The organism is Flavobacterium sp. CFBP9031 (assembly GCF_034044945.1).
Lineage (GTDB): Bacteria > Bacteroidota > Bacteroidia > Flavobacteriales > Flavobacteriaceae > Flavobacterium.
This window is the reverse complement of the sequence record NZ_JAXCWF010000015.1, coordinates 57,672-115,342: the sequence shown is the minus strand read 5'-3', so window position 1 is coordinate 115,342 and position 57,671 is coordinate 57,672. Positions and strand designations below refer to the sequence as shown.

The following is a 57,671-nucleotide window of genomic DNA, read 5'->3' as shown; positions in this document are numbered from 1 at the left end:
CATGGTAAGTTACTGTCTGAGATTTCAAAAGTGTAATCTCCTTCAGCAGTTACAAATTCTGTAAAATCACCCGTAGCTGTTTTTGGAGCTGGGAATACTGCAACACCGTCTAGGTACATTTGGTATGTATAATCTTTTACACCACCTTTTACTTCAACAACAATTTTTGCTGCTTCATTACCTACTTCACAATAAAGATCTTTCTCTAATGTTGCTGCAGCTGTTAAACGCTCTTGAATAATATAAATTTTCTCATCTGAACAACCATGCTCATCTGTTAAAACGATTTTATATGAACCTGCTTTTGTAAATGTCGCTATAGCACCTGTTGGCAATCCATCAATCGTAAATGTTTTAACATTATTGTATGTTGTAGCAAGAGCATCAAGATCTACAGTCAAGTCAACATCTACAAAACACTGTTGTACAGGCATATTAAGAACTGGAGCTGCGTCAAGATCAATATCTACTGGGATTGGCGCTGAAACGCAACCATTCGCATCTTTAATATAAACATCCCATAATAGGTTTGTCAAATCTGTATCAACCACCAATGGAACAGTAGACGCTGCAAACGCTACTGGAGCTGGTTGATTTCTTATAACTGCTGCATAAGAATAATTTGGCGTTCCACCTACAATGTTTGTAATTGTAATTGTAGAATTATCTTCAGAACAATATACATTGCTACCCGTTGCAGTAAATACAATTGGAGCTGGCATTGTAATGGTAACATCTGCAGATTTCGAACAATTTGTTGTATTATCTGTTACTGTTACTGTGTAAGTTCCTTCAACAAGACCATCTATTGTAACTACATCACCTGCTGTTGTAGGAGCGTTGTGAGCTAATCCAGTTGGTGTACTTGTAACAACAACTGTGTAACCAGCAGTACTAAAGTCTGAAACTGTGAAAGTTGCCTCACCGTTGTTATTGGTTCCGTTTATTGTGTTACAGCTTACATTGATTTGTGATGTTTTAACAATATCAATTTTATCTAATTTTTCAATTACATAAGGTCTTTCGATAGAACATCCTCTCTCATCTGTTACTTTAAACATATAAGTTCCAGCAAGTAAGTTGTCAAATACATTTGAAGTTCCGTTGTCTTTAGTGAATGGTGAAACAATTTCATATTTATCAATTGCATAACCTCCTATTACTGTTAAAGTAACTTGTGTTTCTTCATCTGGACATGTTGCTACTATCGTTTGAGCAAAATCAATATCGTCTAATTTCGTAAACGGATTAACAATTGTAGAACCATTTGTTTTACAACCATTCTTATCGATTACATAGTAATTTACCGTATGAGGGTTTCCGTCATTTGGAATCGTTACTTTATTTTCTTTCGTATAATTTGCACTTCCATCAAAATTATATAGATACGATGCTGTACCTCCCGTTCCAGTAATTGTAACTTCTGCAAGTTCTGGATCGCTTCCTGAAAGACATCCAAAATCTTTCAGAGCAACAATGGCTCCTAAAGCAACAGTTGGTCCTCCAATAGTGTAATCTTTATATAAAGAACACAATCTCTTAGAAGTCACCGTAATTCTATAATCTCCTATCGGAAGATTACTAAATACGTTATCTGTCTGTACAATACCTAATGGTAGAGGCGCTCCTGATACTAATGCAATTTCGTAAGTATACGGAGGTTCATTATTACCTGCAAGTAAATTTACTGTAATAGTTCCGTTTGAATCTCCAAGACAAAGTACATCTGTAGCTACAGCATCAAAAGTAACTGGAGTTCCAGCTGGCAATTCAAATTCTGTTGTAGTAGTACATCCAACATTTGTAAGGTCGGTCATTGTTACTACATACTTACCAGCTTGTAATCCTGTAATTGTATTGCCTACTATAGATACACTTGGGAAACTTGGTAAAATACTATAACCATAATTTCCTGATCCTCCACTTGGAACTAATGTTACTCCACCATTATCATCATTACAATTTGGCAGAACAAGATTTGAAGCTTCAAGTTTTAATGGAGCGTCAATTGTTATCTTCTTAACATCTGTACAGTTGTTTTTGTCTTTTATTGTAATTTCATGTTCTCCAGAGTGTAAATTTGGTATTGTATACGGGAATGTTCCAGTATATGGTACAAAAACTCCATCGTCAACTTTAATAGAATATCCTGGCATTCCTACGTTAGACAATGTTACTACGATTCCGAAAGTATCTTCGCTAACACATTTGTTATCTACATCTAAACTAATTTCTGGACTTGGGTCTTTAGAAATTATCTGACCTAGTTCTTTCTCACATTCATTAGCATCTTTTATAACAATGTTATAGTTTGTAGTAGTTGGAGAATATGGCAACTCTAAAACATTTTCACTTCCAAATGAAGCTGGTGCTGTAGCTGGTGCAGTATAGAAACCATAAGTATAAGGTCCTGTTCCTCCACCTGCGCTAATTGTTACAAAAGCATTTTTATCGCAAGTTGCATTCACCACTTTAGTAATACTAGCATCAAGTGCTGAAGCTGGCTGTTTAATTTGGAATTTCGTTGTTGTAGAACATTTAGTTCCGTCTATTTCTTTTACATAAAGAATATAATTACCTGGCAATAAACCTGTAATCGTTCCTGTGTAAGGAGCTGCAGTGATATCACCAAATTTAGGGCTTAGAATTGGCAGATTAGTTAAGTTATCTCTTACTTCATAATAAATATGAGTAGTTCCTGCGCCTAAATCTTTTACTTCAAAACTTAATTCACCATTTCCTGCATTAAAACATGTTACATCTTTTGGCGTAACGTCTGCCGTAATATCTGAAATCTTAGGTGTAGTATATTCTAAATACGATGGACATCCGTTCGCATCTACAACCATAAAATTATAAGTCGTATTCTGCTCTAATTTTTTGAAATCCCACTCTTTGTCAGGTACAATGCCAGAAGACTGACCAAGTCCATAAATAGAATATTCAAAATCTGCTGTACCACCTGTTACTTTAACTCTAACAGTGATACCTTCCTCGCAATCCATTCCAATAGTCTCAGCTTCAAAAGCCAAATATGGAAGTGGTTCAATTCTTATCGCAGTACTCTCATACTTACATCCTTTTGCGTCTACTATATGAATAAAGTAGTCACCAAAATCTAAATTAGGGAAATTATGCTTTACCAATGCATCTGCTGCATTTGCAATATAAGTTCCTTTTACTGCCATTGTATTATCATACAAATAGTATGTAAATGGTGCTGTACCTCCAGAAGCAGCTGTAAGATTTACATCTATACTTCCTGGTTTTGTACTTAGACATGTAATTCCATTTGCTTTAATTACTGGTATAATAGCCGCAGGAGCAGTAACAATAGCTATTCCAGAAGCCTCACAACCTTTACTATCTCTTACTGTATAAGGATAGTTTCCTGCAATTAATCCTCCATAAATAAATTTATCTAAGAAAAGTCCTCCGTTAAAACTAAATTTAAATGGTCCTTCTCCTGCTGTTGCCTCAAGTGTTACAGATCCGTCTGCATCTCCATTACAAGTTGGACTTGTTGGAGTATCTTTTACCACAACCGTTTGAGGATCTTTTAATTCAACTGCTATTGTTTCTTTTATACAGCCATTAGCATCAGTAATTTCAAACTGATACGTTCCTGCCGCTGTTACTGGATAATCGAAAGATGTTCCTGTAAAAGGTGTTCCTGTAGTTGGGTAAGAGCCTGCATCTATTTTTACTTTATAAGTAAAGTTTGGTTTTCCTCCAGTTACCACTTTAACCTTAATGTTTCCATCTACTGGTGTTACAGCAGCACATGTAAGTTCTTTAGTGATGTCTGCACTAACCGTCATTGCATCATAAACAGTAATTGGTGCTGTTCCTGTACAACCGTTAGCATCTTTAACCGTAATCGTGTATGTTCCTGCGCCAACAGTAAATATATTATCTGGACTTGGTGCAACACCTGTATTAATTGTATAAGTATATGGTGCAACACCACCATTACCTGTTGCTTCTATAATAAATGCGTTACCAGAAACTGTACATTGATTGTTTACTTTAACATCAACAGTTGGTGCTAAATCAGTATCAATAGTTACGTCTATCTTAGCTGTACAATTATTAGCATCTTTAACCCAAACATCCCATTCTGTGTTCATTACTGGGCTAAGATCTGCACTTGCAGCATCTTTGTAATCAGAATCTGTTGGAGCTACATTGTTTTGTTTAAATGCATATTTATAATCTAACGTTCCTCCAGTAGCATGTACTGTTACTTTAGACGTTGCTTTGTTACAGTTTGCATTTACATTAGAATCTAAATGTAAAACTAAAGCATCTGTAGGCTGTGTAATTACAACTTTTGTTGAGAAAATACATAATGTAGTTTCATCTGTAAATACTACATCGTATGTTCCTTCTCCAAGATTAGTTAAATCGAAAGAAGTCGCAGTCTGATTTGTAGCTGTCACAACTCCATTAACTGTATAGCTGTAAGTACTTACAAATTTACCTACTGTATATCTAATAGCTCCTGTAGTTTCTTTTGGAATCGCATAACAATAAACATCATTAAGTTTATTTGCTGCTGCAGTAATAGAAACTACTGGTGGAATATTAATACTAAACTCATCATAACAACCATTTGAAGCTGTTGCTCTGAAAGTATAGTTACCAGAATCAAGATCAGTAAATACTCCTGAAGTAGCTCCAGTAGTATTCGTTTGTCCTGAAACGATTGTGTAAGAAGTTACAGCTCCGCTACCAGCAACTAATGTAATTGTTGCGGTACTTTTTCTGCTAGCAACTGGATCACAATAAATTTTTGTTACGTCAACTTTTGCAATCTTAGGCGGATTAAGCGGTAAGATTGTAAGTGTTTTAACAGCAGTTGTACAACCATTACCATCCATGATAGAATATCTAACAGTCTGTGTTTTTGTATTATCTACAACTTCTAAAGTGTTTGATGGACCATAAGATCCTCCATTAAAGCTGTATGAATAAGGAAGCACTCCTCCTGTTCCTGTAACGGTAACATTTTTAGGTTCTTTAGTATTTGTAGTGTTACAAGTAAATGGGTCAATACTTGCATCGGCTGTTAACTCAGCTGGTTCTGCTATAGTAACATCTGCTGTAGCCGATTTACAACCTAAAGCATCTTCTACCACAATATCATAAATACCTGCCCCTAATCCTGAAGGATTATTTACATTATAAACCTCTGCTGGTGAAGAACCTCTTTTGGTAATCGTATATGTAAATGGCGCTTTTCCAGAAGTAGATGTTACCAAAATACTTCCTGTTTTTGCTCCATAACATTTTACATCAACTTTAGATGTACTTATTGTTAAAACTGTAGATTTTAGAGTAACCGTAATATCTGCTGTATAAGCATAACAAACTGGGTTTGCAGTATCGTTAACTCTAAATTTATAAGTTCCTGCTGCACTTGCTGTGTAAGGGCTTGTTACTGTTGAGTAACCCCCTCCATTGAATGAAACTGCATAAGTACGAGTTCCTGTTCCTCCTGCAGAAGATAAGCTTATTGTTGTATTTGGCGTACAATCTGTATCTGCAACTACTGATGGAGTAATTGTTAATTGTTCAGCCACTACGTAATTAATAAAATCGATACAACCGAATTTATCTTTTACCGTTAATTTATAATTTCCAGGTGTTAAATTAAATGTATCAGCAGTTCCAAAATTAGTACCATCCTTACTAAATGTTGCTGGCAATGCATATGTACCTGTAATTTTTACAGAAATTGGAGTTCCTAGGTAACACTGTGCTGCAATAGGATCCATTTTTGGAAGATCCTCTGTTCCAACAGAGACTGTTTTCTTAATAGCACAATTATTTGCATCTTTAACGTATACATCTATACTTGTTGTAAGAACTGATGTATCTACTGTTAAAGTTGATCCGTAAGGTGTTGATGGACTTGTTGAACCACTTGCTGCAAATGCATAAGAATAGTTTCCTGTTCCACCCTGTAAATTTGAAATTGTTATTGTTGTAAATTTATTATTACAGCTAATTTTTGAAGCATTAACATCAAAAGTAATTGGAGTAGCTGCACCAACGATAGCTTCTTTGCTGTCAGAGCTACAACCCGTTGCTCTATCTGTAGCAACAAAAGTATAAGTTCCAGGCGCTAAATTTGTATAAGTAACTTTATTACCATTAACATTTGGTGTACCTGTATTAGGAGTAAAAGTATATGTAAAGTTACCTGTACTGCTTACATCAGAAACAGTAAATGTAGCAGTACCGTTTTTAGAACCCGCACATAATTCATCTGTTTTTTGAACATCAGCTTTAATTTTAACCCCATCAGCAATAGTTTTTGATCCTGTAGCTGTACAACCTCTTGCATCTGTCACTTTAAATTCATAGTAACCTGCTGTTAGACCAGTGAATGTAGCTGTGTTTCCAGTTTGCGCTGCTGGCGTAACTGGTCCAGCAGTAACTTCGTATGTATACGGAGCAATACCACCGTTGGCTGTTAATGTAAGACTTGTTGTTGTACTTCCTGTATTACATGTAATTGCAGCAGGATTAGAAATCGTGATTCCTGTTGGCGGGTTAAATGCCGGAACTTTAACTTCACCTTCAGCTGTACATCCATTTCCATCTTTTACATAGAATTTAATAGTTTGCTCAGCATTAGTTAAAGTAACTGTTTTAGTCGTTACATTATTATAATTTGTACCACCATCAAAGTTGTACGTATAGTTACCTGCACCACCTGCACCAACAATTGTAATTACTGCTGTAGAGCTACATGTAGTATTAGCAGGGAAGCTACCAGTAACTTTAACCTCTGTTGGGTTTGTTAATACAACATCGTAAATAGGTGAAAGACATCCTTTACCATCTTTTACTTGATATTTATACGTTTTTGTATTTGTTGCACCAACAAATGCATCTAAGTTAGAATGCGTTGCAGAAGTGGTAAAATTACCTCCGTCAAAACTAAATTCGTATGGTCCACCATTTCCGCCAGCTGGTATAACTGTAAAGCTTCCGTTATTACCATTATAACATTTAGGGTTTATTGGCGTAGTAGATCCTGTTGGTTCCAGTTTAGCATCTACAGTTACTGCAGTTGTTAAAGCAGGACATCCTTTAGAATCTGTAACTCTAAATACATAAGATCCAGTTCCCGAAGCTGGGTAAACATTAGATCCTATTGCTACAAAAGGAGCTCCATTAATAGATACTTCATAAGTATAGCCTGGTGTTCCGTTTTGAGCTGTAATTGTAATCTGCGCGTTTGGCGAATTTGTACAATCTAATGGTTTTGTTACCTCTGCATATGCTGTAACTTGTGTTCCTATTGCAATATTTGTAAGTGGCGTAGCATTACAGCCATTTGCATCTCTAACGTAGATTGTATAATTACCTGAACCTAAATTCTCGAATTTTTCTGAATCCTGATAATTCACACCATCCAAACTGTAATGGTAAGGTGCTTTTCCGCCGCTAACACTTACAACCAAAGTTGCTTTGTTTCCAGCATCATAACAAAGATCTGAACTAGGATCTAAAGTCGCTGTAGGAGGTACTGCTCCAACAACAGTTACCTTATCAGAAGCTGCTGAAGAACAATCTCCAGAATCTTTTACTACCACTACAAAGTCACCTGTCGCAGTTAAGGGCAAGTTGAAAGTATCTTCAGTCTGGAATGCTATTACAATTGTTCCATCTGGACGTTCTAACTGATATTTATAATTTGGTTTTCCGCCTTTTGCAGAAGCCTTAATTACAGCACCGTCTATACATGTTGGCTGAGTCGTTACAGTAGCCAATGCAGTAACAGCTTCTGGAGCAGTTACACTTCTTGAATAACTTGTAGAACAATTTCCAGCAGTATCATACTGAACAACTACTGTATAATTTCCTGCAGCTAACTTATCTAAAACTAGAGGTGAAGCACTTGAATTTTGTAAACCTCCACCATTTACTGTATAATAATATCCTGTTGCAGGATTAAAGTTACTAACCGGAATTGTAATTATTCCGTCAGCTTTATCAATACAAGTTAAGTTATCAACAATTGGCGTATCGGCTTTAAAGCCTTTGTTATCTTCTATAATAGCTGTAAATTCTTTCTCTGCATCACAACTTGCAGGAATCTGGCGTACCCAGATATCATCAATCAATACATCGTTACCATTAAATTCGTTACTATAAGATCTAATAACAAAACTTAAATTAGTGTATGCTCCTGGATTTAATGATAATTCTTTATATTCCCATTGCTCGCTTTTTGGAACTACCCAAGGGTTTGAAGTATCTGTTGTTGCAACAATCGTTTCTGTACCTCCAACTCCATTCAAGTTATTAATTAATTGAATAGTTAATTTTGGATCAGCATGAGAAGTTGATGTTTTAACAATAAGATTTTCTGCCCATAACGAAATAATAACGGGTTGATTTACAATAACATCTCGAATTGGCTTACTATATAAGATTCCTCCAATACCTGCTGTACCTCCAACGTTCACACATAAAAATCTTCCTAACGGACTAGTAGGCACTGTATGATCTTTGGCTACTATCCAAGAATCATTAAATCTAGTTCTAATTGAACTTGCTACTGCATATTCACCATCATTTATCCATTCATCTCTATTACATTTATAATCTGGAGCTAAATGTGTTGATGTCTCATCTTCAAAGCAATAACCTGGGTTAATTCCTGGTGTTGTTGTATACGAACCAAGACCAAAATCCTCTCTTAATAAGTTACTATAAGTAGGAACTTTGGTTACTGTATATTTAACTTTTATTTTATGATTTCCTGCTGGAACATTTGTAAATACGTTATTTGTTATTGGTGTATTAGGTGTTCCATCAATATAGTATTCATAAGTATAATTTGTGTTTTGAGGATTTCTTACCGTTATGGTTGTAGAAGCCTTACCATCACAACTATAAACTGTAATAGGATCATCAATTGTCGGATCTGTTGGTTTAGGATCTAAAATAATCTTATCTGTTATCGTAAAAATACATCCTGCATTATCTTTAACTCTTAAAGTATAACCAGTAGTATTTGGCATAACATCTGCCTCATTTACATTTACCCAACCTTTGCCATCACCAAAATCGTATTGGTATGGAGGAGTTCCTCCCTCGACATTGTTAATTCTTAATTTTCCTCCTTGATTATCACCATTTGTATCTGGCAACGTACAGCCTGCTAATGCTGCTACACCTCCAGATGCAGTAAGTGCTGATGTTGGACCTGTAATTGTTACATCGATTGGATCAGTAAAACAGTCTTTTCTTTGTTGTACATTGTTTACTGTATAAGTAACACTATATCTAACAATAACTTTATAAACACCTGGATTCAAATTAAGGAAAGTAGTATTTCCAGAATAACTAAGTCCATTGTCAATACTATAGGCCAAAATGTTACCATTAGGCACAATATTTTCAATTCTAATAGAAGACGAACCATCATAACAAGCACTACTTGTATGATTCACATCAAAAGTAGGTTTTGAAACTTCTGGTATAGTAATAGAAGTTGTTGCAGAACAACCTGCATCGTCAACGACTCTAATCTCGTATGTTTTTGCTTCTGTAATAATAACCGGATTGGTATCAACACGTGTTGGAGATCCGTTTATAAAATAAGCGTATGGTGCTTTTCCTCCCGAAGCTGATAATAATAGTTTACCATCACTACAAGCTGTAAAAGGTTCTTGTAATGTTGCAAATGCTTTTAATTGGCTTGAAGGCGCTTTTATTTCAAAATAATAAGATACATCACATTTTGGCGCTGGAGTCTGGTCTATAGGACTGCTTGTAACTCTGATATAATAGTTTTTACCGTAAGTTCCGTAACTTAAAGATGAAAAACTATAATCTAAAGCTGTAACAGGACCATCTTGTTTTTCAATTTGTCCAGTTGCCTGATTATAAAGATAAATATAATATGGCCCTTCAAAATCTTTGATTCCAACACTTGCACTTCCTAAATCAGTTGGACAGATCGGATCTGTTTTCTTACCATCTAATGTTAGGTTTAATCTTCTGATTAAAATATTAGGTATTTTAAAAATACATGGGTTTGTAGTTACCCCTTTTTGTCTAATATAAATCGTATATGCATCCGGATTGTAAATAGGGAAAGTATTGCTGTCTTGCCATTCCCAATCTTGGATAGTCGCAGTTGGACTTGTTTTAATTGCATACTGGTATCCTGCAGGAACGTCACGTACTGTAATACTTCCATTGCTACCACAAAGCATATCAACATGTTCTTCTGTTGGTGCTAATGGATTAGTGAAAACATTAAAGTAAAAACGGTTGAAACAGCTACCAGAATAATTAATTGTCAAACGGTATTGTCCAGCATCTTTTGCAGTAAAATCTGGACCCGTACTTACTTGTATCCATTTACAATCTGTACTTTCGTTAGCACAATTTTCGTTCGTTACGGCTTTACAGCTGCTTGTGTCAAGCCTTTCCCAAACGATATTAGAACTATCATTAATTCCTGTCTGAATTAGTCTTGATGCATTTGCTCCACACAAAAATATCTTTGGCAATTCTTTACCATCGTTAGGACAAATTACAATTTGATCTGCAACATCCAATACTGGATTCTTTGCAGTTTCACCAAATCTTTCAACAGTAAATTTCTCAAAAATAGATCTACAAGGTGCTGGCGCTTCATTGTAAACATAATAAGTCCCCGGATCTTTAACCGTTAGAGTCTGTCCTGTTCCTATTTTTTTAGTTTTTTCCTTATCGCTGTACCAAGTATATGTTGAGTAACCATTTGCTGCAGTAATATCCAACGTCTCTGTACACAAAGTACGTTTTCTATCATATTGACAACCCTCAACACCTACTAAAAAGTTGGTTGCTTTTGGTACCAAAATACATCCTGTATTAGTATCCACACTCGGGTCATCCGATATTGTGAAAGAGGTATTTTGAGAACCTTTATATGTAGCGTATGCAGAGTTATCGATACTGTTTGAACAAGCTTCATCAAGCATTGTACAATCAGGAATTACCTGCACTTTAAATTTTATTGTTTTTTCTGTTAAACCTACTTTAACGATATCACTACGAACATCAAAAACAATACTTCTTGTAGTAGGGTTCCAACTTTTTACCGTTACACCATCTGGTAATGGCAATAAATCTGTTGGATAATTAAAAATAATATTGATAGGCAGCTGATCACGAATTGTAAAAGAAGTCGCATCATCATTACCTGTATTTTTAAAACCAATTTCGTAATTTAATTGCTGACCTAATGTTACCGTTTGCCCTCCAATATTATCTCCATTCGAGTTTTTAACGATTTTTGTAAGTACAATTTTAGGTTCAATAATTTCAACCGATATGGCAGTAAAGAACATAAAGTACGAATCCTGCGAAGTATTAATTCTTAGCGTCGCACTCGTCTCATTATTTTGAATGATATTATTGCCATCATTTAAAACTTTAACCACTCCGGCATCATAACCTAAAGTATTTTTACTCGCTGGTGTACGACCACCCAAAATTGCATCTCCGTCAGTAATCGTACTATTAAAAAAGTTAGGTTTAGCAGGACTTCCTGCATCCCATCTAGAAGGAGGGACTTCTGGCGTAATTGGTCTAGCTAATGAAGATATAGGCCCCCATAGAGCAGATTTTCCACCTTTAAATTGTAATCCGTCACCTTCTAAAGGATTATCCCCCTCTAAAGCACTAAATCCTAATTTTACATTTACATTTCCTTCAGGATTCGTTGTAAAGCCACTAATCGGAATATCCAAAGGAGGATCAGTACTTCTAATCATACTGAAACCATCAAAACTAGTAATGTATTTACTTGGCAGTTTTGGATCTTTATAAATTACGTAAATACTCCATCCTGCAGAGTTTCCACCTCCAGGGTTAAGTGACCCTTGAGAACAAACTAAATCTGCTATAGTATATAGACCCGGACCGGCAGCCTTAACTTCTGCCGTAATTTCTTTAAAACAAGCATAAGGCTTTGAAAGATAGGCATTGTTTACTCCTGATGCTCCTTCATCCCAAATTATACTTCCTGTTATATCCTTATAAGCGCTAGTGCCCGTTTTTAATTTAACCTTATTAATATTGTTTCTATCAGAGCCTTGATAAGTTCCCGACCAATATAAAGCGGCATAAGCAATTTCGTAACAATCTTTACTTGCATCTGGAATAACCAATGTTGCCGAACTAGAATTGAAAGTTGCTGCATCATTATCTATGTCGATATACTTCATATCCAAATTATCGTTCGCTGTAGTACCGGTACCTTGCGAATCGAAAGCATTATTTGGACGGTTGTTTCTTCCTCCTCCATCTCTATTCAAGATATTGTTTCCAATAACTAAAATATCTCCTTTTAAACTTGTATTATACCTTGGATCAAAATTCTTTCTTAACTGACCGTAAGAAGAAATCCCGAGCAAGAGAAATACAGCTGCAATAAATACTTTAAAAATAGTAGGTTTTTTCATAGTCTTCATTTTGTTGTGGCCTTTTTTTAATTTTTTAAGGGGCATTAAAAAATAAATCATAGCATTCTTAACATTTTATTTTATGTCCTTCTGAAACCTCAGAAGGACTATCTTATCTATATATATTTCTATTAATTCTCAATTTTTACGACAGCCATTCTACCGTTGTATGGCTTGCTCCCTTTCGCTTCCAAAGCTTTTGTAGCTTCTTGTAGACCGTCGTATTTTTCATAATAGATGTAATATTTACTTGTTGTCACATTATAAAAGAAATTCACATCTGTAAGTCCAGCAGCTACTGCTTTCGTTAAAAACTCATCTCGTTTCTCGACACTGTTGTGTACTGCAAGAATCAAGTAATATCCACTATCAGAGTTTTTAATATTTTTAATAATCTGCATGTTTGACTGCTCTTCACCAAAATCAAAATCATTTGCTTTCAGTGGTGTGCTGCTTACTTTTGTTGTCTCTTTTATTCGTTTAAGAGCGGCAACGTCCTGGGCATATCTTCCTTCATCATTCTCATAAGCTGCACGTTTAATTCTACGTTTACGCTCAACTTCAGTCTCTGTTTTAATACGCTCTAAATCGGCAATTAAAGCTGCACCTTCTCGTTTCATTTTTAATTGAGCCGCTTTCAATTCGTTTATCTTTTCAAGATAAGCTTTATTCAAAGGATCATCTTTAGGGAACTTTTTACTTCTTTCGTTATAAAGATTTGTCAGCTTCCCAATTTCATTTTCCATGCTGTTGTTTGCATCGGCAATCTGAACTTTTAATGATTCAATCTGACTGTTTTCTGCCGCTACACTCTTGAATGGTTTTGGCTCTTTATAAATACCTTTTTCACTTAAATCGTTCTCCTCTTTTAAATCGTTCAAGTCTTTTTGCTTATTCGCAACAGTTGCCTTAAACTGATCTAATAAATCTGTTTGTACTTTACTTGTACTTTCTACAGACTGAGTCAAGTTTTCAATAGCTTTTCCAGTATCATCTTTAGCTTTCGCCGTTAATGCCGCTGCTGCTGCATCTGCTTTAGCTTTATCTGCTGCTAATTTTGCCTGACGCTCCTCTTCTTCTCTTAACAGTCTTGTTTCCTCTTCTGCTTTTAATTTTTCTGTCGCTTCCGCATCTGCTTTTGCTTTTGCGTCTGCTAGAAGTTTAGCTTGAAGAGCTTCCATATCTGCTTTTGCTTTTGCATCTGCAGCTAGTTTTGCTTGAAGAGCCTCAGCATCTGCTTTTGCTTTCGCATCTGCAGCCAGTTTTGCTTGAAGAGCCTCAGCATCTGCTTTTGCTTTTGCATCTGCAGCCAGTTTTGCTTGAAGAGCTTCAGCGTCTGCTTTTGCTTTCGCATCTGCAGCTAATTTCGCTTGGCGAGCTTGTTCTTCAACTCTAGCTTTTTCTTCTGCAGCTTGTTGCGCTTTTAATGCCTCAGCATCGGCTTTTGCTTTTGCATCCGCAGCCAATTTCGCTTGACGTGCCTCTTCCTCTTCTTGTAATTTTTTAGCTTCTGCTTCTGCTTTCGCTTTTGCCGTTGCTTCTGCGTCTGCTTTTACTTTTGCATCAGCTAATAATTTTGCTTGAAGAGCTTCCATATCTGCTTTTGCTTTCGCATCTGCTGCCAATTTTGCTTGAAGCGCTTCTGCGTCTGCTTTTGCTTTTGCATCTGCTGCCAATTTCGCTTGACGAGCTTCTTCTTCTACTCTAGCTTTTTCTTCGGCTACTTGTTTAGCTTGTAATGCTTCTGCATCCGCTTTTGCTTTTGCGTCTGCTGCCAATTTCGCTTGAAGCGCTTCTGCGTCTGCTTTTGCTTTTGCGTCAGCTGCTAATTTCGCTTGACGAGCTTCTTCCTCTACTCTAGCCTTTTCTTCAGCAACTTGTTTAGCTTGTAATGCTTCTGCATCGGCTTTCGCTTTTGCTTCAGCTGCTAATCTTGCTTTCTCTGCTTCTGCATCGGCTTTTGCTTTTGCCTCTGCTGCCAATCTCGCTTTCTCTGCTTCTGCATCAGCTTTCGCTTTTGCGTCTGCTGCTAATTTCGCTTGGCGAGCATTTTCTTCATCTTGTAATTTTTTCGCTTCAGCTTCAGCTTTTGCTTTTGCCGTTGCTTCTGCATCGGCTTTCACTCTAGCATCTGCAATTAATTTAGCTTGTAAAGCTTCCATATCGGCTTTTGCTTTTGCATCAGCTGCTAATCTTGCTTTCTCTGCTTCGGCGTCAGCTTGTGCTTTTGCTTCTGCAGCCAATCTTACTTTTTCTGCTTCTGCATCTGCTTTTGCTTTTGCGTCAGCTTCTAATTTCGCTTTTGCAGCAGCTTCGGCATCAGCTTTCGCTTTTGCGTCTGCTACAAGTTTCGCCTGAAGTGCTTCAGCATCTGCCTTCGCTTTTGCTTCAGCCGCCAATTGTGCTTGGCGTGCATCTTCAGCTTGTTTTATTTTCAGCGCTTCTGCATCAGCTTTTGCTTTTGCTTCTGCGGCAATAAGTGCTTGTCTTGCTTCTTCATCTGCTTTTGCTTTTGCATCTGCAGCTAATTTTTCTTTAAGTGCAGCTTCTTCAGCAGCTTTTGCTTTTTGATCAGCAGCCAGTTTCGCTTTGTTCGCTGCATCAATAGAAACTTTTGTCTTCGCTTCTGCAGCTGCTTTTGCTTTTGCTTCTGCAGCCAATCTTGCTTGTAATGCATCTGAGTCTGCTTTTGCTTTAGCATCTGCTGCTAAAATTGATTGCATATCTGCAGCTTCAGCTTTTGCTTTGGCATCTGCTTTACGTTTTGCTTCTGCAGCATCTGCTTTTGCTTTATTATCTGCAATTAATTTCAATCTTGCTGTTTCAGCATCTGCTTTTGCTTTCTCTGCCGCTGCCAATCTAGCTTGTCTTGCAGCCTCAGCATCAGCTTTTACTTTTTCAGCTGCGGCTAATCTTGCTTTTGCTGCCGCTTCTGCATCTGCTCTTGCTTTATCAGCAGCCAATTGTGCCGCTGTTTTTTGTGGCGCTGGAGCTGTTTTTGCAGCTTCTGCTTTTGCCTTAGCCGCCGCCTCTGCATCGGCTTTCGCTTTTGCATCAGCCGCCAATTTCAATTTCATTGCTTCAGCATCTGCTTGAGCTTTGTCAGCAGCTAATTGTGCCACTGTTTTTTGTTCTGCTTGAGCTGATTTTGCAGTTTCGGCTTTTGCTTTAGCAGCTGCCTCTGCATCGGCTTTCGCTTTTGCATCTGCCGCCAATTTCAATTTCATAGCCTCTGCATCAGCTTTTGCTTTATCAGCAGCCAATTGAGCTTGTGTTTTTTGAGCAGCTGTTGCAGTCGGTTTATTTGCTACTGCTTGCGCTCTCGCTGCTGCTGCTGCATCTACTCTAGCTTTGTTGTCTGCCGCTAATTTTATTCTACGCTCTTCTGCATCTGCTCTTGCTTTATCAGCAGCTAATTGAGCTTGTGTTTTTTGTGTTGTAGCAACGGCTCTATTTGCTGTTGCAGTTTGTGCTCTCGCTGCGGCTGCGGCATCTGCTTTTGCTTTTGCCTCTGCAGCTAATCTTATTTTAACAGCTTCAGCATCTGCTTTAGCTTTATTGTCTGCTTCTAATTTTGCTTTTGCTGCAGCTTCAGCGTCCGCTCTAACCTTTTCTGCTGCTGCTAGTCTTGCTTGTTTTGCTTCAGCATCGGCTTTTGCTTTTGCTTCTGCAGCTAATCTGTTCTTTTCAGCAATTTCAGTTCTGTTAACCTGAGTTGCTTCTGACTTTGGTTTAGCTGGTACCGATTTTGGTTTTGAAGGATCAATCAACGAACCTTCATCATCATCTCCGTAATAGTAATTTCTATTTTTGAATTTGTAGGCAATAGCGAATTCATGAGAACCACCTAAATTAGAGAAATTGCCCATTCCTCTTTCGTAATTGTATTCTATAGCAATACTTGGAGAAATATTAACCCCAAGTCCTGCAGAAACTCCATATAATGTATTATAGCCTACTTGTGCCCAAACTCCTTGTTGAAGTGCAAGCATTCCTAGACCTGAAATAACTGTTTTATCTTTTTTAATTTCTGTTCTAACCAATCCGGAGAATTTACTTCTATCAAAAAAGCCATAACTGTCAATATATCCAGTATACATGGCGTGCAATTGAATTGCTCTTTCTGGATCTTCTTTTACCATTCCAGATCCGAAATTATAAAGTACTAAATTGTTAATAGCCAATCCGAAATCTAAAAAAGCAGTACCATAGTTAATCCCAGGATTTACAGTTAAAAGCGTGCTTTTTGGAAAATCTCCAGTTAAAATCGTTGAATCATCTGATATAATTTTTCCTGTATTTATTCCGCTTTGATAAATACCTGCATTTAAACCAAAAGTCAAGTTACTATCTTCTTCTAAAACGATGTTATGAGCGAAATTGGCAACTCCGCCAAAAACAGTCATAAGTCCGTAATTTTGTTGAAATAACCCAACTGCAAATGCTTCGTTTTCTCTAAAACGACCAGAATAATTGGCCAAATACGTCTGCGGAGCATTCTCAAATTGTACCCATTGTCTTTTGTTATAGAAACTTACGTATGGATTTGATTCTCTAACAAAACTGAATGTTGGGTTAATTAAATATCTATTGAACTTCAAAGAATTTCTAATAGGTAATGAAAACGAAACAACTCCATCCTCACTTGCGTTTTGAGAATAGAGTACATTAGATAAACCGTAAAATAACGTGATGAATAGTAAAAGTTTCTTCATATTATTTTATAACAGTTATTGATCCTTTTTTTTCACCTGTGTCGGATTGAATGACATAGTAATAAACGGGATTTACATTCTTAAAATCTACATTGTTTTGAGGCCAATCGCCTTGGTAATTCACTACATCCAAAACCATATCTCCGTTTGAACTAATGATCATTACCTTTGTATTTGCATTTTTATACTCGTCTGGAATATTCCAGTACGGATTCATACCACTTAACTTGATAATGTTTGGAATAACACTAGATGGGCCAGAATCTCCATTTATTTTAAATGTAAATTCTTTGCTAGAAACACATCCAGATGCCAAAGAAACCTTAGCTTTATAATTACCTTTAACAGCTACAACATAAGATCTTGTTGTTTCGTTAGGAATTAAGTTATCGTTTAAATACCACTCATAAGTTGCGTCTGCCGCATCTGTAGTAATCGTAACCGTTACTGTTTCTCCTTCGCTTAATTTATATCCATCCTCAGCATCAATGCTTGCGTCAAAACTATTGCTTTTCAAATCGATAGTTCCAGTTGCTTTACATCCGCCAAAATCAACTTCAACAGAATACAATCCAGATTCGTTTGTAGAATAAGTACGGTTAGTAGCACCAGCTATTAAGACTCCATCCTTTTTCCAAGCATAGCTGTTTCCAGAAGTTGCAGTTAAAATAGTTCCTGTTCCGCTAGCGCAAAACGGGTTTCCTAAACTTGAATTAATAGTTACGTTAGATCCATTAGAAGAGGAAACGACATTAACACGATTAGAACTAAAGTTAACATCAGAACATTGACCATAATCAATCTCTGCATAATATTTTCCTGTACTATTAATAACTATGTCTTTAGAGGATTGTCCTACGATAAGAACATCATCTTTGTACCATTTGTATTTAATATTGGAAATATTGATTGGAGATGGAGTATCTGCACTAACAGAAAGGGTTAAACTACCGCCAGCACATAACATCGCTGTATCAGTCTTACCATTGATAAAGAAAGATGATTCGTATGGTTTGAAGTATGCAGGAAATGCAGTATTTCCTAAAGAATTTCTAAATCTTGTACTCGTAACGCCTGTTGAACTTTTTACTCTAAGACTATAAGTATCAGAACCAACTAAATTTGTAGGCACTGCATATTTAATTGTTTTTTGAGTTGCAGAAACATCAACAGTTTGAAGCAAAGTTGTGGCAACAGGAGTAGTAAAATTTCCCGCAGCGTCTGAAAGCTCCACTACGAAGGTAGTACCTGCGGGAAAATCTATATAACTAAAAGAAGCATAAAACTCGTTGAACGAATTACCAGCACAAAGCTTTTCTAACCCATCAAAGGTTTGAGGCGCTATAGTTTGGGCATAGGCATTCGATCTAGCAAATAGTAAAATGCTAAATAATATTAAAACTTTAAAAAAAGATAAAGTAATTTTTTGAATCATATAGTGCGTGTTCTTGCTAGATCTATACGCTCAAAAAACAAGATATCTATGAATGTTTCTGAGAAATCGTACTTGTAGTTTTCAATCACTTCTTTTGCAAGAACTGAAGTAGCCGCAAGTGTAGAATTCTCTTCACAATCGTTAGATAATGCATTTGACTCAGCCGCTATAGTAAGGCTGTCCTTGGGGTTGGACATCCCTACTATAAACTGATTAAAATTGCTGTTTTCAATAACAGCACTATTATTACTGTTCTTTTGGTTATTGCAAGCCAAAGTTAAAATGTGCTCAGAACCAGCAGCCTTTGTAGGTTGTTCTGCTGTATTCTGTGCATATAGAGTTAACGAAATAGGCGAAACCAAAAATATTATATATAAAAAATATTTTTTCGTAGATACCATTATGTTTTGATCTTTATTTAGGCCCTTTAGACGATACATAAATTGTGTCTGGGGACTTAATTAATAAAATTTACGCGTGGGAAATAAAAATCGAAACTATTTATCTATTACCGCTAGAAGCTGTGATTTTTCCTAATTGTAATCTAAAATCTGGTTTTTTTGGATTGAACATATCAATGAATGTTTCTTTGTTGTCACTTTGTGACATTACGTTAAAGAAAACACTGTTTCCATACCAACTTTCTAGATCTTCATTGTTAGAATTGTACTCTGTAAAGATGTTTCCATTACATAAGTTGAAGTACATTTCCTCAAATTTGATTTTTTTAAGGTTGGCATCATTGATTTCAGTTTTGCTATCTAATAATACAGCAGGGTTAAATCCAGAGATTACACTTCTTTTCATTTCTAGAGAAGCATTCTCTGCTACATAAACAGCCTCTTTTACTAAACCTGCTTGAATGTCAGCTTTAATGTTTTCGCTGTCGTTAACCATTGTAATATTACTAGCAACAACTAAAGTTTGTTTTTTAGTGAAGTCTGTTTCACTTTTCTTCTCATAAGATTTAACCTCCATACAACGAGATCCGTCTTTAGTACTTGAGAAGTAAGAAGATCTAACTGCTAGAGAGTTGAAGAAACGACATTGAACTCCTTGAGAAAATTTAAAGTCGTCGTTAACTGATTTATAAGATACGAATTTTGTAGCATTTAAGTCACCGCCTAAGACTCCGAAAGAATCTCCTCCAGCGTAACTTACCATAATGTTTTCAAGAACAGTTTTGTTTCCAACAGCTGCAAGAGTCAAACCATTGAAAGTATCTGAACCTTTTACTTTTTTACCAGCAAACTCGATTCTAACAAATCTTAAAACTCCAGAGTTTGAAGCTACATTATCACCACCGTAAGTAGTCATTGTAGGATCTAGGTCTAGGTTATAAGAACCAACATTTCCGAATTTGTTAATTGGTGCATCTCCAAGGATTACAATTCCACCCCAATCTCCAGCTTTTTTCATGCTGCGGTTTGAAGTAAATACAATTGGATCTGTTTCTAAACCATCAGCCACTAATTGTGCACCTTTTGTAACTACCAATGTTCCTTTTGTTTCGAAATCACCAATAATTACAGTTCCAGGTTCGATAGTTAAAACAGCATTGTTTGTAACATAAACGTTTCCTTGTAGAACGTAGATATTTCTTTTTAGCAATTTAGTATTAACAGAAATGTTTCCTGCTAAAATTTGGTTTGCTTCTCCATAGTCAACTTTATTAGGCTTAAACTCGGTCCAGTTGTTTAACCAATTAGTGTAGCCCATAATTCCTTTCTCTTGTTGAGCACTCATACTCGTAACTGTCAAAAGAACGCAGATCAATTGAGTAATTTTTTTCATGATAAGGGGGTATTACGGTTAATAATAAATTTGGGTATGCGCAAATGCAAAAACTCCTCTCGAATTTTCTGGAATTTTACAGAACCCTCGAGAATGAGTTTTTTTTATTTTGTTTTCGAAGAATGTCAAAGCAATATTTTACTGAGACTTTCCAGAAAAAAATTTCAAAAAAAATGCTTTATTACATTTCGTTCAAATCGTTGAACTCGTGTAATGATTTCAATGTACTTTCGTAGAACAAGATTGCCGCGATTAGATTTCCTTTATCAGAGTAAGGCATCATTTTTCTTTGGAATTCTACAGTTGTATCCAAAAATGTTGTTGTACCAACTGCTTGAGCATCCAAAACTTTTTTGTGTTCACTATCGTCTGGAATACCAAGGTCGGCCATAGTAACTCCAGGTTTAGTAACCAAAGCAATGTAAGGGAGAGTTTTAACTAATACTTTGATACGCTCGATGTATAATTCCAAAAGTTCACCCTTTTGCATACCACTTAATTCTTTTTGATCATGGTATTTTCGGATAAGAGCAGTTGTACTAATAATACTTCTCGGTGCGTTTTTAGCTTGTGCTGAAACAGCCGCAGTAGTTAAGATAAAAAAAGCACTAAATAGAATAATTTTCCCTTTCATAGATTCTTATTTTATAATTGGTTGTTGATAAAAACAAAAATATAGAAATTAACTTAAATTACAACTCTAATGAATTTTTTTTTCAAAAAATTTCCTTAAAAAAACCTTAAAAACCAGTCTTATGTCGAGAAAATGTGCGTTTTAACGGGCTTTTTGTTAAAAATGTTAATTAAAAAATCGTAAGAGATTATCTATAAAAAATAAAAAATTAACTCTATAAATAGCCAAAAAAAACCTCCGTTTGTCGAATTTCGAAAAAAAATATTAACAAAAACATCTTGATATTTACTCACTTGAAGATATTTATTAACAAAATTCTGTCGAAAATGATCCGAATTTTTTAAAAATCATCTCCTCACTTCGACTCCGAATTTGAAAATTGTGAACTACTAAATAATCTTATCCTGAAAATTTTTGCCTCCACATTTTCTTCTATCTTTGCGCAATGCAATTTTCTCAAATTTTAGGTCAAGATTACATCAAAAGCCACTTGATAAAAAGTGCTGCTTCTGGTAGAATTCCTCATGCACAATTATTTGTTGGTCCAGAAGGAAGTGGCACATTAATAACTGCCATTGCTTATGCTCAATATATTTTGTGTAGCAATACCGGCGATGAAAATTTAAACGGAAACGATTCTTGTAATCTAAAGTTTGATAACATCTCTCATCCCGATCTCCATTTTATTTATCCAACCGTTACAACCGAAGATGTAAAAACAAAACCTAAGAGTTTAGATTTTATTCAAGATTGGCGCAGCTTTATTCAAGAAATGCCTTACGGAGGTTTGTTCGATTGGTATAAAATTCTGGGTGTACAAAACAAACAAGGAGAAATTCGTGTTGAAGATGCACAGGAAGTTTTAAAATCGCTTTCGCTAAAATCGTACGAAGGCGGATACAAAATCATGATTATCTGGATGGCCGATAAAATGAATATCGCCGCTTCCAACAAACTTCTAAAACTTCTGGAAGAACCTTCAGAAAAAACCATGTTTATTCTGATTTCTGAAAACGAAGAAGATATTATCCAAACCATACGTTCGCGCTGCCAGGTAATTCATTTTAACGGATTGCCAGAAAAAGTTATTGCCGATGCTTTAATTGCCCAAGAAAATATAGATGCCGGCTTAGCCAAAAAAATTGCACATCAGGCGCAAGGTAATTTTAGTAAAGCATTGCATTTGTTAAAAGAAGATGATGATGATCTTCCGTTCGAACAATGGTTTGTTAATTGGGTACGCGCCGCTTTTAGAGCAAAAGGAAATGCTGCGGCCATTCAAGATTTAATTTCTTGGAGCGAACAAATTGCAGCACTGGGACGCGAAAGTCAGAAAAAATTCATTCAGTATTGTATCGAAATGTTTAGACAAGCTCTAATGCTAAATTATCAGACGCCAAGTTTGGTTTATATAGAGCCCAAGGTCGATAAATTCAAATTAGAAAATTTTGCTCCTTTCGTAAACGGAAATAACATTCACGAAATATTCAAAGAGCTTTCAGATGCTTTGTATCATATTGAAAGAAATGGAAATGCAAAAATAATCCTTACCGATTTATCCATCAAATTGACTCGTTTAATTCATAAAAAATAATTCATAATGAACAATGTTGCCTCAATTTTACTTTTAGCTTTTCTAGCTTTAACTTTTTTACAATCGGGTTACGAAAAAATTTTTTATTGGAAAGATAATGTGGCTTGGCTAAAAGAACACTTTGCCAAAACACCACTAAAAAATCAGGTTCCGCTGGCTCTTTTACATTTACTAATTTTGGAATTAATTTCTGGAATTTTATGTGTTGTTGGAGGAATTCAATTATTTACAAATAATGGCAGAGAATTTGGTTTTTACGGAGCTATCTTTTCATGTATCTGTTTGTTAATGATGCTTTTCGGACAAAGACTTGCAAAAGATTACGATGGTGCGAGAACCATTGTTATATATTTTATACCAGCCGTTATGGCTGTTTATTGGTTAAATTAACCAATACAATTTTTAAATTTTTAGATCAAAAAAATGAATCCAAAACATCCTTCAGAATCCCTAACTATTTTAACTGATTTAGTTTTACCGAGCGAAACAAATCCTTTAAACAATCTTTTTGGTGGTGAATTATTAGCCAGAATGGATCGCGCCGCAAGTATTGCAGCCCGCAGACATTCGCGCCGAATTGTAGTAACGGCTTCTGTAAATCACGTTGCCTTCAACAGAGCCATTTCGCTTGGAAGCGTTGTAACCGTAGAGGCAAAAGTTTCAAGATCATTCAAAAGTTCGATGGAAGTTTTTATTGACGTATGGGTAGAAGACCGCGAATCTGGAAACAGAACCAAAGCCAACGAAGCAATTTACACCTTTGTTGCTGTTGACGATACCGGAAGACCAGTTGAAGTTCCAGCAATTATTCCAGAAACCGAGCTAGAAATTCAGCGATTTGATGCAGCGCTTCGTCGCAAACAATTGAGTTTATTGCTTGCTGGCAAAATAAAACCTTCTGATGCTACAGAATTAAAGGCTTTATTTTTATAGAACGATTTTGTGACAATTTGGAACAATCAAACTTCAAAAAAAGAAGTAATTTTACAAATTATAAAACAGATCAATAAGATTACGGAAGAATTTTCTTATTTTTATCCAGAAAGACAAAACAATAATTTAGATATTAGAAAAAAATGAGTTCAGAGAAAGAAGCCAAATTAAAAGCACTACAATTAACGCTTGACAAACTTGACAAAACCTACGGAAAAGGAACCGTAATGAAAATGGGCGACAGAGCCATTGTAGAAGTAGAAACGATTTCTTCTGGCTCACTAGGTGTTGACTTAGCTCTTGGAGTAAACGGATATCCTAAAGGAAGAATTATCGAAATATATGGTCCAGAATCTTCTGGAAAAACAACTTTGACGCTTCACGCTATTGCAGAAGCTCAAAAAGCAGGTGGTATTGCTGCCTTTATCGATGCCGAGCACGCATTTGATAGAAACTATGCTGAGAAATTAAATGTTGATATCGAGAACTTAATTATTTCTCAACCAGACAACGGAGAGCAAGCTTTAGAAATTGCCGAAAACCTAATTCGTTCTGGAGCTATAGACATTGTTGTAATTGACTCTGTGGCGGCTTTAACTCCAAAAAGTGAAATTGAAGGTGAAATGGGAGATTCTAAAATGGGTCTTCACGCACGTTTGATGTCTCAAGCATTGAGAAAACTTACTGGAACTATCAGTAAAACAAACTGTACTGTTTTCTTTATCAACCAGCTTCGTGAAAAAATTGGTGTTATGTTCGGAAATCCAGAAACTACAACTGGAGGTAACGCACTTAAATTTTACGCTTCTGTTCGTTTAGATATTCGTCGTTCTGCTCAAATTAAAGATGGTGAAAATGTAATCGGAAACAGAACTAAAGTAAAAATCGTTAAAAACAAAGTTGCACCACCATTTAAAACTGCCGAATTTGACATTATGTACGGAGAAGGTGTTTCTAAAACGGGTGAAATCTTAGACTTAGCAGTTGAATTTGATATCGTTAAAAAAGCAGGATCTTGGTTTAGCTACGGCGATACAAAATTAGGTCAAGGTCGTGACGCTGTTAAAACTTTAATTAAAGATAATCCAGAACTTGCTGAAGAACTGGAAATTAAAATTAAAGAACACATAAAAGAATTGGCAAATGCCTAAAAAATAAGTCGAAAAAAGACGCTTTTAAATAGCCGAGTGATGTAAAAATTACTCGGCTATTTTTATTTTGAAATAAATATGAAATTTTCACGCAACCTTTTTACAAAACTTCCATCTCTATAAAAAAGCAGTTTATAATTGGTACTGCCATATATCAATTTCGAGTTTTTTTTAGAATTTACGTTGGTTGGTTATTTGATTAAAAACCCGTTGGCATCTTCATCTGACGGGTTTTATCAAATTTTTTAAATTTTGACGCAACCTTTTTAATTTTTCTACATCTATAATAATGTGACATTAACTTGAGTTATTAACTAAACTCTTTATTATCAACCATTAATATTTTTAACCATGAAAGAAAAAATGGAATTGTTGTACAGTAAAAACCGAAGAAAAACCAAATTAAGATTTAAAAAAGTATTGCGTTTTATTTCAGAAAAGATAATTCACAGATAATAACTTTTGAATAAAAATAGGGGGTTTTTAATTCAAAGAAAAGCCGGTAGATAATTAAATCTATCGGCTTTTGTATTTTACATAATGTTTTTATGGTTATTCCTTTTGATAATCCATTAAACCATTATAAATCATGTTTCTAACTTGATCTCTTAATTCTTTTCTGTTGTCGCTTGTCAATCCTTTTGTTTCTACAAAAGGTAAAATTCGCGCGCGCATTTTTCCTGGACTTCCACTCAAAAAAGTATATGAAAAACGTTTCTTACTATCTGGATAAACAATTGGCACAATCGGAATCTGATGATCGATAGCCAATCTAAATGCGCCGTCTTTAAACTCATCCAGCAAAATGCTTTCGTCATCTGGAACTCCTCCCTCTGGGAAAATGCAAATACTTAAACCTTGATTTAATCTATTTTGAGCTCTTTTAAAAACTTCATTTTTACTTTTAGACGAACTTCTGTCAACTAGAATACAAGTTCTTTTATAGAAAAATCCAAAAAGCGGAATCTTTACCAGCTCTTTCTTCCCAACAAAAACAAACGGATTTTTAATTAAAGCCAACGTAAGCATAATATCGGTCATTGAGGTGTGATTGGCCACGATCATGTAACTTTTGCCTTTAATGAGCTTCTGTTCACGTTTTACGGTATAAAAGAAACCCATTCCGAAAAGGATGAATTTAGCCCAAATGCGGGCCATTTTAAAGAAATATGGATATCCTTTCTCAGAAAGGATAGAAACTACCAGAAAAGGTAACATAATGAGTATTGGAATGGCCATCAAAACGTAAAACCAAACTCTCCAAAGAATCCAAAAAGTAATTTTAAATATTTTCATAGCTTCAAATGTAAGAAAACCGAAATGAATTTTAAACAAGATTTTTTTCTAAGCACAAGTCCTATTCTAACGCAAAGCGCGCAAAGGATTTTCGTAAAGTTTTTAAAGTGATCATTGTGAAAGTTTGCTTTGCGATAAGTTCGCAAAGCTTTATCTATAAATTATTTGCAACTCGTCTAATGCCATTTTTCAAAAGAGTATCGCTGAAATTTATGAGTAAACCTAGCTTAAAATTTCCTAGTCTTAAATAGGTTAATGTTTGCGCTAAATGATTTACGCTAAGTGATTCCACACTTTTTATCTCTATTAGTAATTTATTTTCCACCAGTATATCAATGCGGTAGCCACAATCTAGCTGGACTTCTTCAAAATTTAATGCCAAAGATTTTTCTTTTTCAACAAGAAGTCCATGTTGTTTAATTTTATAAAACAAACATTCTTTGTATACATTTTCTAATAATCCTGGTCCAAGTTTTTTATGAATTTCAATTGCTAGTCCAATTACAATATTTGATATTTCGTTTTCTGTCATAATAAAAAAATATCAAAATTATAAATATTTTCTTATATTTTATAAATAAAGCTTTGTGAACTTATCGCAAAGCAATCTCTAAAAGAAACATAACTTCTTTTCTTTGCGAAAATCCTTTGCGCACTTTGCGTTAAAAATAACTCACAAAAAATTTCAAAACTTAATGATAAACCATTGCGCACTTTGCGATTAAAAAAAACATCACGACATTTGCATTTCAGAAAAAACTAGAATGGCAAAAATACTTACTGGTGTTCAAAGTACAGGAACACCGCATTTAGGAAATTTATTAGGCGCAATTATTCCGGCAATCGAATTATCAAACGATCCAGCAAATGAATCTTATTTGTTTATTGCCGATTTGCATTCCATCACACAGATTAAAGACGGAAAAACTTTAAGAGAAAACACCTTTAGCACAGCTGCGGCTTGGCTTGCGTGTGGTTTAAATCCTGACAAAGTTACTTTTTACAGACAATCTGATGTGGTTCAAACTACAGAATTGACTTGGTATTTGAGTTGTTTTTTTCCATTTCAAAGATTGACATTAGCACACTCTTTCAAAGATAAAGCAGATCGTTTAGATGATGTTAACGCTGGACTTTTCACATATCCGATGCTAATGGCTGCCGATATTTTATTGTATGATGCTGAATTTGTTCCTGTTGGAAAAGATCAGTTGCAGCATTTAGAAATTACTCGTGATGTTGCGGCTCGTTTCAATCACCAGATGGGTGAAACTTTTGTTCTTCCTGAAGCTAAAATTGAGGAAAACATTATGCTGATTCCTGGAACTAACGGAGGAAAAATGAGTAAATCTGCAAACAATATCATCAATATTTTCTTGGACGACAAAACATTACGCAAACAAGTAATGAGTATTGAAACAGATTCGACTCCACTTGAAGCTCCAAAAAATCCAGATACTTGTAATGCATTTGCGATCTATTCTTTGCTAGCAAACGAAGAACAAACTGCACAAATGAGAGCAAACTATTTAGGAGGAAATTACGGTTACGGACATGCTAAACAAGCTTTGTTCGAATTGATTACAGAAAAATTTAAAACAGAAAGAGAAAAATATAACTACTATATCAACAACCTTGAAGAAGTTGACGCTTTGTTGAAAAAAGGCGCTGCAAAAGCTTCGGTTATTGCCGATGGTGTTTTGGCAAAGGTTAGAGAGGTTTTAGGATTTGGGAAGTAATTCCATTTAAAAAATGTTTTCAAAGAAACGCTGATCATTTTAAAATTGGTCAGCGTTTTTCTTTTAATATTCATTTCAATTATTTTTTGTAACTTCAAGTATATTAACTACTTAAAAATAAAAAAGATGGATAAGTATATTGAAGATTACAATGTTCCGCCGTATGTATTTCAAATCCTAAATATCGTTTTTGGCTTATTGCTGATTTACATTTTATACCGATTGTACAAACATTTTACAAGAAAATAATGTATAGGATTTTCTGCGTTAAATTGACTCAAAAAGTTTTCCAGGAAGCGGTCTTATAACGCCTTTTAATTCCATCCCAATCAGAATTCCAGATAATTTGAAGATTGGAATATCACATTCAATTGCAATGATGTCTAATAATTCCTTTCCGTTTTTCTGGAGAAAATCATAAATCGTTTGTTCTACAGGTTCTAACTCTACAAAAAGCTGTTTCTGAATCGTTTTTGGATTTTCTTTAATATCCCAATTCAACATATAAATCAAATCTGCGGCACTAGTTAACACATTTGCTTTCTGAGTTTTAATCAAATTATTACAGCCTTGGCTATACTTGTCGGTCACTCGTCCTGGCACTGCAAAAACATCCCGATTGTAATCATTAGCCATATTTGCCGTTATTAAAGATCCGCCTTTATCAGCAGATTCTATCACAATTGTAGCTTCTGCCATTCCTGCCACGATACGATTTCGGCGAACAAATTTTTCTTTATCCGGATTCGAATCACTCCAAAACTCGGTTATAAATCCGCCCTTCTCTTCCACTCTGGCCATGTACTTTTTATGAGTTCTCGGATAAATTTGATTTAAGCCATGAGCCAGTACGCCAACAGTTTGCAAATTAAAATCCATTGCTGCCTGATGCGCCACGATGTCAACTCCATAAGCAAATCCACTCACAATTACAGGATCTAAGGGCGCAATATCTTCTATCAATTTTTTACAGAAATCAGTTCCATAAGAAGTAATCTGACGCGTACCAACAATGCTAATTATTTTTTTGTTTTTGAAATCCAGATTTCCAGCGGTAAAAATCAGAATTGGTGCATCAATGCAATGCTTAAGCCGTTCAGGGTAGTTTTCATCCTGAAAAAAAGAAATCTGAATATTGTTATTTTTAATAAACGAAAGTTCTTTATCCGCTTTCTCAAAAACACTTTTATCTTTCAGATTTTTCAATAAAACACTTCCAATTCCGTCAACAGCTGCCAATTGCGAATTTTTAGCTTTAAAAACAGCCGAGGCATCACCAAAAGAATTAAGCAATTTTTTGCCCATTATATCTCCCACTCCATCAACCTTTAATAAGGCAAGTAAATTAAATAATTCCTGATCGTTCATTGTTTTTAACATTATGTAAAATAGAAAAAATAAATCTACTTTTTATGAGGCGCAAATATCTATAAAACAAAGTAATTTCTTAATAAATTTAGAAAATAATTCTTACGGTGCTTTTTAAATAAGAAAAACCAACCACTTAATTAATTGAAAACGAATTGTCTAAAAATAATTCTGAATTGTTAATAAAAATTGTGAATAAAATTTTGATAACTATACGCGTTGTCTAACTTTGTTACTATGAAAATCGAAGTATATATCTCACAGTTATTGTATCGTTATCAGTGTGTAACGGTTCCAGGGTTTGGTGCATTTTTAACAGAAACTCATTCGGCGCAGCTAAATGAAAGCACTAATTCGTTTTTTCCACCAAAAAAAACCATTTCTTTCAACAGCCGTATCAAAAATAATGACGGATTGTTGGCAAATCATATTGCACAAGCAGAAAAAACATCTTATGGTTTTGCTGTTAGCGCGATTGCTTTTGAAATTTTGAATTGGAAAAAAGCATTAGAAGAAGATGGCGTAATTCTTTTAAAAAATATTGGAGAGCTACGTTTAAATTCTGAAAGTAACATTGTTTTCAAGCCAAACGATCAGACCAACTATTTAGCTGCTTCTTTTGGACTGAGTCCTTTTGTTTCTCCAATGGTGAAAAAAGAGGCATTCGAGAAAAAAATCGAAAAGATTGCAGCAAAAGAAAAAGATGCTGTTTTAATATACGAAAGTGAAGAAGAAACCAAATCTTCGAATCCGTTCTTGCGATATGCTGCAATTCTTGTTTTAGGACTAGGAATTACAGGAAGCATTGGTTATCCATTATACCAAAATCAAATTGATAACCAAACACTTGTTGTAGAACAAGCGGTTCAGAAAAAAGTGCAAAACAAAATTCAAGAAGCCACTTTCTTTATCAAAAGTCCACTTCCAGCTGTAACTCTTTCTGTAGATTCTGCTGCTGTCGAAACTGTCGAAACCACAATGCCCTACCACATTATGGCAGGTGCTTTTAGAAGTGAGCAAAATGCTAGAAAAGCTTATAACCAATTAATTAAAGATGGTTTCAAAGCTAGAATGCTGAAAGAAAACAAACACGGTTTATTTCCTGTTTTGTACGGAAGTTATGCTACAATGAAAGAAGCAGAACAAGCTCAAAAAGAAATACAAAAAGGCGAAAATCCACAAGCCTGGATTCTGGTCGAAAATCTATAAAATACTTTTAATCCTGTTCGAAAGAGCAGGATTTTTTTTGCCTTATTATGTTGTTTTAAAATCTTTGAATGGACACTTCTTAAACTCTATTCAAATAAATTCGTCTTCATAAAATTTAATACAATCATGAAGACAATTTTTAAAACCTTTGCTTTTTTATTACTACTAGGCTCTCAGTCCATTTTTGCACAACAAACCAATTCTGATCAAGAAAATCAAATAAAGAAGAACGAAGCTCAAACACAGCAAGTTCTTAAAGAAAATTATAAAAAGCTTGATGATAAAATTGCTGTACTCAAAAAAGAACAGAAAGAATTGGAAACCAAAAAGAACACTCTTGTTAAGGCTGAAAACCAGTTAAAATCGACTAGAGATAAAATTGAAAAGTTGGAAAAGGCCAATCAGAAAATCGAAAACAAAATCTCGACTACATCAGTTTCTGACGAAGAGATTCAAAAGCAAAAAATTAAAACCAAAGAGAATGAAGTTACAATTCAGAAATTGAAGCTTACGCAAATTTCTCAAGAAAAAGAATTAGAAAAAGTACTATCAAATATCTAAACAAAAAAGCCTGATTCGTTCTGAATCAGGCTTTTTTAATGTTTATCGTGAAACAATTTTTGCGTCTTGAGATAGGATTTCTTTTCCAGACTGATAAACGGTCAATATTGCTGGCGGCGAATCTTTTTGTCCCAAAACAATAAAATAGCATCGGTATTTGAAATTGCCTTTTTTAAAATCGAAGTAATGGTTTCCTCCCGTTCCATCTGCAACAAAAACTCCTTTTTCGATTACGAGATCTGGAGTTTCAGTCATTTCCTGTTTGATCGACCAAGAAGCATAGCGATAATTATCATTTCCTAAATCATCGATTCTAATTCTGAACTTCGAAGTTTCAAGAACTGCAACAGGTTCTTTAAAATTTGAAAGTGAAGAATTTACTCTTTTTTTCTGCTTTGCGATTAATGAATTTTTTAATTTCAATTCTTCCTCCGATTGATTATTGATGCTAATAATTCTTCCATCAATATCGATCCACATGTCTCCACGATTTAGCATAATTCCGCGCCATCCCACTTCTGACCAATCTTTTGGATCCGATTTTGTTATTTTTTCAATTAAAACCTTATCAAAAATTTGGTTATATCTTTTCACAAAATCTGCTTTATCCTTCACCGAAGGAATTGGATAATCTCGCTTGAATGGAAATTTTATACGATTTGCAATTGCATCTTTATCGCCATTTTTTACTTCGAGAATAAATTTCGAAATGAACTTTTGATATTCTGGTTTCAAATCCTGGGCAATCAAAAACGAAGAATTAAACACCAGAATTGTTAGTAATATTTTAAATGTTTTCATGTCAAAAATAATTTAATGCGTTAGAAATTAGATTTTTGAAAAACAGAAAACCGTGTTTCACGTGGGACGTTCAAAAAATTAATTGATGCTCGCTTTGAACATTTTTAGTTCGTCCCAAGTAAATTCATCTCCATATTTTTCTTTCAAAGGACTCAAAGATTCTTCTTGATAAAACTGAAAAGCTTCTCTCAAAGCCAAAATTTTATCATACGGAAGAACATCGGTAATTTCGATTTTCTTCGACTGAATAAGTCTTATCAAATGGCCTTCGATCGTTTGAACATTTAATTTACGCATTCTCGCAATATCTTCAACCGAATTTTTATCCATCCACAAATCGTACGTTTCTTCGACTGTCGTTTTTTTAGCCGTTTTAAGCTCGCCTTTCTCCGTCTTAGTTGATTTGTATCGAACAACGGGCTCTTCTGTCCTAAAAATGTCCGTATTTGTCGTTTTCAGCTCTTCTCGAATCCTTTCTGCTTTGTTCGTTTTGTAATTTTTAATATTTGGCGATGTTAACTTTTCTTTACTGATTTCTTCGCCGGCCACAACCACTTCGATCAATAACTTGGCTTTCATCAATCTCAAAACCGCCTTGGTCTGAAGATCTTCCAAAAAGTTAAGCTCTTCGTAGAATTCTTTTACTTTTTTAAATTTTTGAATTTCGGCCATTTTATAAATCAGATCATCAACCAATTTGTCCATTGGCTTGAAAAAATAATCGTAGGCCGCATCTACCCTTTCTTTCACAAAAAACAAATCGACCGTTTCTTTGATGAAGATTTTATTGAGTTGCGAAATGAATTTCTGCGAAGGATCTAAAAGCTGTTCTATAATTTCCATTCGTTTATGCGCCCAAACCGCATGTTTCGTTTTTTCGGAACCTGCTGCGTTTTCGTTATAACTGAAACGATGATTTCGCCATTCTTGCGCCAATTCTCCCCAATTAAAACTGTTTATCAAATAGTTGTGAATAAAATTTTTGGTTTCGAAGTGAAGCGCTTTCTCCAAAGTTTCTTCCGTTGCTCGGTTCAAAGCGTAATCCATCACATCTTGGTCGTTCGAAATGCCATTCATCTGCATCGGAGAAAGCAAAATAAGCCCGTCTAACGAACGCAAACGCGAAAGTGCTACATAGGCCTGCCCAGGAAGAAAAACTTGCGATACATCGAGCGCTGCTTTGTCAAAAGTTAAACCTTGACTTTTGTGCACCGTAATTGCCCATGCTAGCTTGATTGGATAATGCGCAAAAGTTCCTAAAACCTCTTCTTCAATATCTTTGGTTTGTTCGTTGACTTTGTAGCGGATATTTTTCCATTCGTACTTCTCCACTTCGAGTGTCATGTTCTCTTCTGGAAAGTGAACAAAGATTTCTTCATCAGAAAGCGATTTGATTACACCCATCTTTCCGTTGAAATATCTCTTTTCAAAAGACAAGTCATTTTTGACGAACATGATTTGTGCGCCCACTTTCAATTTCAATTCTTCTTCAACAGGAAATATCTTTTCTGGAAAATCTCCTACCACAAATGGCGTATATATATATTCTTTACCATCTAAATCATTGATTGACTGCGAGTTGATAGAATCAGCCTTAGCATTATGCGTTGTTAGCGTGATATAGCCTTTGTTCTCTTTGAAGTCAAAATCTGGCTTAACATATTGATTTAGAATAGTTATGTCCTCGGGAGTGATCTGGTTATTTCTTAAATTGTTCAAAACCGAGATAAAAGCATCATCGGTCTGGCGGTAAATTTTTGACAATTCGATATAAATCGGCGGATACGTCTGGAGAACATGAGAATGGAAAAAGAATTTCCCACGGTAGTAGTTTTTCAGTGTTCGCCATTCTTCATCGCGAATCACTGGCGGCAATTGCAGCAAATCTCCAATAAACAAAACTTGAACTCCACCAAACGGATGAGTGTTTCTTCGAACAGTCTGCATCATGAAATCGACTGCATCCAACAAATCGGCACGCATCATACTCACTTCATCAATCACAAGAAGCTCCATGTTTTTAATTACATTTCGCTTGACGTTATTCATTTTGAAATGGCGGCGAAGTGATTCTTTGTTTTCAAATTTTACTGTTTCTGTAAATTGGGCGCTCACATCATACGATGGAATAAACGCAGAAAACGGAAGTTGAAACATGGAGTGAATAGTTACGCCACCCGCATTCAAAGCAGCGATTCCCGTTGGTGCAACGACCACAGTATTTTTATGCGTTGTGGCTATAATTTCGCGTAAAAGCGTAGTTTTTCCCGTACCTGCTTTTCCCGTAAGGAAAATAGATTTCTGGGTCTGATTGATGAATTGCAAAGTATAAGCTGCCGCTTCTGAAACGTCCTGCATTGGGCTTGTATTAAAAAAATAAAATTACCGCATTTTTATAAAAAGAAAAAACCTAAATCGCAGTGGATTTAGGTTTTCAGTAATTTAGTTAGTTTGGTAGTTTTATTTTTTAGCTTCGCCTTCTTTTGTTTCAGCTGCTGGTTTTGCATCTGTTTTTGGCTCTGCTTTGTATTTATCATTTAAAGCTTTGATAATTTCTTTTGTAATATCGTATTTCTCTTCAGCATACAAAATTGTAGCAGCATCTCCTGTTCCGTAGATGTAAGAGTAACCGTTTTTCTTTCCGTAGTCTTTAATGAATTTTTTAACTCCACTAACAAGAGAATCCATTTCAACACCACTTTCTTGTTGTAATTGTTGTGCTAATGCTTGTTGTGCATAACCTAATTGCTGCTCTCTTTTTTGCAATTCAGCTCCTCTTTGCTGTGCCCAAGCTTGACCGTTTGCTTGTGCCTGGCTTTGAAAATTAGCAGCGTCTTGTTTAAAACGTGAAATCTCAGCTTGTAATTGTCTACCTTTTTCTTCCGCTTGAGCTTTGTACTTTGCCTCTAAATCTTTTGCCTCAGTGTATTCTTTCATCAAAACCGAAGTATCCACGTAAGCTGTTTTTACTTCCTTTACCTCTGCTGTTTTGTTACAAGAAACTGCGAAAACTGAAAGTGCGATAATAACTAATGCTTTTTTCATTTTTTTTTAATTCTATTTTTTTAAGTATTGAAGACAAAAATATAAAAAAATCAATAGCATCAACATAAAGTTTAAAAAATGCGTAAAATTTATGATATTGTTTTTATTTATCGAAAAAAATATCACCATAAACCAACGCTATCGCTGTATTTTAGATGCTTTTTTGCTTTTTTTATATCAACCATAAAAAGCCACTCTGTCCTTTTAGGGTAAAATGGCTTTCTGTATTTTTGTGTTATTTATTTTTTAAAATATAAATATGCGATGAATATTCTTTTGAGTTCTTCGCTTTCCAATTTGATTTCAAACCAATCAAAAAAGCTTTAATATAATTCATCTTTCCCGTTTTGTATTTTTCAGACAAAAGGCTTACGTAAAACGAATCGAACTTCATTGGAAGAACTTTTTCCAATTTCATATCTACTCTTTCAAAAAGCAATTGAATTGATTTTTTTGAAAAATGCCAAAAATGAATTGGCACATCATAAGCAGCCCAAAAAGTTTGATAATGGTTTGCATCAAATGATTTGTAGTTCGGAACCGCAATAATTAATGTTCCAGTTGGTTTTAATAAACGCTTCAATTCTTGGATCTGAAGTTCTAAATCTGGAACGTGTTCTAAAACGTGCCACATAGTAATCACATCCAGAGAATGATTTTCTAAAGTGTTTATTTCTTCTACAAAAGAAATTCCTTTTTCTTTTGCAATGTTTTTAGCACGATCGCTCGGCTCTACTCCAATTGTTTCCCAACCGTCATTTTTTGCTGTCAAGAGAAAATCTCCAGTTCCAGCTCCAATATCTAAAAGTTTTCCTTTTTGTGGTTGTTGGCTATTAATTAAATTCAATTTATTCTTAAGAGCAATATTTTTCACAAAGTGATATGCTTTTTCAAATAAAGAACGTTTGTTGTCGGTATGCGAAATATAATCTTCGCTTTCGTAATATTTACCTAAATTTTGAAGTTCAGGTTGTGGAGAAGTAATTAGCATATCTAAATCTTCATCATAATACAAATCAAAAATTTCTTTTGAAACAGAGTGGTCTTTTACCGTAAGAAAATGTTTTTTATTTAAAACGTTCATTTTTTAAATTTATAGATATTGGGTTTAATTTATAGCAAATCCTAAAAACGAAATTATATCGCTTTTAGGATTTTTTTGTCTTTTTTATTTTTAATTCTTCTGTAGATTTCTTTCACTTTTCATAATTCAGCACACCTGTAAAGTTGCTTTAATAAGATATTCTTTCACTAAATTTTCAAAAGGTTTCACGTGGAACAGCAACAATTTTAGATTTCTGACTTTAGATTTATAATGGATTCTGAAAATAAAAAACCGAAAAATAGTTTCACGTGGAACAAGTCATTTTCAAAATATTACAATAATCTGAAATCAGCAATCTAAAATCTAAAATTATTTACCTTCCCATATAAATCAAAAGCACCGAAATATCACTCGGTGATACTCCGCTGATTCTTGAAGCTTGCGAAATAGTTACAGGACGAATCTTGCTTAATTTCTGTTTTGCTTCAATCGACATGGATTTAATTTTATTATAATCGAAATTGTCTGGAATTTTTACTTCTTCCAAACGATTCAATTTATCTGCATTATTTCTTTCTTTTTCGATATAACCAGAATATTTAACTTGAATTACTGCTTGCTCTACAATTTCTTCATCCAAATCATTTTCTTCAACATACGCTGAAACCTTTTCAAATTTCAACATATCCTCCAATTCAATTTGTGGACGAGAGAAAATCTTGAACATTTTATCTCCTTGAGAAATTGGAGCCGATTCTTTCGCTTCTAAAATCGGATTTGTTTCGGCAATCGTAACACTTGTTTCTTTGAAGAATTGAACCATCTTTTCAGATTCGTTTAGTTTCTTTTCCATTCTTCGTAAACGATTTTCAGAAGCTAAACCAATTTCGTATGACATTGGAGTCAATCTGAAATCGGCATTATCTTGACGCAACAATGTTCTATATTCTGCTCTCGATGTAAACATACGATATGGTTCTTCTGTTCCTTTAGTAATTAAGTCGTCAATTAGAACTCCGATGTATGCTTCATCACGTTTTAAAATTAATGGATCTTTTTCGTGCACTTTTAAATGCGCATTTATTCCAGCCATCAAACCTTGAGAAGCTGCTTCTTCATATCCAGTTGTTCCGTTAATCTGTCCTGCGAAATATAATCCTTCAACTAGTTTCGTTTCTAAAGTATGTTTCAATTGCGTTGGTGGAAAGAAATCATATTCGATAGCATAACCAGGTCTAAAGAATTTTACATTTTCAAAACCTGCAACAGAACGAAGCGCTTTAAATTGAATATCCTCTGGAAGCGAAGTTGAAAATCCGTTTACATAAACTTCGCAAGTATTCCAGCCTTCTGGCTCAACAAATAATTGGTGACGCTCTTTATCTGCAAAACGATTTATTTTATCTTCGATAGAAGGACAATATCTTGGTCCTAAACTTTTGATTCTTCCGTTGAACATTGGAGAACGATCAAAACCTTCTCTCAAAATATCATGAACATTCAACGAAGTGTATGTCATGTAACAAGAACGCTGATGCGTTAACGGAGCAGTCACATCTGAATAAGAAAACTTAGCTGGCTTTGCATCTCCTTTTTCTTCATTCATTTTAGAATAATCTAAAGAACGCCCATCTACTCGAGGTGGCGTTCCTGTTTTCATTCTTCCAGCTTCAAAACCTACTTTGATCAAATCTTCGGTAATTCCGGTCGCGGCACTTTCTCCTGCTCTTCCTCCTCCGAATTGTTTTTCTCCGATATGAATTAAACCGTTCAAAAAAGTACCATTTGTCAAAACCACAGATTTGGAACGAATCTCCACTCCTAGTGAAGTTCTAATTCCTTTTATCTTTCCATCTTCAATAATTAATCCTTTTACCATCTCTTGATAAAAATCAAGATTTGGAGTTGCCTCCAACATCATTCTCCATTCTTCTGCAAAACGCATTCTATCACTTTGAACTCTTGGCGACCACATTGCAGGTCCTTTTGATTTATTCAGCATCTTGAACTGGATCGCAGTCTTATCTGAAACGATTCCTGAATAACCACCAAGCGCATCAATTTCACGAACAATCTGTCCTTTTGCAATTCCACCCATAGCAGGATTACAAGACATCTGTGCTATGTTTTGCAAACTCATTGTAACCAATAAAGTTTTCGATCCCAAATTTGCAGCCGCAGCCGCAGCTTCAGAACCAGCATGGCCTGCACCAACCACAATAACATCGTATTCTTCTAAAAACATTTTGTTTTATTATTCTCCAAAAACCGCTAACACGGTTTTTAGAATTAAATTTATTTTTTCCTTGTTCCACGTGGAACTTTATATTTTGTTTCAAGTTTTGAAGTTTCAGGTTTCAAGTTCAAACTGAAACAGGTCAACTGGAATTCTTAAATTCTGAAATCAATAAAAATGTTTCACGTGAAACATTTTACTTCATTCAAATCAAAACTCTCAAATCAAAACTCTCAAATCAAAACTCTCAAATCAAAACTCTCAAATCGAAACTCTCAAATCGAAACTCTCAAATCGAAACTCTCAAATCGAAACTCTCAAATCGAAACTCTCAAATCGAAACTCTCAAATCAGAACTTTTAAATCAGAACTTTTAAATCAGAACTTTTAAATCAGAACTTTTAAATCAGAACTCTCAAATCAGAACTTCCAAATCAGAACTCTCAAAGCAGAACTCTCAAAGCAGAACTCTCAAAGCAGAACTCTCAAAGCAGAACTCTCAAAGCAGAACTCTCAAAGCAGAACTCTCAAAGCAGAACTTTCAAAGCAGAACTTCCAAAGCAGAACTTCCAAACAGAGCTTCCAAACAGAGCTTCGAAACAGAGCTTCCAAACAGAACTTCCAAACAGAACTTCCAAACAGAACTTCCAAACAGAACTTCCAAACAGAACTTCCAAACAGAACTTCCAAACAGAACTTCCAAAAAGAACTTCCAAAAAGAACTTCCAAAAAGAACTTCCAAAAAGAACTTCCAAAAAGAACTTCCAAAAAGAACTTCCAAACAAAACTTCCAAAAAGAACTTCCAAAAAGAACTTCCAAACAGAGCTTCTAAAAGAAATGTTTCACGTGAAACATTCTAAACTTCCATTCTAAACTTCCATTCTAAACTTCCATTCTAAACTTCCATTCTAAACTTCCATTCTAAACTTCCATTCTAAACTTCCATTCTAAACTCCCAAAGAACATTTTCAAACCATGTTCCACGTGAAACATCTTTTTTTTCTCTTTAAAATTCAAACTTAAAAATCGTTCCACGTGGAACGATTTAATCTTCTACTCGAATTCTTTACTATAACGTTCCACGTGGAACGTTATAAAACTCTTTTATTTTCTTAAACATGTTTCACGTGGAACGTTTAAGAAAATCAAAAACCAGAACGTTTCACGTGGAACATACATCTTAAAAGAGATTTAATTACCGTTCCACGTGAAACATCTTCATCTTCTCTTCTTCCTTCTGTCTCATTAATTCAGCTTCCTTCTCTGACTTATCTTTGTATCCACAGTAATGTAGTATACCATGAGATAGCACTCTCTTTAGTTCTTCAGTAAATGAAACATTGAAGTCTTTTGCATTGTCTGCAACACGTTCTACAGAAACAAAAATATCTCCATTTAACTCGTTACCAACAGTATAATCAAAACTAATAATATCTGTAAGTGTATCGTGATCTAGATATTCAACATTGATCTTATGTAGATATTCATCATCACAAAATATATAGTTGATCTCTCCTTCATTCTTATTCTCAGAAACAATTACAGCACTTAGCCAGTCACTAAAAGCCTGCTCGTCTCCTAAAGTAAAATCTGTTTCGTAATTAAAATTTATCATTTTGTATTAAAGTATTCTTGAACTTTTTGATTAAAATTCGAGCGCAAAGGTAGTGATTGTCTGTTTAATATCTCAACGCTGTTTAAATATTCCAATAATGAACTTGGCAAAGCATTTGAACGATTACTAAATTCAGCCTTATTAGTTTCAGATTGTCTTTGTGTATCTTGCCCTTGTTGCTGAACTGCGTTGTTTAATTTCCATAATTCTTGTTGTATATTTAGTATACGCTGCAGGTTCTCATTCTTAAATCCTTTGTTCAAAATCTGCTTTTCAGATTGTTTCATTTGATCTATTATAGATTTTCCTTGAGCATCCAAACCTTTCTTTGCTAACTCCTTTTGCAATGCTTCTCTAAGTTTAACTTGCTCTTTGTATATCTCCATAATAGCTTCTGCACCTCCTTCTCCATCTTCACCATCATTACCATTCTTCTCTCCTTTTCCGCTCTTACCCTCTTTACCAGAAGAACCTTTATCTCCACTTTTGTTACCTTGTCCTTCTTTACCCTGACCTTCTTTTCCTTGTCCATTTTGCCCTTGTCCATTTTGCCCTTGTCCCGACTTTCCATCTTTACCTTCTCCAGGTTTATCTCCAGATTGCTGTCCAGGTTTCATACCTTCTTTCATCTTATCAGCAAGTCCTTTTTGTTTCTGAATAATATCTGGCAATTGCATTCCTTGTCCGTCTCCTGGTTTAGGTTTTCCCGCTCCCGGTTTAGACATAGACATCTGCATATTATTCAATAAATCACTTAAGAAATCGGCTAACTTATTGGCAGATGAAACTGCATATTGTTGGTGTGAAACTCCACGAGGAATTTGAACATCGGTTAAAGTTTCAATAGCCTTGTCCATGTTGTATTGTACGTTTCCAATTTCTTTAGTTACGTCTTCTGCAACCTTTGGATTACGTAATGAAAGTGCAAACAAACTATCATCAACATGTCTAAACTGCTGTTTCAAATTCTGCTGAATCTTGATGTTCTTTGTAAATGTAGAGGAACCCAATTTCATTGCTTTGAACTGTTTCATCACATCTTCTTGTGATAAAGAATAAGCCAAAAGATTATCTAGAATCTGACGAAGCATTGCTACATCTTCTTCCAATTGTTCTTGTTCTCCACCTTCCATTTCGTTCTGCATTTCTTGAGCCATAGACTTCATTTTCTTAGCTGCACTTTTCTGCTTTGGCTTAGCCGCAGAAGTATTCTTTTTGCTCAATTCTTCAGAAGCTTTATTAAGATCATTATCTACATCTTTCTCTTTAGAAGCATCAGATGGAATATCCAAAGGTTTCTTCAAAGTCTTATTCTCTTCTTTCAAATCCTTTAAATCTTCCTGAATCTTATCAAAAGATTTATTGATTTCATCTTGCTTCTCTTTCGTATTTTCTTTCTCTTTATTAGATAACTGTTCTTGTTGTTCTGACAGTTTGTTTAGTTTTTCAGCAACTTGCTCTGCTTTCTTAGAAACATAAAAACGCTTGGTCAACTCCACCAATTGTTCTAAATTACGAGATTGGTTTTTACTGATTTGTTTGAACTTTTCCATCTTATCAAACAGTTCTTCGCTGTTTAACTTATCGTTCAAGTTCTTTAATTCGTCTAATAATTTCTGATTCTTTTCTAAATCTTTCTGTGCATTATCTAAACGCTTTTGCAAATCCTCAGCAGTTTTATCTTTCTTATCATCTTTGAATTTATCTAGATTCTGATTCATTTTCTCAGAGAATTGTTTCATCATTTCGTCTTGTTGTTTCTGACGTTTGATAAAATCATTGATCTTCTGCTGATCTTTAAACTCTAAATTATCTTTTTCTTTTCCGGTATTCTGAAGCTTATCCATTTCTGAAATCTGCTTCGTTTGGTTCTTCAAAGATTTAGATAAACTATTAATATTTTGATTTTGTTGCTGTAATTCCTGATCTTGAATTTCATCTGTTGTAGCTACACGATCTGAAAATGTAGAAGACTTTGTAGACTTAAATCCGTGTGGAGCATCGTTATCAAAAACTTCAAAATAGTATTCATAGGAAACTCCTTCTTCTACTGGGAGATTGCTTGGGAAATTAAAAACAAACTGATCAAATACTCCTGCCTTTACAGGAATGTTTCCACGCTTAGCAGACTGAGGTTTGTTACGTTCGTAGTATACAATTTGCAGTTTCGAAAGTCCATAATCATCACCCAATCTACCTAGAATATAGTTCTTATCTAACTTCAAACTATCTGGCGCTGGCCCCACATTGATGGTTGGAAACTGATCTTTTATCACAGACAGCTGATAGTCCAATTTCTCGTAGTTTTTAACCTTATCGTTAGACGTAAGAATTTGATATTCTGTATTTTGACTAATATTTTTAGCCAATTTAAACTCATTTTCTACCTTATTAAACTTAAAAACTTCATTGTCTCTTTTCCACGCTACTTCTTGCGTAGATTTGGTGTTCATTTTCCAAGTTACAGTTGTTCCTTCAGGTACTATTGCGTTTCCAGTTCCTTGAATTGTCTCTGATTTTTTCTTTAGATAAGAAGGAAAATTCAAAACCATCTCGAAGTTTGCAATTGATGGAACAGTGATAACTTTCAAATCATACTCTTCAGAAACTACCGAGTTTCCTTCAAAAGAAAAACGAATATCTTCTGCTGGTTTCTCCACTTTAAATTCAAACTTTCCAGGTTGAGAAGATTCCATAAAATAACTTTCATCACCAATATGAATCATTACATTTTCTGGAACTATATTCCCAACAGATTCCATTTTGATCACGAAATCTTTGTTTTGCTCTGCTTGCAAATTCGAATTCAAAACCACAAATTTGAAAGGAGCTGGCGGTAAAAAAGCAGAATTGAAATGCACTACTCTATTCAAACTTTGCGAAATAATATTACTATTTCCAGAAATATAAAACACCGCAAAAAGTAAAATTGGAACTAAAGCCAATGGTAAATATTTTTTATTTGCTTTAAAATTGATTGCATTTCCAAACGGAATTGGTTGCAAAGAATTTGCTTTTTGTTCGATTGAAGCTAAAACCAATTCCGAACTTTCATTATTATTTTCAGAAGACAATTGCAAAAAGTTCGTCAGCTTATCACTCACTTCTGTGAAATGATTTCCAATAATTTTTGAAGCTTGAGTATAATCAATTCCCTTTTGAAGTTTGAATAATTTAAACAAAGGGAAAATAATTAAACGGACCAAAAGGAAAACTTCAACTCCAACAAATAACCAAAATAGAAAAGTTCTTCCCAGAGGTTTTAACCAAAGAAAGTACTCTACAAAAAGCGTAAATAGAAAATATAGTAAACCAAAACCAGTAAAAAGTAATATCCCTTTTATCAATTCGTTGGTATAATATTTCTTAATGAAAGCCTCTAGCTTTTGATATATCGCAGATGATGTTTTCAAAATAAATCTGTTTTAATTATAACCTATAAAAGTAGTAATTATAATAATACCTTTTTAAGATTCTAAGTTACTAAGAGGCTAAGGTTCTAAGATTTCAAAATCTAAAATCAACATTCTGAAATCTAAAATCATAAAACGTATCTTTGCAACAAAATTTAAACAAATGTCAAAGCAAGTTCGTGTGCGTTTTGCACCAAGTCCGACTGGACCGTTACATATTGGCGGAGTTCGTACTGCCCTATTTAATTATTTATTTGCAAAAAAACATAATGGTGTTTTTTATCTGAGAATTGAAGATACAGATCAGACTCGTTTTGTTCCAGGTGCAGAAGCTTACATTATGGAAGCTCTTGAATGGTTAGGAATTGCTCCCGAAGAAACAGTTGGAAAAAATGAAAAATTTGGTCCATACAGACAAAGCGAACGTAAAGATTTATACCAGCAATATGCAGATCAATTAATCAATTCTGGTTGGGCATATTATGCTTTTGATACTCCAGAATCTTTGGATACTTTGAGAAAAGAACAAGAAGCTGAAGGAAAAACATTTATTTATAATCACACCAATCGTGAAAAACTAGATACATCTCTTGTAATTTCTGCTGACGAAGTTGCTAAAAGAATTGCAAATGGAGAACATTATGTAATTCGTTTTAAAACTCCAGTTGATGAAACTTTGCATTTGAAAGATATTATTCGTGGTGATGTGAAGTTTGAAACTAATCTTTTGGATGATAAAGTTTTATTTAAAAGTGACGGAATGCCAACCTACCATTTAGCCAATATTGTTGATGATCATTTGATGGAAACTTCACATGTAATTCGCGGTGAAGAATGGTTGCCTTCTATGCCACTTCACGTTTTATTATACAAAGCTTTTGGTTGGGAAGCTCCAGAATTTGCGCATTTACCTTTGATTTTGAAACCAATTGGAAATGGTAAATTATCAAAAAGAGATGGAGACAAAATGGGATTCCCAGTATTTCCATTAGAATGGAAAACTGAAGAAGGCGTTTCATCTGGTTATAGAGAAAAAGGATTTTTCCCGGAAGCAGTTGTAAACTTCCTTGCTTTGTTAGGATGGAATGACGGAACAGATAAAGAATTATTTTCTTTAGAAGAATTAGCTCAATCTTTTGACTTGAACAGAGTTCACAAAGCTGGAGCAAAATTTGATCCAGAGAAAAACAAATGGTTCAATCACCAATATTTAGTAAAACAAAATGATGCTGATTTGGCCAAAACCTTCTCTCCTATTTTAGAAGAAAAAGGGTTCTCTACTCCAATTGAAGTGACAACTCGTATTGTTTCTTTGATTAAAGAAAGAGCAAACTTTGTATCAGAATTTTGGGATCTAACTGATTTCTTTTTTCAGGCTCCAACATCATACGATGAAAAAGCAAGTAAAAATTGGAAAGAAGAAACTCCTACTTTAATGCAAGAACTAATTTCTGTTTTAGAAAATATTGAAGATTTTACTTCTGTAAATATTGAAACAATCGTAAAAGATTGGTTAACCAAAAATGAAATCGGAATGGGTAAAGTAATGCAACCTTTCCGTCTAAGTTTGGTTGGAGCGCTTAAAGGTCCTCATCTATTTGACATTGTTGAAATCATTGGAAAAGAAGAAACTATTTCGAGAATTCAGAAAGCGATTGAAACTTTATAATTAGAATCAACTTAAAAAATAGAAACGCTAAGAAACATGTCACAAATGTTCTTAGCGTTTTTTTAATGTTTTAAAATTTTAATTTAGAAGAATTTTCGTAATTTACCAGAATCATAAATATAAATTACATAACCATGAGTACAGCATTTATTATCTTTTTAGTATTGGCATTCTTCATTTTCATGTCGTCTTTCTTTACTGTAAAACAGCAATCGTCTGTTATTATTGAACGATTTGGAAAATTTCAGAGTGTTAGAAATTCAGGATTACAACTTAAAATTCCGTTGGTTGATAGATTGGCCGGAAGAGTAAATCTTAAAATTCAGCAGTTAGATGTTATCATCGAAACTAAAACTAGAGACAACGTTTTCATCAAAATGAAAGTTTCAGTTCAGTTCAAAGTAATTCAGGAAAAAGTATATGAAGCTTTTTATAAACTTGAATATCCACACGATCAAATTACTTCTTACGTATTTGATGTCGTTCGTGCCGAAGTTCCTAAACTAAAACTGGATGATGTTTTTGAAAGAAAGGATGATATTGCAGTTGCAGTAAAACGTGAATTGAACGAAGCAATGTCTACTTACGGATATGATATCATCAATACTTTAGTTACTGATATTGATCCAGACATTCAGGTAAAAAATGCAATGAATAGAATCAACGCTGCTGATAGAGAAAAAACGGCTGCTGAATTTGAAGCTGAAAGTTCAAGAATTAGAATCGTTGCAAAAGCAAAAGCCGAAGCAGAAAGTAAACGTTTACAAGGACAAGGTATTGCAGATCAGCGTCGTGAAATTGCAAGAGGTCTTGTAGAAAGTGTTGAAGTTTTGAACAATGTTGGAATTAATTCTCAAGAAGCTTCTGCCCTAATTGTAGTGACACAACATTATGATACTTTGCAAGCAATTGGAGCTGATGCTAATTCTAATTTAATTTTACTTCCAAATTCTCCACAAGCTGGTAGTGACATGTTAAATAATATGGTTGCATCATTTACAGCATCAAATCAAGTTGGCGAAATGATGAAAAAACACAATAAAAAAGTAGAGAAACCAAAACCAATTCAGCCACAGTCTGGTTATGAAGATGACATTCAACCAGATGTTCAATAATAATTTTACAAAATAAAAAAGAGGCTTAATTGCCTCTTTTTTTATTTATAAACCAATTGATCACAAATGGTAAAATAGATTGTAAAATTTCTGGAAATGATTTTTTGACATAACCTGTATAAGATGAAATAAAACCATTTACAATATTTTGCGGTGTTATGCTTTCCTTAGTTTTCTGAAAACTTAAAACCAATTTTTGATAATTGATATCTTTTTCTAGTTTTAGAATTTCCAGATCCCTTTCAATCTCAGCATACGAAGAGTATTTTTTTCTTTCCATAATTAATCATTAAAAAAGATTTCTGAAAATTTCTCCAAAATTGGTCCTTCAACAAACTTATCCTTTAGAAAGAAAAGTAAAATGGTAAAGAAAAGATAGATCCCTCCTACTGCCAAAAATCCGAGAGCATTACTTTCAAACAAAGAACCAAAAGCATACGCTGCGGCAAAAGATCCAAAAATCATAACCATACTGAAACACAATAAAATCAAGGTAAACTTAAAGATCAAAGTTGTCGATTTCATTGCAACCTTAAAACCCCAAAGTTTGTAATAAGCTAAATGACTATCAATATATTCTTTAGCCTGACCTTGAACTTTTTCAGTGTTTTCTTTTAATTCTTCAAAAGCCATAATTAAAATTTTAGATAAAAAAAAGCACAAAACTTTCTTATAAAAATAAGCAAGTAATGTGCTTTGTACAATTATTATTTCTGAAATTTAGCGTTTTGTGCTTTTAAATCAGCCAATTTAGTTTCTAAAAAAGTGATTACTTCTTCTGTTTTATGGCTGACATTAGAAAGTAACTCATTCAAAGTTCCGTCAAGATTATGAGTAGCACTCGTAAATTTTTCACGAAGAACTTCAGAGCTGGCATCAAAAGAATCTTTCAGATTATGTTTGGCATCATCTATACCTTCTTTAATTTTTGCTCTAGTTTTTGATCCTTTATCTGGAGCAAATAAAATTCCAATTGCCGCTCCTGCAGCTGCTGCAGCTAAAATTGCTGCTGCTGTATTTAAATTCTTAGACATGATAGTTACAATTTAAAATTATTAATAAAGATACTCTTTTTTAAAATGATAAAACTTTGATTAATTGCAATTTACACAAAATTAACAATATTATTAATACACATAAGCTACAGCTTCATACTTACCATCTGCTTTTTCAACAATGCTAACAAACGGATATCCATTTGAAGCCGACTTAGATTTGATTCTCATAGCAGTCTGGTTCTGATTTGCAATTGGCGGTTCCCCTTTTGTCCTTGTTGAGACACCAGTAAAACTAGCAACTTGTTTCAGTCCTATTGTTTTTTCTTGTGGCAGAACAGTTACCATTTTGTAATCATCTTTTGAATCCACTACTATTTTATCAGAAACTTTCTGAGTTTGTTTACTCTGTTTGTTTGTAATTGATGAAACAGCATGTTTACTAATTTTGATTTCTTCAGAACTTCCGTTTAAAGAATAATAAACAAAGCCATTTTCGTTTTTAATAAAATTTACATCAAGTTGTTCTCCATTGTGTTTTGTAATTTGATGTGTTTGCGAAATTGCAACGTTTGCAAATAATAGCGCTACTGCGAAATATAAAATTTTCATGATAATTAGATTTAAATTAAAAATTGTCAGACCTGAAATTTAAAAACTAAACTTTCACTCAAATTCAACATTATGGAATTTTGTACATTATGATACAATTTGAAAAAATATCTTTTACGGGAAATATTATCAAAATTACATCATAATAAAAATCAGAACATAAAATTGTCTTTTTAGGAAATCAGTTTTGAAAATCTACTGTTATAAAAATTACGAGTTTCTAAAAACAATAAATTTCAACTTAGATTCTTTACGGCAAATTTTAATTTTTTACAAAAATCATCTCTGACTTTTGGTATTGAGTTAAAAATAGCAGTTTTATAAACAATTGTGTGTTAACAACCCGTTAAACTGACTAAAATAACAGCAAAAAGTTAAATAAAGACCGTAAATAAACAATAATCTAAAAAATGAGTTATCTATCAATCAAGTTTTAAAAACGTCTTAAAATCAATTTATGAAGGTTAAAATCAATCTAGAAAAACTATTATTTTTAATTTTACAATCAATTAAATAAATAATAATTAAATACTTAAATTAAATAAATATCAATAAATAAAACTTATAAACTAAAAATTGAAGTCAAAATTTTAAAAATTAGGAAAAAACTGAAGTTTTAAGATTTAGAGAAGAAAATTGGAGTCAAAAAAGCAAAAAAATGAAATAAGGAGTTTTGTTACATGAAAATTTAAAAAAGGTCTTCTCTATTTAACCATTTTTTATTTCCTCTTAAAATTAATTTATGAAAGTTATTTTTAATCTATAAAATAAATTAAAAATTAAAATATAATAGATTTTATAAATAATATATATAATGAATTAAAAATTAAATATTAATCAAATAAATTTATAATAACTATTCTCAGATCAAAATCTGCACTTAAAAAAGACTAAAATTAAAATAAAGGCTCTAAATAAGCTAAAACTTAAAAAATGAATTCCTTATCCAACATATTTTTATTTTCTATTAAAATCAATTTATGAAAGTCACTTTTAATCTATAAAAATTATAAATTTATATATTTTAATAGTTAATCTATATAATAAAAAAAAGCGCTTATAAAAGCGCTTTTCATAAATTTAGTTGATATTACTTCTTCACCATTTCAGAAAGAATTTCAATTTCTCTTTCAGAAGCATTTTTTGGTGGATTTGAATATAATTTCAAAATTTCATCATCATATTGATTTTTGAAACTTTCACTTTCAATATCCCTTAAATTTAAAAGTGCTTTTGACCTTACATAAGTCGATTCACTTTTTAGAGACATTGAATATAATTTCTTAATATCTTCTTCTTCAAAATCTGTAGATTTCCAGTTTGAATACTTCAAAATAAATTGAGAAAATAACAGCGAAGCCTTATTATTGTTGATATTCTTCTTCAAAGAATTCTGTAAAAGTGAAAAAGTAGAGATATTTTTGATGTTCTCCCCTATCGCACTTTCAATTGCAATACGCTCGGGTTTAGTCTCAACTTTAAAATATTTGTTAATATCTTTCAAAGAATTATTGATGCTATTTTCTTCTTTTTTACCCTTTTCTTCCCAAGCATCTTTCAATCCAACAGTTTTGTTAAATACTAGTTTTGAAGCAGTTGAGTCTTTATCAACAGTAAAATAACCTAAACGTTGAAACTGAAATTTATCTTCATTTTGAGCTGTTGATAAACTTGGTTCAACAAATCCGGTTACAATTTCTAATGAATTTGGATTCACAAAATCTAAGAAGTTTTTCTCTTTATAACTGTCTGGAGCTTCATCTATAAACAAACGATCGTACAAACGAACTTCTGCTTCCAATGCATGCTGGATTGAAACCCAATGCAATGTTCCAGATACTTTTCTTTGGCTTGCTTCAGTTCCGCTTCCGCTTAAAGAATCGGTATCATACGTTACATGAATTTCTGTAATATTACCTTCAGCATCTTTTATAACAGATTCACCTTTAATAATATAAGCATTTTTAAGACGAACTTCTTTTCCTAAAGTCAAACGGAAAAACTTAGCTGGAGCTTCTTCCAAAAAGTCTTCTCTTTCAATGTATAACTCACGAGAAAATGGCACTTTTCTGAAACCTGCACTTTCATCTTCCTGATTGTTTTCGGCTTCCAACCACTCCTCTTTTCCTTCTGGATAATTAGTAATTACCAGTTTTACCGGATCTAAAACAGCCATTACACGAGGTGCAATTTTGTTCAAATCTTCACGAATACAGAATTCTAAAACCGATACATTAATCAGATTATCACGTTTTGCAATACCAATTGTATTAGCAAAATTACGCAAAGATACAGCTGTATAACCACGTCTTCTTAATCCAGAAATGGTTGACATTCTTGGATCATCCCAACCGTTAACATGCTTTTCTTTAACTAGTTGCTGTAATTTTCTTTTACTAACAACGGTATGTGATAAGTTACGTCTAGCAAATTCTCTTTGCTTTGGACGCAGTTTATTTTCATCTAAAATCTGATCTAAAAACCAATCGTATAATTCACGATGAGGCAAGAATTCTAGTGTACAAAATGAGTGCGAAATCTGCTCTAAATAATCACTTTGTCCGTGTGCCCAATCGTACATTGGATAAATTTTCCAGGCATCTCCAGTTCTGTGATGTTCTTTATGTAAAATTCTGTACATGATAGGATCACGCATTAACATGTTTGTTGATTTCATGTCAATTTTTGCACGAAGAATATGTGTACCAGCCTCAAATTCACCGTTTTTCATTCTTTCGAATAAATCTAAGTTTTCTTCAACAGAACGATTTCTGTATGGACTATCCGTTCCTGAAGTTGTTGGAGTTCCTTTCTGGATCGCCATTTCTTCAGAAGATTGGCTGTCAACATAAGCTTTATCTTTTTTAATTAATAAAACTGCCCAATCGTATAATTGTTGGAAATAATCTGATGCATAACATTCTTCGGCCCATTTGTATCCTAGCCATTCTACATCTTTTTTAATAGCATCAACAAATTCCTGTTCTTCTTTTTCAGGGTTTGTATCATCAAAACGTAAATTCACAGGAGATTGATAATCAATTCCTAAACCAAAATTTAACGCAATAGAACTTGCGTGCCCAATGTGTAAATAACCATTAGGTTCTGGTGGAAAACGAAAGCGAAGTTTAGTATTTGAAAGACCTGATTTGACGTCTTCCTCTATGATTTGTTCAATAAAATTGAGTGATTTCTCTTCTGATGCCATTATTTTATAGTAATTTTAGCAAAGATAAAAAAAAGGTTTCAGGTTTCAGGTTTAAAGTTATTTAAGTGGCACATAACCTGAAACTTTAAACATGAAACAATATAAAAATGGGAGTTATAAAACTGAAAAATATCCGTACTTTTTCTTACCACGGATGTTTAATTGAAGAAGGAAAAATTGGATCTGATTATACTGTTGATCTAAAAATTAAAACCAATTTACAGAAATCAGCAGAAACAGATCATCTTTTAGACACTGTAGATTATGTTCATTTGAACAAAATTGTAGCCGAAGAAATGGCAATTCGTTCGCATTTATTAGAGCATGTTGCCAAAAGAATCAATATTCGTGTGCTGGCAGAGATAGAAACAGTAGAAAAAACTACAGTTTGGGTTTCTAAAATAAATCCGCCTATTGGTGGTGATGTTGAGTCAGTTACTATAAAAATGACGGAAATTAGAAAGTAATCACTGTAATTAAATCTGTATTTTTTTAAAATAGTTCATTCGAAACTTTTGAAATTTAAAGATTTTAGTTACTTTTGCCAACCGTTCAAGTAATGGCGTCGTGGCCGAGCGGCTAGGCTGGGCTCTGCAAAAGCTCCTACTCCGGTTCGAATCCGGACGATGCCTCAAAACCTTCAAAGCAATTTGAAGGTTTTTTTTATGTTTAATTTTTAGAAAAAATTAATTAAAATATATTGGTTCGAATCCAGACGATAACTTAAAACCTTCAAATTGCTTTGAAGGTTTTTTTATGTTTAATTTTTAGAAAAAATTAATTAAAATATATTGGTTCGAATCCAGACGATAACTTAAAACCTTCAAATTGCTTTGAAGGTTTTTTTATGTTTAATTTTTAGAAAAAATTAATTAAAATATATTGGTTCGAATCCAGACGATACCTTAAAACCTTCAAAGCAATTTGAAGGTTTTTTTATGTTTAATTTTTAGAAAAAATTAGATAAAGATTTATGTTCGAATCTGGACGATGCAAAAAGAGATACAGAAATGTGTCTCTTTTTTTGTGCTTAATTTTTTCACAATCTTGTCATTCTGAGGAACGAAGAATCACACTAGAAATTTCGTAAACAATATCGCCAATCTTTGTCGAGTCCCTAGTGTGATTCTTCGTTCCTCAGAATGACAAACTGGAGTCAACTTTAATGAACGTTATAAACACAAAAAAACCTCTGAAATTCAGAGGTTTGATTTTATATTTTTGAGTTATTAACAACTACTTTTTCTCTATTCTTTCGAAAGCATTTTTAACCATTTCTTTTTCCTTTGGAAACCAGCCTTGAATTACTAAAGCAAATCCGAAAACCATTAAAACAATGCTAATTCCTTTTTTAATTTTAAGAATATTAGTTGGCGTCATTTTCGATTTTAACTGTTTGGCTAATAAAATCTTAGCACAATCAATTAATAAATAAGTGATAATTACTGCAGCAAAAAAGGTCATCATTCTTGAAGTCTGCATATCTAACTTTGGTCCTACAGAGATAATTACTGCTAGCCAGAAGCCTAAAACTCCGATGTTAATAACATTCAGTAAAAAGCCTTTTACAAACAAACTTCCATAGTTTCTTTTCAGAATGTCACGATCAATTTCTTCATCGTTTATTTTTTCCTCTTTCTTTAGTTTTACAAACGAAATAATACCGTAGGAAAGCATAATTATTCCTCCAAAAATAAAAAGCGCTGGATCGTCTTTTAAACTCGAAATCAAACGGTAACTTCCTAGATAAGCAATAGCAATAAAAAAAATATCACCTAGTACTACTCCAAGATCAAAAACCATTGCAGCTCTGAATCCTTTTGTAATACTGGTTTCTAATAAAACAAAAAATACAGGACCTACCATAAAACTAAGAACAAGTCCCCAGGGAAGTCCCGCTAGAATATCATTAATCATCAATTGCTACTTGTTATTTTACTTCTTCTATTTTACCGCCAAAAACAGTTTTTTGGTTTATTTGCTTTGGTTTTCCATAAATGTAAATAGAGCCTCCTGCGCTCACTTTTGCATCGACAAGGGTAGAAGCATTAACATCTGCTTTTCCTCCCGCAGAAACGCTTACAGTAGTCTGAGAAGTCTCTAATTTACTAGCAAGTAAATAACCTCCTGCTCCTAAACTTGCAACTTGATTTTCTGCTTTTCCTGTCAAAGTGATAGAACCTCCTGAAACAGAGCTTACTTTGAGTTTATCAACATTCAAATCAACATTAATAACACCTCCTTCTTGTGCGCTTACTTTAAAAGAAGTTGCTTTGATAGCTTCACTGCTTTTTACCTCTGCTCCTTCATTAACATCAATAAGTTCTAAATGTTTGTAGTATAATGTAATATCAAGATCATTTCCAGACAAAAGTTTTGGGAAAGGCATTCTTAATTTTAAAATACCATTTTTATTAACCGCTTCAACCTCTGCTTCTCTTGCTCCTTTGATAATAATTTTATTTTCAGATGACTGAACTAATTTTACACTTAATTTATCAAATACTTTTACGGTATCAAAATCACCTAAATCTTTGGTAACCTGACCAAAAGACATTTGTACAAATAAAATTGCTGCTCCAATAATTAGCTTTCTCATACTTTTATTTTTAAATTAATTATTTATTCTGCTCTTCTTAAAAAATGAAAATCCAGTTGTTTTTTAACTAAATCGGCATTTTTTACCTTCACATAAATCTCGTCTCCTAATTGTAGTAAACGGTTTGAAGTTGCTCCAACCAATGCATATTGTCTTTCGTCAAAAGTATAGTAATCCTCTTTTATTTCTCTGATTCTTACCATTCCTTCACATTTATTAGAAACGATTTCAACATAAATTCCCCATTCGGTAACACCAGAAATAACTCCAAGGAATTCTTCATCCTGATGATCCTGCATGTATTTAACCTGCATGTATTTGATACTATCTCGCTCAGCATTTGTTGCTAAGTTTTCCATGTTTGAACAATGCAGACATTTGGTTTCGTAAGTTTCTTCATCTACAGAAGCTCCTCCGTCCAAATAATATTGTAACAAACGGTGTACCATAACGTCTGGATAACGACGAATTGGCGATGTAAAATGACTATAATAATCAAAAGCTAAACCATAATGACCAATATTATCAGTGGAGTATTTGGCTTTGCTCATACTTCTAATGGCAAGAGTATCAATAAGATTTTGTTCTTTCTTACCATTTACTTCTTCCATCAAAGCATTTATCGATTTCGCTATATCACCTTTTGTTCTAAAATCAATTTTATAACCAAACTTAGCAATTACAGTTTGCATGGCAACCAGTTTATCTTCATTTGGTTCATCGTGAATACGGTAAACAAAGGTTTTCTTTTGTTTACCAATGTATTCTGCTACTTTTCTGTTAGCCAAAAGCATAAATTCTTCAATCAAATGATTGGCATCTTTTGAAACTTTAAAGTACACTCCTTCTGGTTCTCCTTCTTCATTAAGATTAAATTTAACTTCCACTTTATCAAAAGAAATAGCGCCTTGCTGCATTCTTTTCTTTCTTAAAATCTTAGCTAATTCATCCAATTTTAAAGTGGCTTCAACAATTTCATCTGAAACTATATACGATTCTCCGGTAATAGAAATATCAACTGGAATGGTATTATTTCCTTTCGTTTCAATAATATGCTGAGCCTCTTCGTAAGCAAAACGTTGATCAGAATAAATTACTGTTCTTCCAAACCATTGGTTAATAACTTGTGAAGTTGGTGAAATTTCAAATACTGCAGAAAATGTATATTTCTCTTCATTTGGACGAAGTGAACAAGCAAAGTTAGACAATACTTCTGGAAGCATTGGCACTACTCTATCGACCAAATAAACCGAAGTAGCTCTTTGATACGCTTCATCATCCAAGATTGTTCCTTCTTCTAAATAATACGAAACATCGGCAATATGAATTCCAATTTCAAAGTTTCCATTCTCTAACTTTTTGAAAGACAATGCATCATCAAAATCTTTTGCATCTTTTGGGTCAATCGTAAACGTAAGTGTATCACGCATATCACGACGTTTTGCAATTTCAGATTCCTGAATCGAAGTGTCCAGCTTTTGTGCAAACACCTCTACTTCAACAGGAAAATCTGCTGGCAAGCCATATTCAGCTAGAATAGCATGAATTTCTGTATTATGTTCTCCAGGTTTTCCAAGTACTCGAATTACAGATCCAAACGGACTATCGGCTCTTTTTGGCCAGTCTTCAATCTTAACTAAAACAACATCACCATTTTCTGCTTCACCAATTTTATCTTTTGGAATAAAAATATCGGTATACATTTTAGGATTTGCAGTAGAAACAAAAGCAAAATTTGGCTGCATATCAATTACACCAACAAATTCTGTTTTATCTCTTTCGACTACTTCAATTACTTCACCTTCAGGTCTTTTTCCTTTTCTACGGTTATAAACGTAAACTTTTACTTTGTCTTTATCTAATGCACGATTCAAATTATTGGTCGGAATAAAAACATCTTCTTCAAATTCATCACAAATAAAATATGCCGTTTTTCTGCTCGTCATATCTATTGTTCCTTCGTAGTAGTCCTGGCTTATTGCTTTAATCAAGTATTTTCCAGGTTCTGTTTCTATAATCTTCTTTTGAGCTGCAAGAATCTTTAGTTCTTTTATAATCTGATTTCTACTATTTGTATCATCTAATTCTAGCTTAGCTCCTATTTGTTTGTAATTGAAAGGTTTATTAGCATTTTGCGATAAAATCTTAAGTATTTTTCCAGAGAAATCTTTCTCCTTTTTTATCGGCTTTCTAATTTTCTTACTCATATATCTTTTCTAATAAGGCTTAAAATTACAAATAAGATATCAGATAATACTTTTTAGCAAATAGAATTATTAAAAATATAACTTTTCGTACATTTACAAAAAGACCTAAAATGGAAAGCTTCAAAACGATTGCCGTATTCAATTATCTGCACGAAACCGTAGTTCTCAAACACTTACTAGAACAAGAAGGAATTCCATTCTTTTTTGAAAACGAAATGACACTCTCTGTCATGCCGTTTTACTCCAACGCACTCGGTGGCATCAAACTCAAAGTTCATCCAAACGATTTCGAAGAAGTCCAACAAATTCTGGACAATCTCAACAATCCTTTAAAAATTGTATAGATAAAAAAAGGCCACCATTTGGCAGCCTTTCTAATCATTTTTTTAATTAATCAAGATTTTTTTTGTTGCTTTTCCTTTATCTGTAACAATTTCAAATAAATAGGTTCCATTTGATAAAGAATTTACATTGATAACCTTATTATTTTCTGTTCTAATTAATTGTCCTAGAATATTGTAAATATTTACTTTTTGTAAATTCAAATTTTCCTGAAGATCTATAGTTACAACTTGTGAAGCTGGATTAGGAAAAATTCTAGAATTATTTAGAACAAATTTATTTGTATTTAATTCTCCAAATAATTGAAATATTCTGATTTCTCCTCTACTTTTTCCGCCTCCAGCACTTATTGAAGCATTAATTGCAACTATAGAACCATCGGCAGAAATCGCAATTTTTGTACCGCTTAAATCATAACCTGTTCCATTAATATTATCTCCAATTTGGTTCCAATTACCATTAGCATACTTATATACTTTTGTCTGTCCCGCATTATATATTATATCACTATTTTGATTATCACTAAAAGCAACTATAGAACCATCAGAAGATAAAGCTACATCATAACCAATATGATTATTTTGTTGAGTTCCAGAAAATGTATTTCCTTTTTGTTTCCATACACCTCCTTCATTTTGATATACGCTTACAGAGCCATAACTTATACTTTGATCTATCCCAGGTGCGCCCACAACTACTGTATTTCCATCTGAAGATAAAGAAACTGAAAAACCACAATTAGCATTTTTTACCTTTCCATCAATATCACTTCCAATTTGAATCCATTTATTATCTACGTTACTAAAAACTCTTACATATCCAGCATTTAAAAAACTTCCACTATTTTGGTATCCTCCAATAGCAATTTTAGAGCCATCAGGAGTTAGAGAAATACTTTTTCCAAACTTGCTATTTGAAGCTTCTCCATCAATATCTTCACCTATTTGTTGCCAATTGCTTGAATTATTTCGAAATATCTTAACTGTACCTGAGTCAAAACCAGCATGATCTTCTTCCGAAAAGCCAAAAGCCAATACATTACCATCATTAGATATAACAACCTTATCTGGTCTAGAAAGTGTTGAAAAATCAAGATTATTTGTCTGTTTTATCCAACTTCCAGAAACATTTCGATACATTCTAACATAATTAGCCCCTGAAGAAGTATAACCACAGCAAACCAAAAATTTTCCATCACCAGAAAGTGTTAAATGTCGTCCAAGATAATCTTCCTTTTTTTCACCATATATATCATTTCCAACTTGCTTCCAGACATTAGATATCCTTTGATAAACTCTAATTAATCCTGCACCTGTACCGTTGTCAGCATTAAATGCAGAACCAATTGCAATCGTTGATCCATCTGGAGTTAAAGAAATAGATTGCCCCATTGTATCATAATCATTTTTTCCATTTATGGTTCCAATCTGAGTTTGCCCAAAAGATAAAATAGGAAACAAAATAAAAAGTAAAATTTTCTTCATACATCAATAATTTATATTTCAGGTAAATATACATATTTCTACAAGCAATAAATTTCTTTCTCAAATCAACAATTTGAAGAAATAGAGTTCGAAACTCAATTTTAAAGATTTTGAACAGAGCACCGACAATTTTGACAATCTCAATAATCCGTTGAAAATCGTCTGAAACAAAACTCAAAACAGAGTAAAATTCAATTCATCAAAAATTTTTTTTTCCTTTTCAACTTTTTTAGTTTTCAACATATATTAAATACAACAAAAAAGATTTTTAAAAATTTAAAAAAAATTGTTGGTTATTATAGTGTGTTAATATGTCGAATAAATTTTTTTTTGAAGTCATTGAAATCTCGTTTTACTTATTTATTCTGAG

Annotated in this window: 38 protein-coding genes and 1 tRNA gene (1 of these 39 only partly in view); 13 read left to right on the top strand and 26 right to left on the bottom strand. The window is 33.8% G+C overall.

Features of this window, described 5'->3' with window-relative positions:
- The 6 genes from SOM12_RS21515 to SOM12_RS21490 all read right to left on the bottom strand — a co-directional run.
- On the bottom strand, positions 1-12,485 hold the 5' portion of the coding sequence (locus tag SOM12_RS21515) for a T9SS type B sorting domain-containing protein (RefSeq protein ID WP_320495397.1). The gene continues 5,137 nt to the left of window position 1, outside the view; the window shows 12,485 of its 17,622 coding nt (coding positions 1-12,485); it begins with the start codon at positions 12,483-12,485; the stop codon falls past the left edge of the window.
- 131 nt (positions 12,486-12,616) lie between these two features.
- Positions 12,617-17,200: a type IX secretion system membrane protein PorP/SprF gene (locus tag SOM12_RS21510; RefSeq protein WP_320495395.1), complete on the bottom strand. Its 4,584-nt coding sequence runs from the start codon at positions 17,198-17,200 to the stop codon at positions 12,617-12,619.
- A 1-nt stretch (position 17,201) separates the two neighbouring features.
- Positions 17,202-18,635, bottom strand: coding sequence for a gliding motility protein SprC (gene sprC / locus SOM12_RS21505; protein ID WP_320495394.1), 1,434 nt, complete (start codon positions 18,633-18,635; stop codon positions 17,202-17,204).
- Positions 18,632-19,036, bottom strand: coding sequence for a hypothetical protein (locus SOM12_RS21500; protein WP_320495393.1), 405 nt, complete (start codon positions 19,034-19,036; stop codon positions 18,632-18,634). The genes sprC and SOM12_RS21500 overlap by 4 nt, the downstream gene beginning before the upstream one ends.
- A gap of 100 nt (positions 19,037-19,136) precedes the next feature.
- A complete protein-coding gene (locus SOM12_RS21495; RefSeq protein WP_095930185.1) occupies positions 19,137-20,429 on the bottom strand; it encodes a hypothetical protein in 1,293 nt (430 codons plus the stop codon).
- 181 nt (positions 20,430-20,610) lie between these two features.
- Positions 20,611-21,063 carry a hypothetical protein gene (locus tag SOM12_RS21490; RefSeq protein WP_095930184.1) on the bottom strand — a complete coding sequence of 151 codons (453 nt, stop codon included), beginning with the start codon at positions 21,061-21,063 and terminating at the stop codon, positions 20,611-20,613.
- Between the two features lie 445 nt (positions 21,064-21,508).
- Between SOM12_RS21490 and SOM12_RS21485 the strand changes: the two genes are divergently transcribed.
- The 4 genes from SOM12_RS21485 (at position 21,509) to recA (ending at position 24,741) form a co-directional block, all read left to right on the top strand.
- On the top strand, positions 21,509-22,657 hold the full coding sequence (locus tag SOM12_RS21485) for an ATP-binding protein (RefSeq protein WP_095930183.1): 1,149 nt from the start codon (positions 21,509-21,511) through the stop codon (positions 22,655-22,657).
- 6 nt (positions 22,658-22,663) lie between these two features.
- On the top strand, positions 22,664-23,047 hold the full coding sequence (locus tag SOM12_RS21480) for a DoxX family protein (protein WP_095930182.1): 384 nt from the start codon (positions 22,664-22,666) through the stop codon (positions 23,045-23,047).
- A gap of 33 nt (positions 23,048-23,080) precedes the next feature.
- Positions 23,081-23,590, top strand: coding sequence for an acyl-CoA thioesterase (locus SOM12_RS21475; RefSeq protein WP_095930181.1), 510 nt, complete (start codon positions 23,081-23,083; stop codon positions 23,588-23,590).
- Positions 23,591-23,733: 143 nt separating this feature from the next.
- Entirely contained in the window at positions 23,734-24,741 is a 1,008-nt protein-coding gene (gene recA / locus SOM12_RS21470) for a recombinase RecA (protein ID WP_095930180.1), read from the top strand.
- Between the two features lie 552 nt (positions 24,742-25,293).
- On the opposite strand, the gene SOM12_RS21465 is transcribed toward recA, so the two are convergent.
- Positions 25,294-26,037, bottom strand: coding sequence for a lysophospholipid acyltransferase family protein (locus tag SOM12_RS21465; RefSeq protein ID WP_320495390.1), 744 nt, complete (start codon positions 26,035-26,037; stop codon positions 25,294-25,296).
- 154 nt (positions 26,038-26,191) lie between these two features.
- The gene (locus SOM12_RS21460) at positions 26,192-26,569 is read right to left on the bottom strand and encodes a GxxExxY protein (RefSeq protein WP_320495389.1); all 378 of its coding nucleotides are present in this window, start codon (positions 26,567-26,569) and stop codon (positions 26,192-26,194) included.
- A 232-nt stretch (positions 26,570-26,801) separates the two neighbouring features.
- On the opposite strand from SOM12_RS21460, the gene trpS reads away from it, so the two are divergent.
- Together trpS and SOM12_RS21450 are read left to right on the top strand one after the other, a co-directional pair.
- A complete protein-coding gene (gene trpS / locus SOM12_RS21455) occupies positions 26,802-27,776 on the top strand; it encodes a tryptophan--tRNA ligase (protein ID WP_320495387.1) in 975 nt (324 codons plus the stop codon).
- Between the two features lie 126 nt (positions 27,777-27,902).
- The gene (locus tag SOM12_RS21450) at positions 27,903-28,025 is read left to right on the top strand and encodes a hypothetical protein (protein ID WP_284705077.1); all 123 of its coding nucleotides are present in this window, start codon (positions 27,903-27,905) and stop codon (positions 28,023-28,025) included.
- An 18-nt stretch (positions 28,026-28,043) separates the two neighbouring features.
- Here SOM12_RS21450 and dprA read toward each other — a convergent pair whose 3' ends face one another.
- Positions 28,044-29,144, bottom strand: a complete 1,101-nt coding sequence (gene dprA / locus SOM12_RS21445) for a DNA-processing protein DprA (RefSeq protein ID WP_320495384.1) — start codon at positions 29,142-29,144, stop codon at positions 28,044-28,046.
- 237 nt (positions 29,145-29,381) lie between these two features.
- Here dprA and SOM12_RS21440 point away from each other — a divergent pair, with 237 nt between their 5' ends.
- On the top strand, positions 29,382-30,353 hold the full coding sequence (locus SOM12_RS21440; protein WP_095930178.1) for an SPOR domain-containing protein: 972 nt from the start codon (positions 29,382-29,384) through the stop codon (positions 30,351-30,353).
- Between the two features lie 126 nt (positions 30,354-30,479).
- A complete protein-coding gene (locus tag SOM12_RS21435; protein WP_320495383.1) occupies positions 30,480-30,914 on the top strand; it encodes a hypothetical protein in 435 nt (144 codons plus the stop codon).
- Positions 30,915-30,956: 42 nt separating this feature from the next.
- Here SOM12_RS21435 and SOM12_RS21430 read toward each other — a convergent pair whose 3' ends face one another.
- From SOM12_RS21430 to SOM12_RS21395, 8 genes are all read right to left on the bottom strand, one after another.
- Positions 30,957-31,715, bottom strand: coding sequence for a hypothetical protein (locus SOM12_RS21430; protein WP_320495381.1), 759 nt, complete (start codon positions 31,713-31,715; stop codon positions 30,957-30,959).
- Positions 31,716-31,793: 78 nt separating this feature from the next.
- Positions 31,794-34,073, bottom strand: a complete 2,280-nt coding sequence (locus SOM12_RS21425; RefSeq protein ID WP_320495380.1) for a helix-turn-helix domain-containing protein — start codon at positions 34,071-34,073, stop codon at positions 31,794-31,796.
- A 102-nt stretch (positions 34,074-34,175) separates the two neighbouring features.
- Positions 34,176-34,760, bottom strand: coding sequence for an OmpH family outer membrane protein (locus SOM12_RS21420; protein ID WP_095930173.1), 585 nt, complete (start codon positions 34,758-34,760; stop codon positions 34,176-34,178).
- Positions 34,761-34,995: 235 nt separating this feature from the next.
- Positions 34,996-35,844, bottom strand: a complete 849-nt coding sequence (locus SOM12_RS21415) for a class I SAM-dependent methyltransferase (RefSeq protein WP_320495378.1) — start codon at positions 35,842-35,844, stop codon at positions 34,996-34,998.
- Between the two features lie 334 nt (positions 35,845-36,178).
- Positions 36,179-38,050, bottom strand: a complete 1,872-nt coding sequence (mnmG, locus tag SOM12_RS21410; RefSeq protein WP_320495377.1) for a tRNA uridine-5-carboxymethylaminomethyl(34) synthesis enzyme MnmG — start codon at positions 38,048-38,050, stop codon at positions 36,179-36,181.
- Between the two features lie 532 nt (positions 38,051-38,582).
- The gene (locus tag SOM12_RS21405; protein WP_320495375.1) at positions 38,583-38,861 is read right to left on the bottom strand and encodes a hypothetical protein; all 279 of its coding nucleotides are present in this window, start codon (positions 38,859-38,861) and stop codon (positions 38,583-38,585) included.
- 376 nt (positions 38,862-39,237) lie between these two features.
- Positions 39,238-39,657, bottom strand: coding sequence for an rRNA maturation RNase YbeY (gene ybeY / locus SOM12_RS21400; RefSeq protein ID WP_320495374.1), 420 nt, complete (start codon positions 39,655-39,657; stop codon positions 39,238-39,240).
- Positions 39,654-43,070: a hypothetical protein gene (locus tag SOM12_RS21395; RefSeq protein WP_320495373.1), complete on the bottom strand. Its 3,417-nt coding sequence runs from the start codon at positions 43,068-43,070 to the stop codon at positions 39,654-39,656. Before SOM12_RS21395 ends, ybeY begins: the two co-directional genes overlap by 4 nt.
- A 163-nt stretch (positions 43,071-43,233) precedes the next feature.
- On the opposite strand from SOM12_RS21395, the gene gltX reads away from it, so the two are divergent.
- Both gltX and SOM12_RS21385 read left to right on the top strand, forming a co-directional pair.
- The gene (gltX, locus tag SOM12_RS21390) at positions 43,234-44,739 is read left to right on the top strand and encodes a glutamate--tRNA ligase (protein ID WP_320495372.1); all 1,506 of its coding nucleotides are present in this window, start codon (positions 43,234-43,236) and stop codon (positions 44,737-44,739) included.
- Positions 44,740-44,873: 134 nt separating this feature from the next.
- The gene (locus tag SOM12_RS21385) at positions 44,874-45,854 is read left to right on the top strand and encodes an SPFH domain-containing protein (protein ID WP_095930167.1); all 981 of its coding nucleotides are present in this window, start codon (positions 44,874-44,876) and stop codon (positions 45,852-45,854) included.
- A 25-nt stretch (positions 45,855-45,879) separates the two neighbouring features.
- Here SOM12_RS21385 and SOM12_RS21380 read toward each other — a convergent pair whose 3' ends face one another.
- The 5 genes from SOM12_RS21380 to SOM12_RS21360 all read right to left on the bottom strand — a co-directional run bounded on the left by SOM12_RS21380 (position 45,880) and on the right by SOM12_RS21360 (position 50,669).
- Positions 45,880-46,134, bottom strand: a complete 255-nt coding sequence (locus SOM12_RS21380) for a DUF6327 family protein (protein ID WP_095930166.1) — start codon at positions 46,132-46,134, stop codon at positions 45,880-45,882.
- Between the two features lie 2 nt (positions 46,135-46,136).
- Positions 46,137-46,487 carry a competence protein gene (locus SOM12_RS21375; RefSeq protein ID WP_320495371.1) on the bottom strand — a complete coding sequence of 117 codons (351 nt, stop codon included), beginning with the start codon at positions 46,485-46,487 and terminating at the stop codon, positions 46,137-46,139.
- Between the two features lie 74 nt (positions 46,488-46,561).
- Positions 46,562-46,888: a YtxH domain-containing protein gene (locus tag SOM12_RS21370; RefSeq protein WP_095930164.1), complete on the bottom strand. Its 327-nt coding sequence runs from the start codon at positions 46,886-46,888 to the stop codon at positions 46,562-46,564.
- Positions 46,889-46,981: 93 nt separating this feature from the next.
- On the bottom strand, positions 46,982-47,461 hold the full coding sequence (locus SOM12_RS21365; RefSeq protein WP_095930163.1) for a hypothetical protein: 480 nt from the start codon (positions 47,459-47,461) through the stop codon (positions 46,982-46,984).
- Positions 47,462-48,551: 1,090 nt separating this feature from the next.
- Positions 48,552-50,669 carry a glutamine--tRNA ligase/YqeY domain fusion protein gene (locus SOM12_RS21360; RefSeq protein WP_320495369.1) on the bottom strand — a complete coding sequence of 706 codons (2,118 nt, stop codon included), beginning with the start codon at positions 50,667-50,669 and terminating at the stop codon, positions 48,552-48,554.
- 107 nt (positions 50,670-50,776) lie between these two features.
- Between SOM12_RS21360 and folB the strand changes: the two genes are divergently transcribed.
- Positions 50,777-51,136, top strand: coding sequence for a dihydroneopterin aldolase (gene folB, locus SOM12_RS21355; RefSeq protein ID WP_095930566.1), 360 nt, complete (start codon positions 50,777-50,779; stop codon positions 51,134-51,136).
- 94 nt (positions 51,137-51,230) lie between these two features.
- Positions 51,231-51,301: transfer RNA gene (locus SOM12_RS21350), tRNA-Cys, on the top strand.
- A gap of 604 nt (positions 51,302-51,905) precedes the next feature.
- On the opposite strand, the gene SOM12_RS21345 is transcribed toward SOM12_RS21350, so the two are convergent.
- The 3 genes from SOM12_RS21345 to rnr are packed head-to-tail and all read right to left on the bottom strand — an operon-like array spanning position 51,906 to position 55,475.
- Positions 51,906-52,586: a LysE family translocator gene (locus tag SOM12_RS21345; protein ID WP_095930567.1), complete on the bottom strand. Its 681-nt coding sequence runs from the start codon at positions 52,584-52,586 to the stop codon at positions 51,906-51,908.
- A gap of 13 nt (positions 52,587-52,599) precedes the next feature.
- Positions 52,600-53,268: a head GIN domain-containing protein gene (locus SOM12_RS21340; protein WP_095930568.1), complete on the bottom strand. Its 669-nt coding sequence runs from the start codon at positions 53,266-53,268 to the stop codon at positions 52,600-52,602.
- A 23-nt stretch (positions 53,269-53,291) separates the two neighbouring features.
- Positions 53,292-55,475 (bottom strand): ribonuclease R, encoded by a 2,184-nt coding sequence (rnr, locus tag SOM12_RS21335; protein ID WP_320495366.1) that lies wholly within the window; start codon positions 55,473-55,475, stop codon positions 53,292-53,294.
- A 110-nt stretch (positions 55,476-55,585) separates the two neighbouring features.
- On the opposite strand from rnr, the gene SOM12_RS21330 reads away from it, so the two are divergent.
- Positions 55,586-55,819 (top strand): putative signal transducing protein, encoded by a 234-nt coding sequence (locus SOM12_RS21330; RefSeq protein ID WP_095930570.1) that lies wholly within the window; start codon positions 55,586-55,588, stop codon positions 55,817-55,819.
- A 42-nt stretch (positions 55,820-55,861) separates the two neighbouring features.
- Here SOM12_RS21330 and SOM12_RS21325 read toward each other — a convergent pair whose 3' ends face one another.
- Entirely contained in the window at positions 55,862-57,301 is a 1,440-nt protein-coding gene (locus SOM12_RS21325; RefSeq protein WP_320495364.1) for a T9SS type A sorting domain-containing protein, read from the bottom strand.
- Positions 57,302-57,671: the final 370 nt, after the last annotated feature.

Coding starts and splice junctions, on each gene's coding strand:
- SOM12_RS21510 (WP_320495395.1), bottom strand. CDS start 17,200: ATGAAGAAACTTTTACTATTCATCACGTTATTTTACGGTTTATCTAAT.
- sprC (WP_320495394.1), bottom strand. CDS start 18,635: ATGATTCAAAAAATTACTTTATCTTTTTTTAAAGTTTTAATATTATTT.
- SOM12_RS21500 (WP_320495393.1), bottom strand. CDS start 19,036: ATGGTATCTACGAAAAAATATTTTTTATATATAATATTTTTGGTTTCG.
- SOM12_RS21495 (WP_095930185.1), bottom strand. CDS start 20,429: ATGAAAAAAATTACTCAATTGATCTGCGTTCTTTTGACAGTTACGAGT.
- SOM12_RS21490 (WP_095930184.1), bottom strand. CDS start 21,063: ATGAAAGGGAAAATTATTCTATTTAGTGCTTTTTTTATCTTAACTACT.
- SOM12_RS21485 (WP_095930183.1), top strand. CDS start 21,509: ATGCAATTTTCTCAAATTTTAGGTCAAGATTACATCAAAAGCCACTTG.
- SOM12_RS21480 (WP_095930182.1), top strand. CDS start 22,664: ATGAACAATGTTGCCTCAATTTTACTTTTAGCTTTTCTAGCTTTAACT.
- SOM12_RS21475 (WP_095930181.1), top strand. CDS start 23,081: ATGAATCCAAAACATCCTTCAGAATCCCTAACTATTTTAACTGATTTA.
- recA (WP_095930180.1), top strand. CDS start 23,734: ATGAGTTCAGAGAAAGAAGCCAAATTAAAAGCACTACAATTAACGCTT.
- SOM12_RS21465 (WP_320495390.1), bottom strand. CDS start 26,037: ATGAAAATATTTAAAATTACTTTTTGGATTCTTTGGAGAGTTTGGTTT.
- SOM12_RS21460 (WP_320495389.1), bottom strand. CDS start 26,569: ATGACAGAAAACGAAATATCAAATATTGTAATTGGACTAGCAATTGAA.
- trpS (WP_320495387.1), top strand. CDS start 26,802: ATGGCAAAAATACTTACTGGTGTTCAAAGTACAGGAACACCGCATTTA.
- SOM12_RS21450 (WP_284705077.1), top strand. CDS start 27,903: ATGGATAAGTATATTGAAGATTACAATGTTCCGCCGTATGTATTTCAA.
- dprA (WP_320495384.1), bottom strand. CDS start 29,144: ATGAACGATCAGGAATTATTTAATTTACTTGCCTTATTAAAGGTTGAT.
- SOM12_RS21440 (WP_095930178.1), top strand. CDS start 29,382: ATGAAAATCGAAGTATATATCTCACAGTTATTGTATCGTTATCAGTGT.
- SOM12_RS21435 (WP_320495383.1), top strand. CDS start 30,480: ATGAAGACAATTTTTAAAACCTTTGCTTTTTTATTACTACTAGGCTCT.
- SOM12_RS21430 (WP_320495381.1), bottom strand. CDS start 31,715: ATGAAAACATTTAAAATATTACTAACAATTCTGGTGTTTAATTCTTCG.
- SOM12_RS21425 (WP_320495380.1), bottom strand. CDS start 34,073: ATGCAGGACGTTTCAGAAGCGGCAGCTTATACTTTGCAATTCATCAAT.
- SOM12_RS21420 (WP_095930173.1), bottom strand. CDS start 34,760: ATGAAAAAAGCATTAGTTATTATCGCACTTTCAGTTTTCGCAGTTTCT.
- SOM12_RS21415 (WP_320495378.1), bottom strand. CDS start 35,844: ATGAACGTTTTAAATAAAAAACATTTTCTTACGGTAAAAGACCACTCT.
- mnmG (WP_320495377.1), bottom strand. CDS start 38,050: ATGTTTTTAGAAGAATACGATGTTATTGTGGTTGGTGCAGGCCATGCT.
- ybeY (WP_320495374.1), bottom strand. CDS start 39,657: ATGATAAATTTTAATTACGAAACAGATTTTACTTTAGGAGACGAGCAG.
- gltX (WP_320495372.1), top strand. CDS start 43,234: ATGTCAAAGCAAGTTCGTGTGCGTTTTGCACCAAGTCCGACTGGACCG.
- SOM12_RS21385 (WP_095930167.1), top strand. CDS start 44,874: ATGAGTACAGCATTTATTATCTTTTTAGTATTGGCATTCTTCATTTTC.
- SOM12_RS21380 (WP_095930166.1), bottom strand. CDS start 46,134: ATGGAAAGAAAAAAATACTCTTCGTATGCTGAGATTGAAAGGGATCTG.
- SOM12_RS21375 (WP_320495371.1), bottom strand. CDS start 46,487: ATGGCTTTTGAAGAATTAAAAGAAAACACTGAAAAAGTTCAAGGTCAG.
- SOM12_RS21370 (WP_095930164.1), bottom strand. CDS start 46,888: ATGTCTAAGAATTTAAATACAGCAGCAGCAATTTTAGCTGCAGCAGCT.
- SOM12_RS21365 (WP_095930163.1), bottom strand. CDS start 47,461: ATGAAAATTTTATATTTCGCAGTAGCGCTATTATTTGCAAACGTTGCA.
- SOM12_RS21360 (WP_320495369.1), bottom strand. CDS start 50,669: ATGGCATCAGAAGAGAAATCACTCAATTTTATTGAACAAATCATAGAG.
- folB (WP_095930566.1), top strand. CDS start 50,777: ATGGGAGTTATAAAACTGAAAAATATCCGTACTTTTTCTTACCACGGA.
- SOM12_RS21345 (WP_095930567.1), bottom strand. CDS start 52,586: ATGATTAATGATATTCTAGCGGGACTTCCCTGGGGACTTGTTCTTAGT.
- SOM12_RS21340 (WP_095930568.1), bottom strand. CDS start 53,268: ATGAGAAAGCTAATTATTGGAGCAGCAATTTTATTTGTACAAATGTCT.
- rnr (WP_320495366.1), bottom strand. CDS start 55,475: ATGAGTAAGAAAATTAGAAAGCCGATAAAAAAGGAGAAAGATTTCTCT.
- SOM12_RS21330 (WP_095930570.1), top strand. CDS start 55,586: ATGGAAAGCTTCAAAACGATTGCCGTATTCAATTATCTGCACGAAACC.
- SOM12_RS21325 (WP_320495364.1), bottom strand. CDS start 57,301: ATGAAGAAAATTTTACTTTTTATTTTGTTTCCTATTTTATCTTTTGGG.